This window comes from Burkholderia multivorans ATCC BAA-247, assembly GCF_000959525.1.
Classification (GTDB): domain Bacteria; phylum Pseudomonadota; class Gammaproteobacteria; order Burkholderiales; family Burkholderiaceae; genus Burkholderia; species Burkholderia multivorans.
Window position 1 is genome coordinate 173,015 of the sequence record NZ_CP009831.1, and the last position, 57,671, is coordinate 230,685.

General features: G+C 67.1%; 33 protein-coding genes and 1 pseudogene (2 of these 34 running past the window's edge). 16 read left to right on the forward strand and 18 right to left on the reverse strand.

Annotation, left to right across the window (positions count from 1 at the left end; all coding sequences use genetic code 11):
• Nucleotides 1-6,322, reverse strand: partial view of a hemagglutinin repeat-containing protein gene (locus NP80_RS03115; RefSeq protein WP_152034328.1) — the 5' portion only. The gene continues 2,861 nt to the left of window position 1, outside the view; the window shows 6,322 of its 9,183 coding nt (coding positions 1-6,322); the start codon lies at nucleotides 6,320-6,322; the stop codon falls past the left edge of the window.
• A gap of 283 nt (nucleotides 6,323-6,605) precedes the next feature.
• Nucleotides 6,606-7,625, reverse strand: a complete 1,020-nt coding sequence (locus NP80_RS03120; protein WP_006404683.1) for a LacI family DNA-binding transcriptional regulator — start codon at nucleotides 7,623-7,625, stop codon at nucleotides 6,606-6,608.
• A 189-nt stretch (nucleotides 7,626-7,814) separates the two neighbouring features.
• On the opposite strand from NP80_RS03120, the gene NP80_RS03125 reads away from it, so the two are divergent.
• The 7 genes from NP80_RS03125 to NP80_RS03155 all read left to right on the forward strand — a co-directional run bounded on the left by NP80_RS03125 (nucleotide 7,815) and on the right by NP80_RS03155 (nucleotide 19,795).
• The gene (locus NP80_RS03125) at nucleotides 7,815-8,963 is read left to right on the forward strand and encodes an ABC transporter ATP-binding protein (RefSeq protein WP_006404681.1); all 1,149 of its coding nucleotides are present in this window, start codon (nucleotides 7,815-7,817) and stop codon (nucleotides 8,961-8,963) included.
• 9 nt (nucleotides 8,964-8,972) lie between these two features.
• A complete protein-coding gene (locus tag NP80_RS03130) occupies nucleotides 8,973-10,958 on the forward strand; it encodes a beta-galactosidase (protein WP_006409668.1) in 1,986 nt (661 codons plus the stop codon).
• Between the two features lie 73 nt (nucleotides 10,959-11,031).
• Nucleotides 11,032-12,291 carry an ABC transporter substrate-binding protein gene (locus NP80_RS03135; protein ID WP_006409669.1) on the forward strand — a complete coding sequence of 420 codons (1,260 nt, stop codon included), beginning with the start codon at nucleotides 11,032-11,034 and terminating at the stop codon, nucleotides 12,289-12,291.
• Between the two features lie 53 nt (nucleotides 12,292-12,344).
• Nucleotides 12,345-13,292, forward strand: coding sequence for a carbohydrate ABC transporter permease (locus NP80_RS03140; RefSeq protein WP_045593065.1), 948 nt, complete (start codon nucleotides 12,345-12,347; stop codon nucleotides 13,290-13,292).
• A gap of 16 nt (nucleotides 13,293-13,308) precedes the next feature.
• Entirely contained in the window at nucleotides 13,309-14,160 is an 852-nt protein-coding gene (locus tag NP80_RS03145; protein WP_006404677.1) for a carbohydrate ABC transporter permease, read from the forward strand.
• Between the two features lie 345 nt (nucleotides 14,161-14,505).
• Nucleotides 14,506-18,648 (forward strand): CheR family methyltransferase, encoded by a 4,143-nt coding sequence (locus NP80_RS03150; RefSeq protein WP_006411314.1) that lies wholly within the window; start codon nucleotides 14,506-14,508, stop codon nucleotides 18,646-18,648.
• Between the two features lie 142 nt (nucleotides 18,649-18,790).
• The gene (locus NP80_RS03155; protein ID WP_006404675.1) at nucleotides 18,791-19,795 is read left to right on the forward strand and encodes a chemotaxis protein CheB; all 1,005 of its coding nucleotides are present in this window, start codon (nucleotides 18,791-18,793) and stop codon (nucleotides 19,793-19,795) included.
• Nucleotides 19,796-19,810: 15 nt separating this feature from the next.
• Here NP80_RS03155 and NP80_RS03160 read toward each other — a convergent pair whose 3' ends face one another.
• Nucleotides 19,811-21,289: a nitronate monooxygenase gene (locus tag NP80_RS03160; protein ID WP_006404674.1), complete on the reverse strand. Its 1,479-nt coding sequence runs from the start codon at nucleotides 21,287-21,289 to the stop codon at nucleotides 19,811-19,813.
• A gap of 541 nt (nucleotides 21,290-21,830) precedes the next feature.
• Here NP80_RS03160 and NP80_RS03165 point away from each other — a divergent pair.
• From NP80_RS03165 to NP80_RS03185, 5 genes are all read left to right on the forward strand, one after another.
• Nucleotides 21,831-22,235 carry a GlcG/HbpS family heme-binding protein gene (locus NP80_RS03165; RefSeq protein ID WP_006404673.1) on the forward strand — a complete coding sequence of 135 codons (405 nt, stop codon included), beginning with the start codon at nucleotides 21,831-21,833 and terminating at the stop codon, nucleotides 22,233-22,235.
• 34 nt (nucleotides 22,236-22,269) lie between these two features.
• Entirely contained in the window at nucleotides 22,270-24,444 is a 2,175-nt protein-coding gene (locus NP80_RS03170; protein WP_006411319.1) for a malate synthase G, read from the forward strand.
• A 483-nt stretch (nucleotides 24,445-24,927) separates the two neighbouring features.
• Nucleotides 24,928-26,496, forward strand: coding sequence for a sensor domain-containing diguanylate cyclase (locus tag NP80_RS03175; RefSeq protein WP_006411313.1), 1,569 nt, complete (start codon nucleotides 24,928-24,930; stop codon nucleotides 26,494-26,496).
• 117 nt (nucleotides 26,497-26,613) lie between these two features.
• Nucleotides 26,614-27,993, forward strand: coding sequence for a cache domain-containing protein (locus NP80_RS03180; protein ID WP_006397522.1), 1,380 nt, complete (start codon nucleotides 26,614-26,616; stop codon nucleotides 27,991-27,993).
• A 27-nt stretch (nucleotides 27,994-28,020) separates the two neighbouring features.
• On the forward strand, nucleotides 28,021-28,665 hold the full coding sequence (locus tag NP80_RS03185; protein ID WP_006404668.1) for a response regulator: 645 nt from the start codon (nucleotides 28,021-28,023) through the stop codon (nucleotides 28,663-28,665).
• A 173-nt stretch (nucleotides 28,666-28,838) separates the two neighbouring features.
• Here the strand turns inward: NP80_RS03185 and NP80_RS03190 are convergent, their stop codons facing one another.
• The gene (locus tag NP80_RS03190) at nucleotides 28,839-29,435 is read right to left on the reverse strand and encodes an MlaC/ttg2D family ABC transporter substrate-binding protein (RefSeq protein WP_006397524.1); all 597 of its coding nucleotides are present in this window, start codon (nucleotides 29,433-29,435) and stop codon (nucleotides 28,839-28,841) included.
• Nucleotides 29,436-29,753: 318 nt separating this feature from the next.
• Between NP80_RS03190 and hpnN the strand changes: the two genes are divergently transcribed.
• Both hpnN and NP80_RS03200 read left to right on the forward strand, forming a co-directional pair.
• On the forward strand, nucleotides 29,754-32,387 hold the full coding sequence (gene hpnN / locus NP80_RS03195) for a hopanoid transporter HpnN (RefSeq protein ID WP_006411316.1): 2,634 nt from the start codon (nucleotides 29,754-29,756) through the stop codon (nucleotides 32,385-32,387).
• Complete coding sequence (locus NP80_RS03200; RefSeq protein ID WP_035488072.1) at nucleotides 32,380-33,381, forward strand: MlaA family lipoprotein; 1,002 nt, start codon at nucleotides 32,380-32,382, stop codon at nucleotides 33,379-33,381. Before hpnN ends, NP80_RS03200 begins: the two co-directional genes overlap by 8 nt.
• 29 nt (nucleotides 33,382-33,410) lie before the next feature.
• On the opposite strand, the gene tssM is transcribed toward NP80_RS03200, so the two are convergent.
• The 10 genes and pseudogenes from tssM to NP80_RS03245 all read right to left on the reverse strand — a co-directional run bounded on the left by tssM (nucleotide 33,411) and on the right by NP80_RS03245 (nucleotide 51,805).
• Nucleotides 33,411-37,364, reverse strand: coding sequence for a type VI secretion system membrane subunit TssM (tssM, locus tag NP80_RS03205; RefSeq protein ID WP_006404665.1), 3,954 nt, complete (start codon nucleotides 37,362-37,364; stop codon nucleotides 33,411-33,413).
• A gap of 28 nt (nucleotides 37,365-37,392) precedes the next feature.
• The gene (gene icmH, locus NP80_RS03210; RefSeq protein WP_006404664.1) at nucleotides 37,393-38,334 is read right to left on the reverse strand and encodes a type IVB secretion system protein IcmH/DotU; all 942 of its coding nucleotides are present in this window, start codon (nucleotides 38,332-38,334) and stop codon (nucleotides 37,393-37,395) included.
• A 10-nt stretch (nucleotides 38,335-38,344) separates the two neighbouring features.
• Complete coding sequence (locus tag NP80_RS28700) at nucleotides 38,345-38,599, reverse strand: PAAR domain-containing protein (protein ID WP_012216198.1); 255 nt, start codon at nucleotides 38,597-38,599, stop codon at nucleotides 38,345-38,347.
• Between the two features lie 526 nt (nucleotides 38,600-39,125).
• Nucleotides 39,126-44,081: pseudogene (tssI, locus tag NP80_RS03215) on the reverse strand (type VI secretion system tip protein TssI/VgrG); the annotation flags it as partial.
• A 70-nt stretch (nucleotides 44,082-44,151) separates the two neighbouring features.
• On the reverse strand, nucleotides 44,152-46,029 hold the full coding sequence (gene tssF / locus NP80_RS03220; RefSeq protein WP_035946548.1) for a type VI secretion system baseplate subunit TssF: 1,878 nt from the start codon (nucleotides 46,027-46,029) through the stop codon (nucleotides 44,152-44,154).
• Between the two features lie 352 nt (nucleotides 46,030-46,381).
• On the reverse strand, nucleotides 46,382-47,086 hold the full coding sequence (locus tag NP80_RS03225) for a phosphorylase (RefSeq protein ID WP_006404659.1): 705 nt from the start codon (nucleotides 47,084-47,086) through the stop codon (nucleotides 46,382-46,384).
• 5 nt (nucleotides 47,087-47,091) lie between these two features.
• Nucleotides 47,092-49,065, reverse strand: coding sequence for a squalene--hopene cyclase (gene shc, locus NP80_RS03230; protein WP_006409820.1), 1,974 nt, complete (start codon nucleotides 49,063-49,065; stop codon nucleotides 47,092-47,094).
• Nucleotides 49,066-49,076: 11 nt separating this feature from the next.
• Nucleotides 49,077-50,330, reverse strand: coding sequence for a hydroxysqualene dehydroxylase HpnE (gene hpnE, locus NP80_RS03235; RefSeq protein ID WP_006404657.1), 1,254 nt, complete (start codon nucleotides 50,328-50,330; stop codon nucleotides 49,077-49,079).
• Nucleotides 50,331-50,334: 4 nt separating this feature from the next.
• Entirely contained in the window at nucleotides 50,335-51,183 is an 849-nt protein-coding gene (hpnD, locus tag NP80_RS03240; protein WP_006404656.1) for a presqualene diphosphate synthase HpnD, read from the reverse strand.
• A 289-nt stretch (nucleotides 51,184-51,472) separates the two neighbouring features.
• Entirely contained in the window at nucleotides 51,473-51,805 is a 333-nt protein-coding gene (locus NP80_RS03245) for a hypothetical protein (RefSeq protein WP_006397539.1), read from the reverse strand.
• 213 nt (nucleotides 51,806-52,018) lie between these two features.
• On the opposite strand from NP80_RS03245, the gene NP80_RS03250 reads away from it, so the two are divergent.
• Complete coding sequence (locus tag NP80_RS03250; RefSeq protein WP_006404653.1) at nucleotides 52,019-52,903, forward strand: alpha/beta fold hydrolase; 885 nt, start codon at nucleotides 52,019-52,021, stop codon at nucleotides 52,901-52,903.
• A gap of 29 nt (nucleotides 52,904-52,932) precedes the next feature.
• Here NP80_RS03250 and NP80_RS03255 read toward each other — a convergent pair whose 3' ends face one another.
• From NP80_RS03255 to NP80_RS03265, 3 genes are read right to left on the reverse strand one after another with little or no spacing between them, the layout of a single operon-like run.
• Entirely contained in the window at nucleotides 52,933-53,871 is a 939-nt protein-coding gene (locus tag NP80_RS03255) for a GGDEF domain-containing protein (RefSeq protein WP_006404652.1), read from the reverse strand.
• Nucleotides 53,868-54,494: a chemotaxis protein CheC gene (locus tag NP80_RS03260; protein WP_035488064.1), complete on the reverse strand. Its 627-nt coding sequence runs from the start codon at nucleotides 54,492-54,494 to the stop codon at nucleotides 53,868-53,870. Before NP80_RS03260 ends, NP80_RS03255 begins: the two co-directional genes overlap by 4 nt.
• Nucleotides 54,487-54,855: a response regulator gene (locus NP80_RS03265; protein ID WP_006397543.1), complete on the reverse strand. Its 369-nt coding sequence runs from the start codon at nucleotides 54,853-54,855 to the stop codon at nucleotides 54,487-54,489. The genes NP80_RS03260 and NP80_RS03265 overlap by 8 nt, the downstream gene beginning before the upstream one ends.
• Nucleotides 54,856-55,323: 468 nt before the next feature.
• Between NP80_RS03265 and NP80_RS03270 the strand changes: the two genes are divergently transcribed.
• The gene (locus NP80_RS03270; RefSeq protein WP_006411931.1) at nucleotides 55,324-57,564 is read left to right on the forward strand and encodes a hybrid sensor histidine kinase/response regulator; all 2,241 of its coding nucleotides are present in this window, start codon (nucleotides 55,324-55,326) and stop codon (nucleotides 57,562-57,564) included.
• Between the two features lie 57 nt (nucleotides 57,565-57,621).
• On the opposite strand, the gene NP80_RS03275 is transcribed toward NP80_RS03270, so the two are convergent.
• Nucleotides 57,622-57,671 carry the end of an NADPH-dependent FMN reductase gene (locus tag NP80_RS03275; RefSeq protein ID WP_006404649.1) on the reverse strand. 502 nt of this gene lie beyond the right edge of the window, so the window shows 50 of its 552 coding nt (coding positions 503-552); its start codon lies off the right edge, out of view — the gene reads right to left on this strand; its stop codon occupies nucleotides 57,622-57,624.

A 57,671-nucleotide genomic window follows, 5' to 3' on the forward strand; every position in this document is an offset into this window, starting at 1 on the left:
TTCCACTGACGATGTTCACGCCGTCCGCCGACACCAGACTGCCGCGATTGAGCGTCATCGTCTGATCGACCCCGCTCGCCACCTTCACGCCGCTCACCACATTGCTATGGCTGTGCGTTTCGTGCGAGTTGAATTCATGCGTTTCGGTTACCGCGCCGACATTCACATCGCCTGCCGCCAGCAGGTTCGCGTTGCCCTTGTCGAGGCTGATCGCGCTGCCGGACAGCGTGATGTCCTTGCCCGATACGATATTCACCGTGTCGCCGCCCTTGAGCGTCGTGCCTGTGAGCGTCTGATCCGACGTGTGCAGCCTATCCGCGTAGCTACCGTGACTGTCGCTACCCGAGCTGTTGCTGTTTACCGTCGACGTCGTGCTCGCCGCGCCGAGCGTCACGTTGCCCTTGGCAGCGAGCGTGCCACCCTGCCCGAGGTCGATCTGCGCGCCCTTGGCCGTCAGATCGCCGCTCACAACGACGTTCGACTGCCCGCCGACCGTCACAGAGCTTCCGGTGACCTTGTTGATATCGGTATTCGACACGCCGTTCGCCCGCTGCACGATCTTGTGCTCGCCGGTCTGCACCGCACCGAGATCCCAGTTGCCGCCGACGTTCATGCCGAGATTGCCGCCGACCGACAGGTTGCCTGCGTTCTGCTGGAAGTTGCCGCCCGTGACGATCGATGCGTCGCCCGTGACATTGAGCTTCGCCGTCGGCCCGAGCGTCGTCACTACGCTCGTCGCACCGTCACGGCTCACGCGTGTGTTCGTCTTCGTCGCCGTATCGAGAATCAGGTCCTTGCCGGCGTCGAGCTGCAGACTACCGGCCTTCACGTTCGCCGACGTCAGGTCGATATTGTTCTCCGTCTTCAGCGACATCAGCCCGCCGCTTTGCAGCGCGCCGAACGCGTTGTCGATCTGCTTGCCCTGGATGGCCAGCGTGTTGTCCGCCTTGATCGTGCCGCTGTTCGTGAACGACTGCGCGTTCTTGAGATCGATATTCGTCGCGCTGATCAGCGGGCCGTTCACATTCTGCCGGTTCGCCTGCGCGAGATACACGACCGGCACGAGCACCGACTGGCCATCCACCACGCGGGTTTCCATCATGATCACGTTGCCGGTCAGCTTCGACACCTGCTCGGCCGACAGGCTTGCGCCCATCGGCAGATCGAGCGACTTCGACAGATCCGCGCCGGCCGTCATCAATGATTGGTACATCGTCTGCAGGTCGGCGTACGGCCCCAACACGGCCTTGCCGGTCAGCGCCGTCACCTGATTGCGCACCAACTGCTGTTCATAGAAACCGTCGCCGAGCCGCTTCGGAATATGCGTGAGATCGACGCCGAGCTGGCCGAAGAAGTAGTCGCTCGAAATGAAGTTCTTCTGGTTCGTGAATGCCGGGTTCGTCTCGATCACGTAGTTCGCATTCGGCGCAGTGGTCGGCTTGAACAGCCCGCCTTGCGGAATCGCCAGATTGTTCAGCACGTTCAGCGCCGTCGTGCTGGCGATGATCGGATCGACCGGCGCCGGCGGACCGCCGTGCACCGACGATGCATCCGACTTCACTCCGCTCGCGTTACCGCTCAGGTTGGTCGGCATGAGCCCCGGCACCGACTGTCCCGGCAGCAAGCCAAGCGGTGGAATCGATGCGCTACCGGCCGTGTTGCTGACGCTGACACCCGTACCCGAAATCGTGCCGTTCGAACTCATCGTCGAGAAGTAACCGGGCAGCGTGTAATCCTTGATCGATGCCGGTGCCGCCTGCGTATAGCCGCCCGGGCGGCTGCCGACGAACGGCGCGTTGCCGAACGGCAACCGCCAGTCGTGTTCGGTGTTGTCGTAGTTGTTGTAGTGATACTGGCCCGAGTAGGAGACCGTCACGCCCGGCAGCTTCTGCCCCGACGCCGCCCAGCCGTCCGCGTCGTAGTGCCCCGGCATCTCGATGTCGCCCACGGCCGCGATGTTGCTCCAGTAGTTTTGCAGCGTACCGACCGGCGATGCATCGATCTTGCCACCCGACACGATCTGGGCGGCCGGGCTGATGTCCGTTACCGTCGTTGCCGTCGCGCTGTCCGCGTAGTAGGTCGTCTTCTGATAGCTGCTGTTCCACTGCCCGCTATGCGGCGGGTCGGTCGGCACCCCACCCACGAAATCGAGGAAAAGGTCGCGCACTTCGGGCTTGCTCAGGTCGACCTTGCCGACGTCCCGACCCGAGCAGGCTTCCATGTGGATCGCCACGCATCCGGACATGCTGATGCCGAACTGCGCGAGCAATGCGGGATCGATCTGGCTGGTGGACGTCTTCATCACGCGGCGCGTGCTCGTCATCTTGTCCGTATGCAATTCCATGTCGCCTTCGGACTGGATCAGCGCCGAGACGTTGTTGACGAGCCCCGCGTTCGTGTAATTGCCGCTCGCGTCCTTGCCGCCTGCCAGCACGACCTTGCCCATGCCGACGACGGCGGTCGTCGCCATCGAATCGGTCGCGGTCGTGTCATCGCGGTTTTCGATGTCGTGTGCGAGGATTTCGAGCGTGCCGTTGCTGTCGGATGCACCGATCAGCGCGGTCGGGCCGAGGTTCGAGATCGCATTCGTCGCGTTGAGCGATACGCTGGCGCCGACGAGCGCGCCGGTATTGGTCAGGTTGGTCGATTGCGTGTGCAGCAGGCCGCCAGCCGTCAACGCACCGACGTTGAAGATGTTCCCAGCGTTGACGCTGAGGTTGTTGACCGACCGCAGGTTTGCGCTGTTCGTGAAGGTGCCGGGCAGCGTGAAGGCGAGGTTGTGACCGACGTTGAACTGCGTGTCGGATGCCGCCGTGTAGTCGCCCTGCAGGTTCACGTTCGCATCATGCGTTGCGCTGTACGTGCCGCCACCCTGCAGCGTCGCCGCCGCGACCGACAGATCGTGCGTCGAGCTGATCTGGCCGTTCGTATTCATGATGGCGCCGCTCATCGTCACGTTGACGTCGCCGTTTGAATTCGTGACATTGCCGATCGTGCCGTTGCTGTTGTCCAAGGTGTTGCCTTGAATATGCAGCGACGCGCCGCTGAGCTGACCACCCTGCGTGTTACTGATCAACGCTGCGCTGACCGTCACATCGCCGTTGCCGGTAATCGCACCCATGCCCGCTACGCCGCCGGCGTGGCTGTTCGCGATCCGGCTGCCGCCTCGCACCGTCATCTTGCCCGCGCCGAGGTCGACAATGGCGCCGTCCGCGTTGTCGATCGAGGCCGATTGAATGGTGAGTGTGCTGGTGTCGTCCGCAACCGATTGCCCCGCCTGGATGTGGCCGCCTCGGTTTGACAGAGCGCCGCCACTCTTCAACGACAGCGATGCATCCGATCGCAGCAAGCCCTGCGCATTGTTCACGTCGCCCGCAATCGTCGCGTCGATGCCGCGCTGCGCGGCGAGGATACCGCTCGCGTTATTCCAGGACGCCGCGTTGACGATCGCTTGCCCCTTCGTCACGATGGTGCCCGACGCGTTGTCGAGCGCGCTGGCGCCATCGCCCGGCGCAATCGTCAGCGTGCCGGTGCCGGCATGCGTAATGGTGCCGCCCGCGTTGTTCAGCTCGGCCGGCGTGAGCGTCAGGTCCGTGCTGTTGGTCTGAATCACGCCGGCAGCCGAGTTGTCGAGCGTGCCGCTGACGTTCATCCGCATCGCCGACGATCCATACTGCGTGATCGTGCCACCGTGGTTCATCAGATTCGCTGCCGTCAGCGCAAGCTGATTCGCCTCGAGCTTGCCGCCGCTGTTGTCGAGCGTTGAATCGGCGATGACCGACAGGCTCGGTGCAACGATCGAGCCGTCCCGGTTCGTCATCGAGCCTGTGTGGATCGTCGCGTTCGTACTCGCACCGATCTGGCCGCCGTCGTTCGCCAGCGTACCGCTGGTGATGCTCAGCTCCGTGTTCGACAACAGCTTGCCGTTCGCATTGTTCAGCGTGCCGCCGACGAACGCCGTCAGTCCGTTCTGCGTGTTGATCGAGCCCGACGTGTTGTTCAGCGCGCCGGTTTGCGCGACGATGCGTCCGTTGCTGGCGACCGAACCGCCCACGTTCGATACCGACCCCGCACCGCCGCCGAGCGTCAGCGTGCCGTTGCCCGAATGCGTGATCGTGCCGCCATCGTTGACGAGCGCGGCAGGCGCGAGCGTCAGATCGGTACTGTTGGTTTGCAGCGTACCGCCATTCGAGTTGTCGAGCGTGCCCGACACGTTCACGCTCATCGCGCCGGCCCCGCTCTGCGTGATCGTGCCGCCGTGGTTCACAAGATCGGTCGCGTTCAACGACATCTGGTTGGCGTGTACGGCACCCGCGCTATTCTCGAGCGTCGTGCCAGTCAGCGCGGCCGTCTGACCGACGATCGAGCCGCCGTTGTTGATGAGGCGCGCGCCCGCATCGACAGCTACCTTTTGCGCAGCCTGCAGCGTGCCGCTGCCGTTGTCGACCGACTGACCCGATACCCGCAGATTCGTGTTGGACGTGATCGCGCCGCGATTGACAACGTTTGCGCCCTGGACCGACACATCGCCGTTACCGCCGATAACGCCGCCTTGTGCGCCGTTCGCCGTCGTGCCCGCTGCGTTGAGCAATTGGCCACTCGTCGTCACCGATAGCCCGTCGCCATTGAGCGACGTGATCCGGCCCGCCGTGTTGTCCAGTGACGCACCGGCCACCGTCATGCCGGCCGCGCTTTGAATCGCGCCCTGGTTGTTTGCGATCGCACCGCCATGTATGTCCGCCGTGCTTTCGGAGATCAGTTCGCCCGACTGGTTTGCGATCTGGCCGGCCACGTTCACCGACAGCTTGCCCTGCGACGAGACCTTGCCGCCCTGGTTCGACAGATTGCCGCCAGTCAACGTCATGCCGCCGCCGCTCGACAGGCTGCCGTGATCGTTGATCACGGTGCCCGATGCGTTCGCCTGAATGGCACCCTGCGCGCTCGTCGTCGCGTTCGACAGGTTCACGTCGCCGGCCGTCGCGTTCAGCGACAGATTGCCGTTCGTCGCCGTCCGGCTGCCGGCGAGATTCACGCTGCCGCCCGTCAGCGACGCATGGCCGCCCGCCACATTCTGGCCGGTCGCGGTCAGCTGGCCCGACGCCGTCAGGTTCAGGTCGCCGCCGTGCGTGACGGAACCGTCGTTGTTCACGCCGGCGCCGAGCGTGCCGGTGGAGTTGACGCTGCCAGCGTTGACCGTTGTATTTTGCTGCGCCGCGAGCGTGCCGCTGTTCGTGAGATCGGCGGCCGTGCTCGCCGACAGCGATTGCTGCGCGTAGGTCGTGCCGCTGTTCTCGATGCCACCCGAGGCCGACAGCGCCATATTGCCGCTTGCCGTGGTGTTGCCGGTGAGGACGAGTCGGCCATTCGACTGCAGCGTCAGATCGCCTGCCTGCGCGGCGATGGCGCCGGCGTTGGCGACGCCCACACCAAACTCGTTCGACGCGAGGAATATCCGATCGGCATACATACCCCCTAGCTGGCTCACGTCGATCGCGACCGACGGAGCCGGGCCGTCGCCGGCGATCGGCGTCGCGGCGAGCGTGTCGTGATTGACGCGGGCGGCGCCTGCGATCACGTTCAGGTTCTTCGCATAGATGGCGGAATTGGCCTGGACAGCGCGGGCGATAAGGTCCACCTGATCGGTACCGGTTGCGTTCAGGCCGGCGCCCGAGACGGTCACGAGCCCGCGGTTGACGTTGTAGCCGGCGAGCGAACCATCGGCGCCGTAGTACGGCACGCCGGTCGTCAGCGTCGCGCGGCTGGTATTCAGGAAGGTTCCACCGTCCACGAAAATCCCGGACGGGTTAGCAATGACCAGCTCCGCGCGAGCGCCTGCGATCTCCAAAGCGCCGCGAATTTGTGAGGGGTTCGGACTGTTGACCTGATTGACGATGATCCGCGCGGCCTGCCCGGCGCCGTAATTCGGGTTGCCGTTGATCCAGCCCGCCTGCTGCGTCTGAACCATCGTGGCCGAGTTGTTCAGGATCGCGCCGGCCTTTTGGACGTCGAACTGGTTGTAGGTGTTGACCGATACGCCTGCACTGGAGGGACGCGCCACGTTGACCTGCGGCAGGCCGTTCGGCGTCTGGATCACCTGTGTGCTGGTACCCGGCGTCGCGACGATCTGCGCACCGGACAGAGTCGGCAGCATGCCGAATACGGCAACGCCTGCCACAACGACGCGAGCGCCGGACATCGACGACCGCCGCCGCGCGCGTGCTTCACCCGTTGCCGACTTCCCGTCGGCCGTCGCTGTCTCCGCGACGGCCACCACCATACCGCGAAGCCTGGAATACACCAGGCGATGCGTATTCTTGTTCATTCTCGCCGACGCGGCCTGCGTCCGTTCGTTGGTCACCCGGAACGGAGCTTACCGAAAACCTTTCGAATGACTGTCAATCATTACCAAGTCGTTGGCGGAAAAACACAAATTTTGAATTTCGAACGTGTCCAATTGACTCGAAGACGTCATGTCTCGCATCGAGCAGCACGTCGCAGTGAAGAACGCGCAAATAAGCCGCGTCACACCGACCGGCAACCGATCCTCGCCACAGACAAAAAACGCGATTCAGCGCACGGCCCGCTCACGCCTTCCAGGCGCCCATTCACCGCGTCGCCACCACGCCCGTCGTGCCGCGCACCACGAGCCGCGGCGCCGATGCCGTCCTGACGCGCGCCGCATCGTCGACCTGCCCGCCGGCCTCGCGCAGCGCATTGAGCAGCTCCACCGCAAGTCCCGCCGCCTCGGCGGTCGGGATCGCGACCGTCGTCAGCGTCGGACGCGTATCGCGCGCGAGCTGGATGTCGGTGATGCCGATGATCGACAGATCGTCCGGCACGCGCAGCCCGCGATCGGCAGCCGCATGCAGCGCGCCGATCGCGGGCAGATCGTTGGTCGCGAGCAGCGCGGTGAGATCCGGATGCGCATCGAGCAATCGCCCCGCCGCACGCAGCCCGCCTTCGGTCGAATCGGGCTCGGCCGCGACGATCGACGCGTCGAGCCCCGCTTCGCGCATCACATCCGCGAACCCGTCGTAACGCGCCGCCTGCACGCCGCCCGCGCAACCGCCGACGATCGCGCCGATCCGCCGGTGCCCGAGTTCGAGCAGATGCCGCGTCGCGATCCGCCCCGCCTCGCGGAAATCGACCGCGACGCACGGCAACCCGTCCGGCAGCGCATCGGGCCGTTCCCACATGCACAGCACGACCGGCACGCCGCGCCGCGTCACGTCGAGCAGGTCCGGCAGATGGCTCGCGTTCGTCACGAGGATGCCTTCGGACACCGTGCCGGCGATCTGGTCCAGATACGCGCGCCCCTGCGCCGGATCGTCGTTGGTATTGCAGACGATCAGAAACTGCCCGTTGCGCCGCACCGCGCGCTCGACCGCGAGCGCGAACTCGGGATAGAACGGGTTCGCGATGCTCGATACCATCAGCGCGACCGTCGGGGCGCGCCCTTCCGCGAGCGCCCGCGCGGCAAGATGCGGCCGATAGCCGAGCGTCTGCACGGCCTCCAGCACGCGCGCGCGCGTCGCATCGCCGACGCGCCCGCGGCCGCGCAGCACGTTCGACACCGTCGCGGCCGTCACGCCCGCACGGCGCGCCACTTCATCGAGAGTTGCCATGTTTGCTCACTATCTGAGAAGCCCATCCAGTATTTGCTTCGCCGTGCGAAGCGGCGCACTATCGTCGCACGCCCTGCGGCTCGATCGCGGGGCGCGCCCCGGCCGCGAGCGCAATCGCCGTTTTTTTTGACTGCGGTGATTAAGCGCTTAATCATGTGCGGCAACGCATTAGAACATGGAGCGGAGACAATGGCCAGCATCTCGATGCGGCGCGTGCAGAAGGCTTATGGCGACCACGCGCCGGTCATACGCGACGTCGATCTCGAGATCGGCGAGCACGAGTTCTGCGTGTTCCTCGGTCCGTCCGGCTGCGGGAAATCGACGCTGCTGCGGATGATCGCCGGCCTCGAGGATCTGAGTGCGGGCGAGTTGTCGATCGGCGGCCGGCGCGTCGACGACGTGCCCGCGGCCGAACGCGGCGTCGCGATGGTGTTCCAGAGCTACGCGCTGTTTCCGCACATGACCGTCTACGAGAACATGGCGTTCGGCCTGAAGCTCGCGCGCACGCCGAAAGCGGAGATCGACCGCAAGGTGCGCGACGCCGCGCGGATCCTGCAGCTCGACGCGCTGCTCGACCGCAAGCCGAAGGCGCTGTCGGGCGGGCAGCGGCAGCGCGTCGCGATCGGCCGCGCGATCGTGCGCGAGCCCGGCGTGTTCCTGTTCGACGAGCCGCTGTCGAACCTCGACGCGGCGCTGCGCGGTCAGACGCGCGTCGAGATCGCGCGGCTGCACCGGCAGTTCGAGCGCGCGAGCGTCGTCTACGTGACGCACGACCAGACCGAGGCGATGACGCTCGCCGACAAGATCGTGCTGCTGCATGCCGGCGCCGACACCGCGCAATACGGCAGCATCGCGCAGGTCGGCGCGCCGCTCGAGCTGTATCACCGGCCGGCGAGCCGCTTCGTCGCGGGCTTCATCGGCTCGCCGCGGATGAACTTCCTGCCGGCCGTCGTCGCCGCGGCCGATGCGCAGCGCACGACGGTCACGCTCGTGCCGTCCGGCGAAAGCTTCACGCTCGCGCGCGACGGCGCCGCGCTGCGCGCGGGCGACGCGGTCACGCTCGGCATCCGTCCCGAACACCTGACGCTCGGCGCCGCACACGAATCGACGATGCTCGTGCGCGACGTCGCACTCGTCGAGCGTCTCGGCGAGCAGACCTGCGTGCATCTCGACCAGCCGGGCGGCACGCCGCTGATCGCGAAGGTGCCCGGCGACGCAGCGGTACGCCCCGGCGAGCGCCTGCCCGTGCATGCGCCGGCCGCCGCGTGCCACCTGTTCACCCAAGACGGCCGCGCACTGCCCGCGTCCGCCACCCTCCCCGTTCACCATTACGCATAAGGATCGCGCATGCGCGTCGGCGTCTGTTACTACCCGGAACACTGGCCGGAATCGATGTGGGCGGACGACGCCCGCCGGATGAAAGCGCTCGGCATCGCGCAGGTGCGCATCGCGGAATTCGCGTGGAGCCGCATCGAGCCGTCGCCCGGCGAATACGATTGGGGCTGGCTCGATCGCGCGGTCGACGTACTCGCCGCGGCGGGCCTCGACATCGTGATGTGCACGCCGACCGCGACGCCGCCGAAATGGCTGATCGATCGCCATCCGGACATTCTCGCGATCGGTGCGGACGGCCGCCCGCGCGCGTTCGGCTCGCGCCGCCATTACGACTTCTCGTCGCCCGTCTATCACGAAGCATCGCGGCAGATCTGCACGGCGGTCGCCGAGCGCTATGGCCGCCATCCGGCCGTGCGCTTCTGGCAGACCGACAACGAGATGGGCTGTCACCAGACGGTCGTCAGCTATTCGCCGGCTGCGGTCGCACGCTTTCGTGAATGGCTGAAGGCGCGCTATGGGACGATCGACGCGCTGAACCGCGCGTGGGGCACCGTGTTCTGGAGCATGGAGTATCGCGATTTCGACGAGATCGACGCGCCCGTCGGCACCGTGACCGAAGCGCATCCCACGCATCGGCTCGACTACCGGCGTTTCGCGTCGGACGAAGTGGTCCGCTATCACCGGATGCAGGTCGACGTGATCCGCGCGCACTCGCCGGGCCGGCCGGTCGCGCACAACTTCATGCAGCTGTTCACCGACTTCGATCACTATGCGGTCGCGCGCGATCTCGACGTCGCGACGTGGGACAGCTATCCGCTCGGCGCGCTCGAGGAGCACTGGTTCGCGCCCGACGTGAAGGCGCGCTGGCTGCGCACGGGCCATCCGGATTTCGCGTCGTTCAATCACGACCTCTATCGCGGCATGTCGAAGCTGCCGTTCTGGGTGATGGAGCAGCAGCCAGGCCCCGTGAACTGGGCGCACTGGAACCCGGCGCCGCTGCCGGGGATGGTGCGGCTGTGGAGCTGGGAAGCCTTCGCGCACGGCGCGGGCTGCGTGTCCTATTTCCGCTGGCGGCAGGCGCCGTTCGCGCAGGAGCAGATGCACGCGGGGCTGCACACGCCCGACGACCGGCTCGACGAAGGCGGCCGCGAAGCAGAGCGCGTCGCGCACGAGATCGCCGCCGTGCATGACGCCGATGCGCACGCGGACGCCGCGGTGCATGCGCGCGTCGCGCTCGTCTTCGACTACGAAGCGAAGTGGCTGCTCGACGTGCAGCCGCAAGGCGCGGATTTTCAGTACGCACGCATCGCCTTCGACTACTACTCGGCGCTGCGCGCGCTCGGGCTCGACGTCGACGTGATCTCCGCGCAGGCGCCGCTCGACGGCTATCGGCTCGTCGTCGTGCCGCCGCTGCCGATCGTCCCGGACGATTTCGCCGCGCGCCTCGCCGCATCGGGCGCGCATGCGGTGTTCGGGCCGCGCACCGGCTCGAAGACGGTCGACCTGCAGATTCCGCCGACGCTGCCGCCCGGCGCACTCGCCTCGATTCTGCCGCTGCGCGTCTGGCGCGTCGAATCGCTGCGGCCGAACGTGACCGAACGCGTCGACGGCGCGCTCGTCGACGGCGCGCCGTTCGCCGGCCACGCGCGCCACTGGCGCGACCTCGTCGAGGTGCGCGAGGCGGACCGCTCCGTCGTGCGCGCGCGCTTCGCGGACGGTCATCCGGCCTGGCTGTCGCACGGCACGCTGCATTACTGGGCCGCGCTGTTCGACGACGCGACCACCGCGCAGCTGTTCGCGAGCGTCGCCGCCGAAGCGGGGCTCGCGCCGACGCCGCTCGCCGACGGCGTGCGCATCAGCCGGCGCGGCGGCCTCACGTACGTGTTCAACTACGGCGACACCGTGCACACGATCGACGCGGTGCCGGCGGCGGCGTTCGTGGTCGGCAGCGCCGACGTCGAGCCGCGCGGCGTCGCCGTGTACCGCAGTCACGCATAGCCGTTTTCATCGTCACCGCCGCGGCGCGCGACACGCCGCTCACGCATAACGACAGACAGGACTGGAGACAACCATGACTCATCGCCCCGTTCGCGCCGCCGCCCGCTTCGCCACGGCCGCCGCCGTCGCGCTCGCGTCGCTCGCCGCGACCGCACCCGCCGACGCCGGCACGCTGAGCATCAACATCGCGTTCAAAGGCGCGAGCCAGCGCGCGGTCTGGCAGTCGACGCTCGACGCATTCCACCGCGCGCATCCGGACATCGACGTGAAAGCGACGTTCGTCGACGAGGAAGCGTACAAGGTGCAGCTTCCCGCGTGGCTCACGACCGTCGCGCCCGACGTCGTGAACTGGCATGCGGGCGAACGGATGGCGTATTACGCGAAGCGCGGGCTGTTCGAGGATCTGAGCGGCGACTGGACGAAGAACGGCTGGGACGCGATGTACGCATCGACGCGCAGCGCATCGTCGTACAACGGCAAGCAATACGCGGCGCCGACCGTCTACTACTCGTGGGGCCTGTTCTACCGGAAGGATCTGTTCCGCAAGGTCGGCATCGCGAACGAGCCGAAGACGTGGGACCAGTTTCTCGACGCGTGCAAAAAGCTGAAGGCCGCGGGCATCACGCCGATCGCGGTCGGCGGCCGCGACGCGTGGACGCTCGCCGGCTGGTTCGACTATCTGGACCTGCGCCTGAACGGCAACGCATTCCATCAGCAGCTGATGGCCGGCGACGTGCCGTACACCGACCCGCGCGTGAAGAAGGTCTACACGACGTGGAAATCGCTGATCGATGCCGGCTACTTCATCGACAACGCGCTGTCCTACGATCTCGACGGCGCGCAACCGTTCCTGTTCCAGGGCAAGGCCGCGATGATGCTGATGGGCACGTTCATCGCGGCCGGCTTTCCGCCGAACGTGAAGCCGGAGATGGGCTACTACCGCTTTCCGGTCATCGACGCGAACGTGCCGACCGCCGAAGACGGCCCGGTCGAATCGCTGCACATCCCGACGAAGGCGAAGAACAAGGCCGACGCGCATACGTTCCTCGCGTTCGTCGAAACGCCGGAGATCGGCGCGAAGCTCGCGGAAGGGCTCGGTTCGCTGTCGGCGAACAGCAAGTCGCCGGAGCCCGCCGATCCAATCTCGCGCATCGGCTTCCGGATTCTCGCCGACACGAAGGGCGGCGTCGCGCAGTTCTACGACCGCGACATGACGAAGGAAATGGCCGACGAAGGGATGAAGGGGATGCAGCAGTTCGTCGCGAATCCGGCGCAGCTCGATGCGGTGCTCGCGCAGCTCGAGCAGACGCGCAAGCGCATCTACAAGAAGTGACCGCGTGACCGTGCGGCGGCCGCGCGCCGCCGCGCCCGTTCAGGAGGCAAACCGTGTCCAGTCCGATCACGTCCCACCCGCCCGCCGGCACGGCCGCCGCCGCGGAGCGCGATGATGCCGTGCACGCGCCGCGCGCGCGCCGCCCGTCGCCGGCCGCGCGGCGGCAGCGCCGTGCAGCCTGGCTGTTTCTCGCGCCGGCGTGCGCGATGGTTGCCGTCTATGTGATCTGGCCGATCCTGTCGACGCTGTGGCTCAGCTTCTGCAACTGGGACGGGATGACCGAGCGCACGTTCGTCGGCCTCGCCAACTACGTCGAGCTGCTGCACGCGCCGACCTTCTACACCGCGCTGCGCAACAACCTGATCTGGCTCGTGCTGTTCATGCTCGCGCCGCCGCTCGGCCTCGCGCTCGCGCTGTACCTGAATCAGGCAGTCGGCGGGATCCGGCTCGTAAAGTCGCTGTTCTTCGCGCCGTTCGTGCTGTCGGGCGTCGTCGTCGGACTGATCTTCTCGTGGTTCTACGATCCGACGTTCGGGCTGCTCGCGCTGATCGCCGGGCACGGGATCCCGGTGCTCGGCGACGCGCGCTACGCGACGCTCGGCGTCGTGTTCGCCGCGCTGTGGCCGCAGACGGCGTACTGCATGATCCTTTACCTCACTGGCCTCACGTCGCTGAACCCCGAGCAGATCGAAGCGGCGCGGATGGAAGGCGCGCGCGGCTTCGCGCTGCTCTGGCACGTCGTGCTGCCGCAGCTGCGGCCGACGACGTTCATGGCGATCGTCGTCACCGTGATCGGCGCGCTGCGCAGCTTCGACCTGATTTCGGTGATGACGGGCGGCGGTCCGTTCGAAAGTTCGACCGTGCTCGCGTATTACATGTACGACCAGGCGATCAAGTACTACCGGCTCGGCTATTCCGCATCGATCGCGGTCGTGCTGTTCGCGATCATGCTCGTCTATATCGCCTTCCAGTTGCGCCGGATGCTGCGCAACGAGCAGTGACCTACCGGGAGCCATCATGTTTCCGACACCCGTCGCCCAATGGAAACCCGTCACGCGCCGGCTGTACAAGCTGTCGCTGCCCGTCGCGCTCGCGATCTGGCTGCTGCCGCTGATCGCAGTGTTCGTCACGTCGGTGCGCTCGACCGAAGAACTCGTCGAAGGCCATTACTGGGGCTGGCCGCGCCATTTCTCGATGATCGAGAACTATCGCGACGCATTGACGACGTCGCCGATGCTGCACTACTTCTGGAACAGCGTGCAGATCACGGTGCCGTCCGTGCTCGGCTCGATCGCGCTCGCCGCGATGGCGGGCTTCGCGCTCGCGACCTACCGGTTTCGCGGCAATACCGCGCTGTTCGGCACGTTCGTCGCCGGCAACTTCGTGCCGGTGCAGGTGCTGATGATTCCGGTGCGCGACCTGTCGCTGCGGCTCGGCGTCTTCAATACGGTCGAGGCGCTGATCCTGTTTCACGTCGCGTTTCAGACCGGCTTCTGCACGCTGTTCCTGCGAAACTTCATCAAGCAGCTGCCGTTCGAGCTGATCGAGGCCGCGCGCATCGAAGGCGCCGGCGAGTGGACGGTGTTCTGGCGCATCGTGCTGCCGCTGATCCGGCCGGCGCTCGCCGCGCTCGCGATTCTGGTGTTCACGTTCGTCTGGAACGACTACTTCTGGGCGCTGTGCCTGACGCAGGGCGACGAGGCCGCGCCCATTACCGCGGGCGTCGCCGCGCTGAAGGGACAGTGGACGACGTCGTGGAACCTCGTGTCGGCCGGCTCGATTCTGGCGGCGCTGCCGTCGGTCGCGATGTTCTTCGCGATGCAGAAGCATTTCGTCGCGGGGCTCACGTTCGGCGCGACGAAAGGCTGAACGAAACGCGCGCGGCGGCGCGCGCGAGCGAATCTCCCCCTCCGCATCGAGAGGTTGCCCGCTTCGGCGGGCTTTTTTGCGTCGGCAGCCGGCGCGCGTCGATCGCGTCGCGTCGCGCGGTCCGCGCTCGTACGCGGCGTCCCGTCACATGCCGAATGGCGTTCGGACACGCGCAGCCACGCCGCATCGGACGCTCGGAACGCCCCGCGCGGTGCCGTACAATGCGCACAAAAACGCAGCGAAAAGTATCGCGAGCGGGATCGCGGCGCCCCGTACGACGGCGATTCCGCGGCCGGCCCGGCGACTGACGGTGCGTCGTCTCACCTCATCAATCAGGAGAAGTCAATGGCACGGCAAGAGCCTACCGATCAGGAGCGGCTTCCCGCGTCTGCGACGTTGAGAAGCGATCTGGCCTTTCCGATCGTGGGCATCGGCGCATCGGCAGGCGGCACGACGGCCTTGCAGACCTTCTTCGAGAACGCGCCGACCGGCATGGAAATGGCGTTCGTCGTCATCGTCCATCTGGCCCCGGAGCAGATCAGCCACATGGACAGCGTGCTGCAGCACACGACCGGCATGCCGGTCCGTCAGGTGACGAGCACCGTCCCGATCGAAAAGAACCATATCTACGTGATCGCGCCCGGCATGCAGCTCGAAATGTCGGACGGCTGCCTTCGCTGCAGCCCGCGCGAGATGTCGGGCGGCATCGCGCTGACGATCGACCACTTTTTCCGGACGCTGGCCGACGCGCACGATTCGCGCGCGATCGGCATCGTGATGTCCGGGACGGGCTCCGACGGCGCGGCCGGGCTGCGCCGCATCAAGGAAGTCGGCGGCATCACGCTCGCGCAGACGCCCGACGACGCCGAACACGCGGAGATGCCGAAGCAGGCGATTTCGGTCGCCGGTGCGGACATCGTGCTGCCGGCCGCCGAGATGCCGCAGAAACTGCTCGATCTGTGGGTGAATGCGCGGCGCATCGAGCAACAGGGGCTCGAGCTCGCGCACGTTCATCAGAATCTCGACCGGCCGGGCGCCAACGATCCCGAACGCGCGCTGTCGGACATCCTGATGCATTTGCGCGTGCGCACCGGGCACGACTTCCGGCTGTACAAGCGCGCGACCGTGCTGCGCCGGATCGAAAGGCGCATGCAGGTCAACGGGCAGCGCGACCTGCTCGCGTACCGCGATTTCCTGCGCGCGACGCCGGACGAGGCGAACGCGCTGCTCGCCGACATGCTGATCGGCGTCACGCAGTTCTTCCGCGATCGCGACGCATTCGACTTCCTCGAACGGGAGGTGATCGCGTCGATGTTCTCGCCGGATGCGGGCGAGGAACAGGTGCGCGTCTGGGTCGCCGGCTGCGCGACGGGCGAGGAAGCGTATTCGATCTCGCTGCTGCTCGCCCGCGCGCGCGAGACGGCCGTGTCGAGCCAGGCGATCCAGGTGTTCGCGACCGACATCGACGAAGCGGCGATCGTACGCGCGCGCACGGGCTCCTATCCGCTGTCGAACGCAGCCGACGTGCCCGAACCGCTGCTGCAGCGGTATTTCACGCGCGACGGCGCGCACTTCGTGATTGCGAAATCGGTGCGGGAGCGCATTCTGTTCGCCGCGCACAGCCTGCTGCGCGATCCGCCGTTCTCGCATCTCGATCTGATCTCGTGCCGCAACGTGCTGATCTATCTCGAACGGGCGGTGCAGCGGCAGATCCTCGAGCTGTTTCACTTCGCGCTGCGCCCGAACGGCTATCTGTTCCTCGGCACCGCGGAATCGGCCGACGCGGCCGACGATCTGTTTACCGTCGTCGACAAGAAGCGCCGGATCTATCAGGCGCGCGTCGTCACGCATCGCGCGAAAGCGGCGACGGCTTGCCCGCCGCTGCTGCACGTCGAATCGGGGTCGGCCGACGAGCGGCCCGTGCCGACACCCACGCTGCGCGCGCCGGCGAGCCCGGTCCAGCGCAATTTCTCGTATGCGGAACTCCATCAACGCGCACTGGAAATGTATTCGCCGCCCAGCGTGATCATCGACAAGGAATCGAACGTCGTTCATCTGTCGGACAACGCCGGCCGGTTCCTGCGCCACGTCGGCGGCGAGCTGTCGAGCAACATCATGACGCTCGTGCTGCCGGACCTGCGGCTCGATCTGCGCACCGCCATCTTCCGCGCGCTGCAGACGGGCACGAGCGTCGAGGCGCGCCGCGTCAAGTGGACGCACGACACGCAGGTGTCGTGGATCAACATGACGGTGCGGCCGTTTCACGACAAGGTCGCGAACGCCGACTTTCTGCTCGTCGTGTTCGACGAGGTGGACGGGCGCATGACCGACGAGGATCAGGCCGAAGCAAGCGGGCAGGATCCGGTGCTTGCGCAGCTCGAGCACGAACTGCAGCACAGCCGCGAGCAGCTCGCGACGATCATCGAGCAGTATGAGACGTCGGTCGAGGAGCTGAAGGCGTCGAACGAGGAACTGCAGGCGATCAACGAGGAGCTGCGCTCGACCAGCGAGGAACTCGAAAGCAGCAAGGAAGAGCTGCAATCGGTGAACGAGGAGCTGACGACCGCGAACGCCGAGATGCAGGCGCGGATCGAGGACACCGCCAAGGCCAACGACGATCTTCACAACATCATCGCGTCGAGCGAGATCGCGACCGTTTTCGTCGACAAGGAAATCCGCATCAAGCGCTTCACGCCGAACGCGACCGCGATCTTCAACCTGATCGACAGCGATCTCGGCCGCTCGCTGTTTCACATTACCCATTCGCTGCGCTATCCCACGCTCGCGGACGACGTGCGCCAGTCGTTCCAGTCGCTGCGGCTGATCGAACGCGAGATCGAGAGCGAGGCCGGCCGCTGGTATCTGATCCGGCTGCTGCCGTATCGCACCGCCGACGACCATATCGACGGCGCCGTGATCACGCTGATCGACGTCACGGATCGCCACCACGCGGAGGAAGCCGCGCGGGCCGGCGAGCAGCGGCTGCGCCTCGTCGCGCAGTCGACGAAGGACTACGCGATCATCATCCAGGACGGCAACGGCATCATCGCGAGCTGGAATGCGGGGGCCGAACGGATCTTCGGGTATACCGAAGACGAAATGATCGGCCAGGACGTCGAGCTGATCTACGAACCGAACGACCGGCATGCGCGCGTGCCGGCGCACGAACGCGAGGTCGCGACGCGCGAAGGCCGCGCGGACGACGAACGCTGGCATCGCACGAAGGACGGGCGGCGGATTTTCTGCAGCGGTGTCGTGACGCCGATTTCCGATACGTCGTTCAACGGCTTCGCGAAGATCGTCCGCGACCTGACGCAGCGCAAGCTCAGCGAGGACGCGAACCGCGAAGCGCTCGCGCGCGAGCAGGCGGCGCGCGAGCAGGCGCTCAGTTCGAATCAGCTGAAGGACGAATTCATCGCCGTGCTGTCGCACGAATTGCGGCATCCGCTGAACCTGATTGGCGTGCGCGCGGAAATGCTGCCGCGCCTGCCCGAAACGCGCGACATTCCCGCGGTGCGCGAAGCGGCCGAGCTGATCCGGCAGGCGGTCCGCGCGCAGGCGCAGATCATCGACGATCTGCTCGATCTGTCCCGCATCCGCACCGGCAAGCTCGCGCTCGAGCTGTCGCGCGTCGATCTGACGGCGGTGCTGCGCACGATCGTCGATACGTGCGAGGCCGACGCACATGCGCGCGGCCTCGTGCTGCAAACCGAGTTCCCGGACGAGCCGGCGATCGCACTCGCCGATCCGATCCGTTGCGAGCAGATTTTCTGGAACCTGATGTCGAACGCGCTGAAGTTCACGCATGCGGGCGGCCGGATCGTCGTGCGGCTCACGCATGAAGCGCGGATGCTGCGCGTCGACGTGATCGACGACGGACAGGGGATCGACCGCGACACGCTTCCGCACGTGTTCGACATGTTCCGCCAGGCGCCGCGCGACCGCACGCGCGGCGGGCTCGGCATCGGTCTCGCGCTGGTCCGGCAGCTCGTCGAAATGCACGACGGCCGGATTTCGGCGGCGTCCGACGGCCCCGGACGCGGCACCACGATGACGGTGTGGTTGCCGGCCGCGGCCGACACACGCATCGCGGCCGCCGACCGCCGTGCGTCGGAGGGCCGCATCGCGGGCCTGCACGTGCTGCTCGTCGAGGACGATGCGGAGACGGCGCTGTCGCCCACTACCCTGCTGAAACTGGCGGGCGCGGAGGTGCGCACCGCGGCGAGCGGCGCAGCGGCGCTGGAAATGCTCGCGCAAGGGCCCGTCGATGCGATCGTGTCGGACATCGGGCTGCCGGACATGGACGGCTACGCGCTGCTGCGCCGGATCAAGGCCGACCCGCAATGGGCGCGGTTGAAAGCGATCGCGCTCACGGGCCGCAACCGTGAGGCCGATGTCGGCGCCGCGACGGAAGCCGGATTCGACACGCATCTGCCGAAACCGCTCGATTTCGGCTTGCTGCTCGCGGCCCTCGCCGAACCGCGCTGAGCTGTTGCAACCGTGCGGCGCGCGTCGGCCTGCGGGCCTGCGGCGGCGTCGCGCGGGCACGCATGGTTTCGTCCACCGGGCCCCCGCGCCCGACGTCCGCATCGGGCACCCGCCTTGCGCGTCGATCCGCAAGGAGGGTGCCATGGACCATCGAGATGTCGTCGTCGTCGCGTCGTCGAGGGGCGGATTGCCGGTACTCCGGACGCTCGTGACCGACCTGCCCGAAGGCTTCCCCGTGCCGATCTGCATCGTGCAGCACATCGGCCGGCACCGGTCGATTCTGCCGGAGCTGCTGACGCGCTGGGGCCGGCTGGAGGCCACCCACGCCCGACACGGCGAGCACCCGCATCCGGGAAGAATCTACGTTGCGCCGCCCGACCGGCACATGGTGCTGCGCGGCGGCCGGCTGCATCTGCTCGACACGGCCGCCGAAAACTACGCGCGGCCCGCGGCCGATCCGCTGTTCCGGTCGGCCGCGCGCGAATACGGGCCGGGCGCGGTCGGCGTCGTGCTGAGCGGCGATCTCGACGACGGGTCCGCCGGCCTCGCGGCGATTCGCGCCCACGGCGGTTACGCCATCGTCCAGCATCCCGACGAATGCGAGGCGCCGTCGATGCCGCGCGCCGCGCTGGCCGCCGCCGGCGCGGACGCCGTCGCGACGGCCGACGAACTGGCGCATACGATTCATGCGGCGGTCTATGGCGCACGCGGCGAGGAGGGTCGGACGATGGCAGATTTGCGCACACTGGACGACGAAAGTCGAATCGCCGAGGGCCGCTTCCTCACGCCCCAATTGCTCGACGCGATCGGCGAGCGTTCGGCGCTCACGTGCCCGAGCTGCAGCGGCGCGCTATGGCGCATGCGCGACGATCGGCCCTTGCGCTATCGGTGCCATACCGGGCACGCGTTCTCGGCGCTTTCGCTCGACGATGCGGAGGCGCAGAAGGCGGAAGATGCGATCTGGGCCGCGATCCGCGCCGTCAACGAGCGGATGATCTTTGCCCGCGAGCGGCAGGAGTGGGCGCGCCGCACGGGCAACGCGGAAGACGAGGCGATCGAGCAGGCGCGCATCGACGAAAACCGGCAGCTCGCCGACGTGCTGCGCCAAGCGCTGCATGTAGCAACGCATGGCCGCGAGACAGGGTGACCGTCGCGCGCGGCGCTATCCGTGCACGCCGCCGTCCCTCAGCCGTACGTCGACCGCGCCGATGTTCTTCTCGTGCGCGACCAGCATCTGCGTCAGCGCCTCATGCATATCGCGGTCCGCGAGCGTCGGCAGCAACGCTTGCAGCTTGCGCGCCACCCAGCGCTGGCCGCGATTCAGAAACGCCATTCGCTCCGCGAGATCGTCGATCGCCATCGCCTTTTCGTAGAACGCGCCCGTCGCGCGTGTCGGCGTCGCGCCGAGCGTGCGGATGGCATCGACGAGCACGCTGCACCAGTGCGCTTCGTCCTGACGAATATGCGCGATCAGCCGATGCAGCGCGTCGTCGTCCGCCACTTCCGCCGCCGTTTCCGACGCGACGCGCGCGCCCGCGCGCTCCGCTTCGAGCAGTTCGTCGAGCGCGGCCAGCAACGCGGCGCGCTGCGCGTCCGCGTCGTGGCCCGAGGGCGCGGCCGCGCGCGATTCGAGGATCGCCGCCGCATCGCGCACGATTCGGCGCAACACGTCGGCCGCCGGCTCGACCGCGCCGATCTGCCCGGCGCCCGTGCCCGCATACAGCGCCATCGCCTCGAAATCGCCCGTCATCGTGCGCAGCGGCGAATCGGTGCTGAACAGATAGATCGGACGCCCTTCCTCGTCGCCGATCACGACGCGCGCGTCGCCGAACGGATCGCCGCGCTCGCCGCGCGTCACGCTCGACGGCAGCACGCGGACCTTCGCGCCGCGCGGCCAGTTGATATGGAAGATGTCGGTGAGCAGCGTGTCGCCGTCGTGCGCATCGACGATCCGCTGCTTGTGATACGCGTGCGCGAACGATTCGTACGTCGCGAGAAATGCGGTGCCGATCGCCGCGCCCTGCGCGCCGAGCGCCATCGCGGCGGCCACGCCGGCACCCTCGACGATGCCGCCGGCCGCGAGCACCGGCACCTGCACCGCGCCGACGACGTCCGGCAGCAGCGCCGTTAGCGGCCGGTCGCCGCGCACATGGCCGCCGGCTTCGTGCCCCTGCACGATCAGCGCGTCGACGCCGGCCGCTGCGGCCGCGCGCGCGTCGTCGACGGAGCCGACCTGATGCACGACGCGAATGCCCGCGTCGCGCAGCCGGCGCACGATAGCCGGCATCACGTCCCAAAACAGCGCGACGACCGGCACGCGCAGTTCGATGCACGCGTCGAGTTGCGCATCGAGCAGTTCGGGCGGCGTCGCTGCGGGAATCAGATTGACGCCGAACGGGCGGTCGGTGGCCGCGCGCACCAGCTGCACCTCGCGGCGGATCAGCTCGACCGGTTCGCGCACCATGCCGAGAAAACCGAATCCGCCGGCCGCACTCACGGCGCTCGCGAGCGCCGAGCGCGCTACGCCGCCCATCCCGGCCAGCACGATGGGCCACGTGCAGCCGAGCAGGTCGCAGACGGGGCGATGCAGGATCTGGACGGCGCGGGCGTCGGGCCCGTCGCCACGCACTGGATTCGACATGCACGTCCTCCTTGCTGAGTCGGCGGCGCATCGCGGGGCGTTCGCCGAATGGATCACATTGTGACATATCGATCCATACGCCCGCCGCGCCGGCGCAGTTCGCTTGATCGGCATCACCGATGCCGTTCGTTCCGGCCCGATCACGTCCGTCCTTCGAATCGAGGCACCGAACGCACGCGCTGCGCGCCGCCACATCGACCCATGGTAGACCGCCATCGAGGCGCACGCCGCAGCGATCGCGCCGATCTCGAGCGGCCGCCGCGCGTTCGTGAAGGAATACGAGGGGCTGCTGCGATCGGACCCCGTGTAGGCGGACAAGGCGCAGCGCGCGCCAGCGCACGCGCGACCTCACGAGGGCCATCGCGGCCGAGCCGCCCGACGCGTGCGAAGCGGCTCGGCGCGACCGGACCGGACCGGATTGTCAGTGTGAACGTCGGCTGCCAGACTTTTCCGGACGGCACCGGCCGCACACGCGTGCGCCACTGCATCGCACGCGCCGCCGTCCGACCGATCACCCGACCGACGATGCCGGAGGAGCCTGATGCAAACGAAGCCCGAACTCGAACTCGCCGACGCCGACCGCATCCTCGCCGCCGCACGCGCGGAGGCCGAACGCAACGGCTGGGCCGTATCGATTGCGGTCGTCGACGACGGCGGCCATCTGCTCGCCTTCGCGCGGCTCGACGGCGCGTCGCCCGCGAGCGCGGCGATCGCGCAGGACAAGGCGCGCGCGGCGGCACTCGGCCGGCGCGACACGAAGGCGTATGAGGATATGATCAACGGTGGCCGCACCGCGTTTCTCAGCGCGCCGCTGTCGGGCTTGCTCGAAGGCGGCGTGCCGGTGACGGCCGGCGGCCGCGTCGCGGGCGCGATCGGCGTGTCGGGCGTGAAGTCCGTGCAGGACGTGCAGATCGCCCGTGCCGGCGCACAAAGCGTCGCGGACTGATCCGCGCGCGCATTTTTCCCCGGGAGGATTCACGATGATCGACCATGACGGACTGCAAGTCGCGCCAGCGCTGAGCCAGTTCATCGAAAACGAAGCGCTGCCGGGCACCGGCATCGACACGGCCGCGTTCTGGCGCGGCTTCTCCGCACTGGTGCACGACCTTGCGCCGCGCAACCGCGAGCTGCTCGCCGAGCGCGACCGTCTGCAAAGCGAACTCGACGCCTGGCATCGCGCGCACCCCGGCCCGGTGCGCGACCTCGCCGCCTATCGCGCGTTCCTCGAGCAGATCGGCTACCTGGTGCCGACGCCGGCCAACGTCGCGGCTACGACCGCGAACGTCGACAGCGAAATCGCGACGCAGGCCGGCCCGCAGCTCGTCGTGCCGCTGTCGAACGCGCGCTATGCGCTGAACGCGGCAAACGCGCGCTGGGGCAGCCTGTACGACGCGCTGTACGGCACCGACGCGCTGCCGGAAGACAACGGCGCCGAGCGCACCGCAACGTACAACCCGACGCGCGGCCAGCGCGTGATCGACTACGCGCGCAACGTGCTCGACAACGCGGCGCCGCTCGCCGGTGCGTCGCACCGCGACGCGCTGCGCTATCGCGTGCAGGACGGCCAGCTCGCCGTCGAGACCGGCAAGGGCATCGTGCACCTCGCGCAGCCCGCGCAATTCGTCGGCTATCAGGGCGCGGCCGATGCACCCGCCGCGATCCTGCTGAAGCACAACGGGCTCCATCTCGAGATCCAGATCGACGGATCGACGCCGATCGGCCGCGCGGACGTCGCGAACGTGAAGGACGTCGTGCTCGAAGCGGCGGTCAGCACGATCATCGACTGCGAGGATTCGGTCGCGGCCGTCGACGCCGAGGACAAGGTGCAGCTGTACCGCAACTGGCTCGGGCTGATGCAGGGCACGCTGGTGGAGGAAGTGTCGAAGGGCGGCAAGACGTTCACGCGCCGCCTGAACGCGGACCGCGAATACACGACGCCCGACGGCGGCACGCTGACGCTGCACGGCCGCTCGCTGCTGTTCGTGCGCAACGTCGGGCACCTGATGACGATCGGCGCGGTGCTCGATCGCGACGGCAACGAGATTCCGGAAGGCATCCTCGACGGCGTCGTCACGACGCTCTGCGCGCTGCACGACCTGAAGTCGAAGCGCAATTCGCGCACCGGCTCGATCTACATCGTGAAGCCGAAGATGCACGGCCCGGCCGAAGTCGCGTTCGCCGATACGCTGTTCGCGCGCATCGAGGATCTGTACGGGCTGCCGCGCAATACGCTGAAGATGGGCATCATGGACGAGGAGCGCCGCACCAGCGTGAACCTCGCCGCCTGCATCGCGGCCGCGGCCGCGCGCGTCGCATTCATCAACACGGGCTTCCTCGACCGCACCGGCGACGAGATGCACAGCGCGATGGAAGCGGGGCCGATGATCCGCAAGGGCGACATGAAGTCGTCCGCGTGGATCGCCGCGTACGAGCGCAACAACGTGCTCGCGGGGCTGTCGGCCGGGCTGCGCGGGCGCGCGCAGATCGGCAAGGGGATGTGGGCGATGCCCGACCTGATGCACGCGATGCTGGAACAAAAGATCGCGCATCCGCGCGCGGGCGCGAACACCGCATGGGTGCCCTCGCCGACCGCCGCGACGCTGCATGCGCTGCACTACCATCTCGTCGACGTGCAGGCCGTCCAGCAGGCACTCGAAAAGACGCCGTACGCAAGCGAGCGCGACGCGCTGCTCGACGGGCTGCTGACCGTGCCGGTCGTCGAGCGTGCCGCGTGGAGCGACGAAGAGATCCTGCGCGAAGTCGAAAACAACGCGCAGGGCATTCTCGGCTACGTCGTGCGGTGGGTCGAACAGGGCGTCGGCTGCTCGAAGGTGCCCGACATCCACGACGTCGGCCTGATGGAAGACCGCGCCACGCTGCGCATCTCGAGCCAGCACATCGCGAACTGGCTGCGTCACGGCGTGATCACCGAGGCATTCGTGCTCGACGTGTTCCGGCGGATGGCGCGCGTCGTCGACCAGCAAAACGCGGGCGACCCGAACTATCGTCCGATGGCGCCCGACTACGATCGGTCGGTCGCGTTCCAGGCTGCCTGCGCGCTCGCGCTGCAGGGCACGTCGCAGCCGAGCGGCTATACGGAGCCGCTGCTGCACCGGTTCCGGCTCGCGTTCAAGGCGCAGCAGGCACAGGCCTAAGTGCGGAGGCGGGCGAGCGCCCGCATTGCGCGTGCTTCGACGGGCGGCCACGGCCGCCCGTTTTTCGTTTGCGCGGGCGCCGGCCTTCGTATGCGGCTGCATCGTCGCGCACCGCCGCGCACGCTCGCCGAACGCAAGCCGCCAAATCGCCGCGGCTTGACGCGGATCAATCGTTCGCGACCTTTTTCGCACGCTCCGACGTGCGCGTTATACTCAGTTCAATGCATCCCGCGACCGCCGCGCGCCCGAATCGGCGGTCAGGCTGTCACCGGATGCACGATCCGCCGGCCGGCTGTGCCGGCGCCTGCCGATCGTCGGCGCCCATCGTCTCCACCGACCGGGAGGGTGATGTCGGAACGCGCAGCACCCGCTTCGCGCGTCCGCCTGTTGTCCAGCCGCGTGCGATAGCGTGCCGGCTCGTCGTCAGCCTCCCTTGCGAACCACCGCATCGGCGCGCCGCCGATGCCCGACGATCCACGAACCATGGCAGAAACCGACTACGCAATGCCCCGCGAATCCGGCCTGACGAGCCGCGTCGCGACGCACCTGCGCCGGCTGCTGCTGCCGCACCTGATCTTCTATTCCGGCCTGCTGATCGCACTGCTGCTGATGCTGCTGTGCGCAATCGTGCTGTACGAGGGCCGCATCGACGCGCGCGAGCGCGCACGCACGACGCTGCAGAATCTCGTGCTGATGGCGTCCTGGGACATCGAGCGCAACATCGAGATCTATTCGCTGTCGCTGCGGGCCGTCGTCGAAGGCGAAAACGATCCGGCGATCGTCGCGCTGCCGATGCCGTTGCGCCGGCAGGTGCTGTTCGACCGCGCGACGACCGCGCGCTATCTCGGCGGCATCTATGTGCTCGACAGCCGCGGCAACATCGCGGTCGACGGCAAGAGCGACGTGCCGCGCAACGCGAATTTCGCGGACGCGCCGTACTTCACCGTGCATCGCGACCGGCCCGACGTCGGGCTCTACGTCAGCGATCCATACCACTCGCGGCTGCGCGGCGGCTCGCCGAGCATCGCGCTCAGCCGGCGCATCACGCGTGCGGACGGATCGTTCGGCGGCATCGCGGTGATGTCGATCCGCCTCGAATATTTCCGCGACCTGTTCTCGCGCCTCGCGCTCGGCGATCGCGGCGCGATGTCGCTGATCGGTACGAACGGCGTGATGGTGATGCGCGAGCCGTACGACGCGAAGATCGTCGGCCGCAACATCAGTCAGGCGAGCACGTTCCGTCAGTTCATGCGCGCGCGCGAAGGCAGCTTTTTCGATAGGGCGTCGATCGACGGCGTGCGGCGGCTGTATGCGTTCCGGCACCTCGACAACCTGCCGCTGATCATGATGGTGGCCGAATCCGAGTCGGAGATCTATGCGGCGTGGTACGACCGCGCGATCCCGATCGGTTCGGCGATGGCGCTGCTTGCGCTGGGCTTCGTCGGGTTGTCGCTGCTGCTCGACGTGCAGTTGCGCAAGCGCCATCGCGCGGAAACCGAGCTGCAGGCGCTTGCGCGCACCGACGGCCTGACCGGGCTCGACAACCGCCGGATGCTCGACGTGACGCTCGCGCGCGAATGGCGGCGCGCCGCGCGCTCGCAGCACGCGCTGTCGCTGCTGTTCGTCGACGTCGATCACTTCAAGCGCTACAACGACTCGCAGGGCCATCAGGCCGGCGACGACGCGCTCGCCGCGGTCGGCCGCTGCATCGCCGGCTGCCTGCGCCGCCCGGCCGACTATGCGGCCCGCTACGGCGGCGAGGAATTCGTCGTGATCCTGCCCGATATCGGCAGCGACGGCGCGGTGACCATCGCGGAGACGATCCGCACGAGCATTCTCGAACTCGGGATCCGGCACGACGGCAGCGCGTTCGGCTGCCTGACCGCGAGCATCGGCGTCGCGACCTGCCGGCCGGACCGCGACGACAACATGCACGCCGCGCTGAAGCTCGCCGACGACGCGCTGTACCGCGCGAAGGAAACCGGCCGCAACCGCGTCGTCGTGCTCACGGCCGCGCACGCGGGCCGGCATTACGCGCCGCGCACGGCCTGAGCGCACGCGCGCCGCACCCGCGCGCGCAAAATCGTCGACAATACCGGCTCGCTCCGCCGGCCGCGCGCCGGCGGCAAGCGTGCCGGCCGTCGCCGGCGCGCGTCCGTCCGCGTCACCATGAAGCTCAAGGCCAAGATTTTCCTGCTGGCGATCGTGCCGTTCCTGCTCGCGATCGCCGGAATCGGTTTCGGCGTGCGCCAGCAGGCGACGTCGCTCGCGCGCACGCAGCATGCGACGATCCAGGCCGCGTATCTGTCGAGCAAGGAAGTCGAGCTGAAGCACTACGTCGAGCTCGCGACCAGCGCGATCATGCCGCTGTACGACGCGGCCGGCCGCAACGGGCGCGACGACGCGATGCTGCGCACGCAGGCGCTCGCGATGCTGCAGAAGATGGATTTCGGCCCGGACGGCTATTTCTTCGTGTACGACCTGCACGGCAACGCGCTGATGCATCCGCGCGAGCCTGAGCGCGTCGGCCACAACTTCTGGACGATGCGCGACCCGCAGGGCGCGCTGACGATCCAGCAGCTGATCGGCGCCGCGTCGCGCGGCGGCGGCTTCGTGCGCTACGTCTGGCAACGGCCGTCGACCGGCAAGCCGGCGCCGAAGCTCGGCTACGTGGTCGCGCTCGAACGCTGGGGCTGGATGGTCGGCACCGGCATCTATCTCGACGACGTCGATACCGCACTGCAGCGGATCGACGCCCGCGCTTCCGCGAACATCGAGCGCACGATGAGCTGGCTGACCGCGATCGCGCTCACCGGCGCCGCGGCGATCGCCGTATGCGCGCTGGTGCTGAACGTCAGCGAGTCGCGCAGCGCCGATGCGAAGCTCAAGCAGCTCGCGCAGCGCGTCGTCGAATCGCAGGAGCAGGAGCGCGCGCGGCTGTCGCGCGAGCTGCACGACGGGATCAGCCAGATGATGGTGTCCGCGAAGCTGATGCTCGAATCGGCGCTCGCGCGCTTCGAGCGCGGCACGGTGCGCGTGCCGGAAGCCGAGCGCGCGCTCGCGTCCGGCGTCGTGCGGCTCGGCGACACGCTGCGCGAGGTGCGCCGCATCTCGCACGCGCTGCGCCCGGCGATGCTCGACGATCTCGGCCTCGCGGCGGCGCTCGATCAGCTGATCCGCGAATTCGGCGCGCAAAGCGGCATCGACATCGGCTACACGCAGGTCGCGCACAGCGGCGCGCGGCCGCTGCCCGCAGCCGTGAACACCGCGCTGTTCCGGATCGCGCAGGAAGCGCTGAGCAACATCGTGCATCATGCGCACGCGTCGCGCGCGGCCGTCACGCTCGACGTCGGCGCGCAGTCGGTCACGCTGACGATCGCCGACAACGGCTGCGGCTTCGACGCCGTGCGCTCGCAGGCCGACGAGCGCCGCGGCATCGGGCTGCGCAACATGCGCGAGCGCCTCGACGCGCTCGGCGGCACGCTGACGATCACGTCGCAGGTCGGCCACACCGTCGTGGCCGCGCGCGTGCCGCTACGCGACGCGTGACGCCTTACATCAGGAGACTCTTCGCTTATGAGCGCCCCCGACACCGCCCGACCCGCCGCCCGGCTGCTGCTCGTCGACGATCATCCGCTCGTGCGCGACGGGCTGCGCATGCGGCTCGAAGCGGCCGATCTGTCCGTGGTCGGCGAAGCCGGCAACGCCGACGAGGCGCTTGCGCTCGCGGCCGAACTCGAGCCCGATCTCGCGCTGATGGACGTCGGCATGAACGGAATGAACGGCATCGCGCTGGCCGGCGTGTTCCACGAGCGATTTCCGGCGATCCGCGTGCTGATGCTGTCGATGCACGACAACGTCGAATACGTGACGCAAGCCGTGCGGGCGGGCGCGAGCGGCTATCTGCTGAAGGATTCGCCGGCCAGCGAGATCGTCCGCGCGATCGGCGCGGTGCTCGCGGGGCAAACCTTCTTCAGCGAGGGGCTCGCCGCACGGATGATCCAGGCGAGCGCGGCCGCGTCGCCGCTCGACCGGCTGACGCCGCGCGAACGCGACATCCTCGATGCGCTCGCCGAAGGGCTGTCGAGCAAGCAGATCGCGCAGCAGACGGGGCTGTCGGTGCGCACGGTGGAAACGCACCGGCTCAACCTGAAACGCAAGCTCGACATCGAAGGGCAGGCCGAACTGATCAAGTTCGCGGTCGAGCATCGGCGGCGCTAGCGGCCGGGCGACGCGCGGCGTGGCGTCGTTCCGGGCGCGAAGTCGCCGCGCACGACGCGGGTACGGCTGCCGGCCGCTGACGCGCGCCGCCGCGACTGCGTCGCCGAAGCGGCGCGCACGCAATAAAAAAGGACGCCCGAGGGCGTCCTTGCTGCGAACCGCGGCTGCGCCGCTCAGTTCGTGCGGGAATTGTGCTTCTGCAGATACGCGATCAGGCCGTCGATGCCGCCCGACGCGAGCTGGCTCTTGAACTGCCCCTGATAGACCTGGATCAGCCACGCCCCGGACATGTCGATGTCGTAGATCTTCCAGTCGTTGCCGACCTTGCCGAGCCGGTAGCCGACCGACTGGCTGTCGCCCGGCGTCGTGACCGTCGACTGCACGAGCGCGTCGGCGCCCGACGTGCCGCCGGCCTTGAACGAGAACTTCGCGTCCTGGTTGCCGAGCTGCGCGAGCGATGCGGCGTACGTGCGCGTCATCAGCAGCCGGAACTGCTTGTAGAGCTCCTGCTGCTGTTGCGGCGTCGCCTGCTTCCACGCGTCGCCGACCGCGATGCGCGTCGTGCGCTCGAAGTTCGTCGCGGGCAGGAAGCGCTGCTCGACGACCTGCGTGATCTTCGCCATGTCGCCGCCGCGTGCGGCCGGATCGGCCTTCATCGCGTTGACGGTACCTTCGACCGCATGGCGGACGATGTCGACCGGCGCGCTCTGCGCGAAAGCGGAAACCGACACGGCGGCCGCGGCGAGGAAAGCAAACAGATGACGTTTCATACGGATATCGCACTCGATGAGAAAAACGGCCGGCTCGTTTGCACCGGCTGATGGCGCAAAGTATAGCGGGCCTGACGCGCACCTGCCGTGCGGCGACCGAACTGTTACCTTTGCGCCCCTTTTGTCACAAAGCCCGGCAGCGTGCGGCGCCGCGCGATTATGTAAGCGTCCCTTTATAAACGCGTGTTCGCCCATGCCGATTCGTGCCTGGGCGAGCAAATATCCTTCCCGCCCCAAAACGCGTCAACGTCACGACCCCGGCGCCGTCGCGCCGGTATACTCATTGCTTTGCCCTTGCCAGCCCCTCCCCACCGCCACATGGTGACATCTCTCATCGTCCGACTCGTCGCGTGGTCGGTACGACGCCCGGTCTGGGTCGTCGTACTGTCGCTGCTGATTGCCGCGTTCAGCGGCGTCTATGTTGCGCGTCACTTCAAGATCAATACCGACATCAGCAAGCTGGTCGATGCGGAGCCGCAATGGGCGGCGCTCAGTCAGGCGGTCGATCGCGCGTTCCCGCAGCGCAACGGCACGATCCTCGCGGTCGTCGAGGCGCCCGCGCCCGAGTTCGCGACCGCGGCCGCGCATGCGCTGACCGAATCGCTGCAGAAGCAGGCCGCGGCCGGCCGGATCGGGCCCGTCGCCGAGCCGGGCGGCGGTCCGTTCTTCGAGCACAACGGGCTGCTGTTCCTGTCGCCGCAGCAGGTCGCCGACACGACGTCGCAGCTCGCGAGCGCGCGCCCGCTCGTCAACGAACTCGCGAAGAATCCGAGCCTCACGGGGCTCGCGACGACGCTGTCGACGACGCTCGGCCAGCCGCTGCTGACCGGGCAGGTGAAGCTGCCGTCGATGGCGAAGCTGCTCTCGCGCAGCGCCGCGACCGTCGACGACGTGCTCGCCGGCAAGCCCGCCGCGTTCTCGTGGCGCGCGCTCGTCGACAACGATGCCGCGCGGCAGCCGGCGCGCGCGTTCGTGACCGTGCAGCCGGTGGTCAACTACGGCGCGCTGAAGGCCGGCGCGCAGACGAGCGACGTGATCCGCGAAACCGCGCGCGCGCTCGATCTCGAGAAGCGCTACGGCGCGGTCGTGCGGCTGACCGGCGAACAGCCGCTCGCCGACGACGAATTCTCGTCGGTCGAAGACGGCGCGGCGCTGAACGGCGTCGTCACGCTGCTCGTCGTGTTCGTCATCCTCTGGCTTGCGCTGCGCTCGAAGCGCATGATCGCGTCGGTGCTCGTCACGCTGTTCGTCGGGCTCGTCGTCACCGCGGCGCTCGGGCTCGCGATGGTCGGCTCGCTGAACATGATCTCGGTCGCGTTCATGGTGCTGTTCGTCGGCCTCGGCGTCGACTTCTCGATCCAGTACGGCGTGAAGTACCGCGAAGAGCGCTTTCGCGACGAGCGCATCGACCACGCGCTGATCGGTGCCGCGCACTCGATGGGCATGCCGCTCGCGCTCGCCACCACGGCCGTCGCCGCGAGCTTCTTCTCGTTCATTCCGACCGCGTATCGCGGCGTGTCGGAGCTCGGGCTGATCGCCGGCGTCGGGATGTTCGTCGCGCTGCTGACGACGCTGACGCTGCTGCCCGCGCTGCTGCGCCTGTTCGCGCCGCCGGGCGAATCGAAGACGCCCGGCTTTCCGTGGCTCGCGCCCGTCGACGACTATCTCGATCGCCACCGCAAGCCGATCCTGATCGGCACGCTCGCGGTCGTGATCGGCGCGCTGCCGCTGCTCGCGTTCCTGCATTTCGACTTCAACCCGCTGCATCTGAAAGACCCGCACAGCGAATCGATGTCGACGCTGCTCGCGCTGAAGGATTCGCCCGAAGCGGCCGTCAACGACGTGACGCTGCTCGCACCGTCGCTCGCCGATGCCGACGCGGCCGCGAAACGCCTCGACGCGCTGCCCGAAGTCGGCCGCACGACGACGCTGTCGACGTTCATCCCCGCCGATCAGCCGGAAAAACGCGCGGCGATCGCGACGGCCGCGAGCACGCTGCTGCCCGCGCTCACGCAGCCGCCCGCGCCGCCCGCCACCGACGCGCAGCGCGTCGCCGCCCTCAAGCGCGCGTCGGATCTGCTCGGCTACGCGGCCGAAGATCATCCGGGGCCGGGCGCCGCGGCCGCGCAGCACCTGTCGCAGTCGCTCGCGAAACTCGCGGCCGCCGACAGCGCGACGCGCGACCGCGCGGAGCGCGCTTTCGCCGACACGTTGCGCATCGCGCTGAATCAGCTCGCGGCGCTGCTGCAGCCGCAGGAGATCACGCGCGACACGCTGCCGCCGCCGCTCGTGCGCGACTGGGTCGCCCCCGACGGCAAGGCGCTCGTGCAGATTTCGCCGAAGGTGCCGAAGGGCGTCGACCCGAACGACGACACGATGCTGCGCCACTTCGCGACCGCCGTGAAAGCGGCCGAACCGGGCGCGATCGGCGGGCCGATCTCGATCCTGCATTCGGCGAATACGATCATCAGCGCGTTCCTGCACGCGGCGCTGTGGTCGATCATCTCGATCACGATCCTGCTGTGGATCACGCTGCGCCGTTTCGGCGACGTGCTGCGCACGCTGGTGCCGCTGCTCGTGTCGGGGATCGTCACGCTCGAGATGTGCGTGGTGCTCGGCATGTCGCTGAACTTCGCGAACATCATCGCGCTGCCGCTGATGCTCGGCGTCGGCGTCGCGTTCAAGGTGTATTTCGTGATGGCGTGGCGCGCGGGGCAAACCGGCCTGCTGCATTCGAGCCTGACCCACGCGGTGCTGTTCAGCGCCGCGACGACCGCGACCGCGTTCGGCAGCCTGTGGCTGTCGCATCATCCGGGTACGTCGAGCATGGGCAAGCTGCTCGCGCTGGCGCTGACCTGTACGCTGATCGGCGCCGTCGTGTTTCAGCCCGTCCTGATGGGCAAACCGCGCGTGAAGCGCGCGAAGAACCAAGCGCAAGGAATCAATGAATAACATGCGAATCATCGCGGTGACCGTCGCCGCAAGCGCGATGCTGTCCGGCTGCGCGACGGGACCCAACCGCAACCCCAACGACCCGCTCGAGCCGATGAACCGCGCGATGTACAAGTTCAACGACACCGTCGACGAGCACATCGCGGTGCCGATCGCGAAGGGCTACCAGAAGATCACGCCGACGCCGCTGCGTACCGCGATCAGCAACTTCTTCTCGAACCTCGGCGATCTCGGCAACATGGCGAACAACCTGCTGCAGCTGCGGATCACCGATGCGACGCAGGATCTGATGCGCGTCGCGATGAACTCGGTGTTCGGCATGGCCGGGCTGATCGACATCGCGACGCCCGCGGGGCTGCCGAAGCATCACCAGGACTTCGGGCTGACGCTCGCGCGCTGGGGCGTGCCGTCGGGCCCGTACCTCGTGCTGCCGGTGTTCGGGCCGAGCACGTTCCGCGACGGCGTCGGGCGCGCGGTCGACGTGCGCTTCAACCTGCTGAACTACATCGAGCCGGCTGCGCGCAATCCGATGTACGTGATGCAGTTCATCAGCGCGCGTTCCGACCTGCTCGGCGCGACCGATCTGCTGAAGCAGGCCGCGCTCGATCCGTATTCGTTCGTGCGCGACGCGTATCTGCAGCAGCGCAAGTCGCTCACGTACCGCGGCCAGTCGTCGGCCGGGGTGCCGAGCTACAACGAGCCGGGCGAAGCGGGCGCCGTGCCGGCAGCGACGCCGGCCGCGCCGGGGCTGCCCACTTACGAGGATCCGGGCGAGTCGGGCGGCACGGGTGGCGGCGCGCCGAACAACGCGCCGGCCGCGCCGGGATTGCCGCAGTACGACGATCCGGGCGCGGACACCGCGACGCCGGCCAGCGCCCCGGCTGCCGCGTCGGCCACCGCACCGGCCGGCTCGACGACGGCACCGGCCGCGAGCGGCGCGCCGATCGCGCCGGCGATGCCGACCGTGCCCGCAAGCAGTCCGGCCGCGCAGTAAGGTCGGCGGCCTCGACGCTCGCTACGCTCTCAAAGCCCGCTGTCAGGCATTGCCGGTAACCTGCCGTGCGGCAATCCCGGCGGCGGGCCGCTATCGGGCAGGTTGAACATCGCCGTTGTGCCCGGACAGCGGAACGTCGCGAGCACATCGCTCGTCAACGGATTCGCGGCACTTCCCGCGCTCGCGATGTCGAGCGCTGCTTCGCGACCGTCGAAGCTGAACACCACGCGCGTGCGGCCCAACGTGGCCGTCTCGATTACGTGCCCCTTCCGAAGCAAGCGCATTAGCGCCCATGGTCCGTCCGCTGCGATCGTCGACGTGTTCGGCCCGATGCTCGGGCTCGCGACGAGCCATGCGTGTGCGCCACCGCGCGGTCCCGGCCAGGTCACCGTAAAAGGCCCGACCGGGCCATGTCGATAACGCGTCGTCTGTCCGTCGATGTCGAGCGACAGGCTCATGATCGTCGGATCGAGTTCAGGGATGCGGATGTCGACCTTCCAGCTCGGTCGCCGGCGATCAACCTCGTTGAAGAAAATGTCGCGGATTGCCTTGGCATGCTCGAATGGCGCGAGGTCCGGCCCTTGGACGGCTTCGGTCGCACCCGGCAGCGTCCGGTAGCGCCACGGTTTCGCAGCGGTATCGACGAACGGAGCTAGCGTTCTCGTGAAGAAGTCGTCGATCACGCCTCCGTGCGCAAACATCCGCGTGAAATCGTCGATGCCGACGTCGCGGCTGCTATCGGGCGAGAACGGGTAGTTGCCTTCGATCGTCGTTCGACAAACGTCCCCGATTGCTGCCTGCACCTGGCGCGACAGCAGCCGGCCGATACCCTGATTGACTCCGCGTGAGCCCTCGACGGCGAGTTGATGCAGCACTGCCCGCAACGGCGCGGGCATCGTATCGGCCATCATCTTCAGCTTCGCGGCGTGCTCGCTTTCCGGCGGCATGCTGTTGTTCAGTAGCGCATCGTCCGCAATCGCGAGCGCTGCGTAGTAGTCGTTCAACAGATCGGCGATGCCGTCCAGGCCCGTTCTTCCCGCCGACGTTTCGACTCGCTGCGTATCCGAGCGTGTATCGGCATGGCCCGTCACGACCTCGCGCAATGCCGCGAAATGACGATCGACCCACTCGCGTTCAAGCTGTTCCGATGCACGAGGCCCCAGTATCGTCTCGGCTTTCTGGTGGATCGCGTCGGTCGCTTTTGCGAGGAAAGCGCCGTCCGACTTCGCCATGGGCTGTGTCAGCGTCGTTTCGATTACCGCCGCCCGGGCCAGACGCGTCAGCGGTGAATCGGGCGCGGCAAGAGTTCGCAGTATCGTGAGGTTGAACGCGAGACTCGTTCCGCTCACGATACGGATGTCGCCGAGAAACGCATCCCATTGTTGCGCGTACTCGAGCAGGTACCGCCGCGTAACCGCTGCCAGCAGCGCGTCGTCGTCCTGGTTCGGGGCGTTCAGCGTGCCAGCGGAATTCCTGCGAGGATCGCCCGACGCTCGACGTCCCATTACCCAGGCGTCGTCGTCGCTTGCCGCGCGAAGGAATTCCGGCAAGCGTTTGCTGAACACCGCCTGATAGCCTTCTCGCGTAAAGATTCCCGGCACGCCGCCGGATAAGGGCGCTCCGCTGACGCGCGTAAAGACCATGCCGGCCTGCGTTCCAACCATCCGCAGCAGCGAAAAATCGTCCGGCGCGTCGTTCCACATCGTCGCTTTGGCGCGCCCGTAAAGACGTTCAATCAGGTCGCTGCCGTCGAGAAAGACACGTGCCTGCCGGATCAAACCATCGTTAGGGGACAGTGGCGAGCGCACGACATGTCCCTCGGAAAACAACCGTTGGACGTGGCCGATCATTGCGGCACGCCCACCGAACATGGCCGCACTGTCGTGCCTCGACCAATCGTCAAGCAGCCACATCCTGACGTCGTTCGCGTTGAACCGCTCTCGGTCGTGGAGCATCAGGTACACGCGCAACGCGTCGTAAGCGGCTTGGGCATCGCCGATCTCCACGGCACTGCCGATCGCGTCCTCCATGCGGCGGACGATGTGCGGCAACACGGCCTGCTCCGACAGGGCCTCGTGCACATGGCGGCTGTCGGACGCGATCGTCTCGAGGCGGGCCGTTGCAAAACGAAACGTGCCGTCTGCATCGGTGGCGAGATGCGTCGCGTCATGCAGCAATTCCTTCGCACGATTCAACACCATCGGCACACGCTCGGGATTGGCGGAAAGGTCGCTTCGTGCGAGTAATGCGTCGAGTGACCGTGCCTTTTGCCCGAGCGTCGCAAGCGATGTTCGTTCCGTGACGAAGCCATTCCAAAGATTGACGCACATTGCGGCGGCAATCAGCCACACGAGCGAGTGTCCCAGCCACCGCTGCAGTCGTGCCCGATGCTCGCGATTCCAGTTCGGGATCGCGAGATGCCCTTCACGAAACACGACCGCGAGCCACAAATCGCGCAGGAAGTAACTGGTTTCGCCACGCGCCGGCCGCGGGGCCCTCCGTGTTGTGCCGGATGCGTCGACCATGCGTCGCAATAGCGTTCGACGTTCCGCAGCGACCGCGTAATCACCCTGGATTGCGCTCGTCAGATAAACGCCTCGGAACATCGCATGCGGTTGCGTCGGCCCGCCGTTGTCGTCCTTGGCGAACACGTGTTCGATCAGGTCGGCCAACGGGTTCACCAGTGCCGCAGCCGATTCGGGCAACACCGCAAGACGGCGCCGCCGGTCCATATCGGTTTCGTTGCGAAGCAGACTCGTGACGCCATCGCCGAGACGCGTGGCAAGCAGATTCAATTCTGTCCTGATCGCATCGTCGAGCCGCACCTGCAGATCGGACCGCAACGTCACACCCAAAATCTGCGCACGCTCGGCTTGCCCGAGCGACGCGAAATAGTCGGTGAAACCCGGGAGCCGATCTATTTTCGTGACGACCAGCCAGACGGGAAACCCGATGCCGAATTCGGCTTGCATCTCCTCGAGGCGAGCCCGCAACGCGCGACTCTCGGTCGTATGTGCGGCGGGATCCGCATGCGCCAGCGCAGCGACGTCGATCGTCAACAGCACGCCATTCAGCGGCAGGCGAGGCCGGATACGGCGAAGCAGCCGAAGAAATCCGTGCCACTCCGCGGCATCGCACTGCCTGCGAATAGCGCCCACGTCGGGTGGCTGATTTTTCCGCTTGCCGCCGTTCGGCCCGTCCGACGACGCCACCGGCAGCGAGTAGCGCGACGTGCCGTGTTGCACGTAGTGGCCCGCCGTATCGATCAGCACCGCCTCATTGGTCAGCCGCCATCCCGGCAAAGCCCGCGCGTCATCGGGTGCAAGCGAATGCTGAAGTCGAGCATCGAGCGGAAACGCCAAGCCGGAGTTACGCAACATCGAGGTCTTGCCCGAACCCTTCGGACCCAGCACGACGTACCAAGGCACATCGTAGAGATGTGCTGCGCCTCGAAACAGTCGCGCCAGCCTTCCGTGGGCCGCTCGCCCGGCTTTCAACTGCGCGATCGTTGCGCGGGCGATGTCTTCGATCTCTGCCAAGCGCGATGCGGCAAACGGCTGTGGGCCACGCTTGCCGAGTCGAAGCCATCGTCTGAGCCGACCGGGGTGCCGGCGCATTTGATTCCACCAGCGGACCAACATGACGCCGGCATAAACGAACACCACACAGATCATTGCCAGAATGCGGGCCGTTACGGAAGCAAACAGCGGTTTGCCAGACAGCATCACGAGCGGAAACGCATGCCAGATCGCGAGACAGAGCAGCACGACGATCACGATGCTCATCGTCCAGTCGATCAGCCACAGGACCCATGCGGCGAGTACCAACGCGATCAACGTCAGTCGAATGCCGATCGAGGCGAGCGGGCTCAGTCCGCCGAAAGTCAGTAGCGGTCCTGCAAACCAGATCACGACGACGGCAGCAATCACCATCACGACCGCCCACAGATGACGCGAACTTGGAAACGAGAGAATCTTCTTCATGTGGACGGTGGATCGAATCCGGCTTGCACTACCGCGCCGGATCGCCCTGCGGCGGGTCGATCGCGCTGTATGGCGCGGTGCGCGCGATGTTGGAAAGTTGGCGCTGCACGTCGTCGGCTTGCGCGCCCGACTCGATGCGGCAATAGACATACAGCGCGCAGAGCGCCGCTGACAGCAAGGCCGCCGACAGCCACACCGGCATTTCGAAACAGGCTCTCGGTCGCGCCGATTCGATCGTCGCGGCGTGGGGCGACAGCGCGTTCGGGACGGTGGGCAGATGCGCCGCGATCGCGTTGTAGATTCGTTCTCGTACGCGGTCGTGCGCGCTGAACGTCCGGCCATGCGGATACCGGCCTTCAAACCCCAGGCTGAAAATCCGGTAGATCAGTTCGAGCAACGGCCAATGGTCGGCGGCGTCATCCAGCAGGCGCAGCGTAAGCGCGTAGACCTTCGAGCCGCCCTGGTTATCCTCGCCGATCCGATGGGTCAGCGCGTCTGACGCCCATGCAGCGCTTCCCGACGCGTCGCCGCGCGCCGCCAGTACGCGCATTGCAGCTTCGTCCAGTGCAGTGCACAGGCAATATCGGGCGCCGATCCTGTGATCCACGCGGATGTTGGCCCGTACGCACAGGCGCTCGAATACGCGGACTTCTTCGAGCAGCAGGTCGCGCAGACGTGCGTCATGACCGGTGTCGATCAAGGCGGACATGTCGATCAAGGCCCGAAGCAGCACCCTGCCCGCTTCCAGCAAGCCGTTACGGTGGCCAAGTACCGCTGCCAGTCTCGTCGGTTCGTCTTCGGGCGGCGCAAGTGGCCCGAATGGACGATTACGGCGCGAGCCGGGTTGCTGCCGTGGCTCGCTGTTCGAGAGGAACGTGCCGTTTGGCTGTCGCGGTGGCGCGGACGTGCGTCTCGCCGACACGATTTTGGGTGCGCTACCGGATTGCGTCGCGCTCGACATTCGGCTCATCGCAGCAAGGTCAGACCGTCGGACCGTCGTCGGACACGACAAGCGTCGCGCCGCAACTCGTGCCGCTGCCGTGATGGGCAATTTGGCGGCCGTTGATCGTGCCGACGCCGCCGTTGGTGATAACGCCCGCGCCATGTAGCGGGCATGACACCGCATCGCCTACACATGCCGCGGGACGTCCGTTGATCGCGACGCCTGCGCTCGCTGATGTGACCGCGCCACCGTGGGTGGTCAATGTGCCAAGGGTTGCAACGCGGGCTGGCATATCTCATCACCTCCAAAAAAGTAGTTGTCCTATTTCATATCCGGACACCGGATCATCAAAAGCATGAGGCCATCGTGATCGGTACGTCTATACGCGGGCGGGCCTGGTACCGGCTTCGCTTCATGCTGTTCGTTGTACAGATCCTGCCCTGGCGAGCCGGATTCTCTCTAGCGCAAACCGCAGCAAAGCGACCGCCACTTGCCATCCATTCCTACACACTGTTTCAGAACGCCTTACATGCAAACAACGCGTAGCCCTTGCCAAATTCCCCGCAACCAATCTGTCAATAAGCAGATAAATTCGACAGAACGGCAAAAATAAATTGACTCAATATATATTATCGATGCCAATACGAAAAACCACATAACTGACATGAAAACGGATAAACAACGTCTTCTACACCATCCATTTCATCTATATTTTTTTAAGTCTTCGCGTATGCCGTCCAGACTCATCAGCGTGCGGTCAACCATAGCGTCAATAACATTGACATTGGTAGTCATCTATCGTGTTTTTTGGAGACATCCAACTGGTGGCTGCCGTCGTACCGATACCGCGTCACTTCCGGCACTTCCGACGGCTCCTCGTACTTCGGCGTCCCCGTCAGCACTTCCATCACACGCAGCAGATTGTCTGTCCCGCGCTGGCTGCGCTTCTCCGCTTCCGTCAGCGCCGGCTTCGGCGGCAACGGCACCGTCCGCGCGATGCGATTGCCATGCCCGTCGTACGTAAAATCCACCGGACGATCCGGGCGCGTCTGCGGCGCAAACCGCAGCAAGCGATCGCCGCTCGCTTTCCACGCCTGGACGTTGTCCCGGCTCGGCGCAGCAGCCAGCAGGTTTCCCGCCGGATCGTAGTGAAACGCTTCCGATCCGCTCGCCGCCATCACGTGCGTCAGCCGCGATAGCGCGTCGTACCGATACGCCTTCTGATCGCGCCACGCATCGTCCAGCGTCGTCAGCTGACCGGCGTCGTCGTATGCCCACGCCCGCCACGGCCGCGGACGCTCCAGCGAGCGCCCGCGTTCATCGAGGTTCTGCCAGCGATGCACCGCCAGCAGGCCGTTCGCGCCATACCCGAAGTGATGCGACGCCGGACCTTGCGTACGCCGGATTTCCCGATGCAGCGCGTCGCGCTCGAAACTCGCCAGCGGATGCTCGTCGAGCAGGATGCCGTGCACATGCCCCGAGCCGTAGCGCTGCCAGACCAGCGAACCGATGTCCGGCACGTGTGTCCAGTCGCGATTCCCGATCGCGTCCACGCCGTGCGTGAGCCGCCAGACCCGCCCGTGATGTACCTGCACCTCCGCCGTGCGGCGCCCGGCTGCGTCGTATTCGTAAGTGACGTGCACCGGCGCACGCCCGGGCGAGATCGCCTGCGCCTGCGTGAGCAGCCCGCGCTCGTCGTAGCGATAGCTCGCTTGGCGCCCATCGCTCGAGCGTCGCTCCACCGGGCGGCCGAGCACGTCGTAGGTCACGTGCGTCGTGATCTGTCCGTCCTGGCCGTGATCGATGCGCTCGACCAGTTCGCCGGCCGCGTTGTACCGGTAGCTCTGCCGACGGCCGTCGAAGCCGGTCTGTTCGATCAAGCGGTTGCGGCTGTCGTAGCGGAACGTAGTCGTCTCTTGGTTCGCATTGGTCAGCTTCGTCAAACGGCCGATCGCGTCATATCGGAACTGTTGCGTCCCGCCCGCCGGATCGACGATCTGCGTTCGCTGCCCGTGTCCGTCCCAGTCCACGCGCGTCACGCGCTCGAGCGGATCCGTATGCGCGATCGCGCGGCCCGCTTCGTCGTATTCGACCTTCCACCAGCCCATGCCGGCCGGCTGCACCGCCGTCACGCGCGCAGACACGCTGCCGCTGCGGTAGCTCACCTGACCGAGCGCGTCGGTAGTCTCGGTCAACTGGCCGAACGGATCGTAGTCATAGGTCGTCGTGTGTCCGGAGCAATCGGTGCGCGCCACGAGTTGGCCCGCGTCGTCCCATTGCATCTTCGTCACGTTCCCCAGTGCATCCGTGCGCGAGACGGGCAAGCCGTTTTCGTAGGCGTAACGCGTCACGTTGCCGAGCGGATCGGTTTCGCTCGTCAGGTGACCGTGCGGGTCGTAGCCGCGCTGCCAGATCTGCCCGGCCGGGTCGGTAATCTGTTCCGGGAGGTTGTGCTCGCCATAGCTGATGCGCGTGACGTTGCCGCCCGGGTCGATGATCGACGTCGGATTGCCGCGCGCATCGTTCACGATCCGCGTCGTGCGACCGAGTGCATCCGTGTAGCCGGCCACGCTCCCCGTCTCGTCGAAATGCGTCTGCTCGACACTGCCGTCGGGATGCACGATCTTCTCGACCGCCCACAAGCCGTTGTAGTGATATTCGGTCGTATGCCCGAGGCCGTCCGTCACCCGCGTCGCGCGCAGCGACGGCAGGTAATCGAAGCGCGTCTCCCGCGTGACGACCCGCTGCCCGCCGGCGCTTTCGGTATAGGCGTAGGTGCGCAGGCAATATGCATTTGGCGTGTCGTCGCTCCACTCCGATACGTGCGTCGCGCCGGCCGGTGTGCGGTAGGTCGTCAGCAGATGGTTGTCGTAGCCGTAGCGCCACGTCAGGTTCTCGCGATCGGTGGCCTCGACCAGATCGCCGTGCTCGTCGTACACATAGCTCGTCAGGTGCAGCGGCTGGTTCCCAATACCCTGGTCGAGCAACACGCTCGTGATCCGGCCGGCATCGTCGAGCGCGCAGCGCACGGTATGCACATTGTTGCGAACTGTTTCCAACCAGCCCTGTGCCGTATAGCCGAGCGTCAGGCACTGGCCGTCGCGCGTCGTGATGCGTTGCAACTGCCAGCGCGTCTCGTCGACCGGGTGACGGCCGTAATGCTCTTCGACGCCATTGCCGAAACGCAGCGCATAGGTGGCGCCCGACGCGTTGTCGTCACCGCGCATCAGCGTGAACTTTTCGATCGGATGGAAATGCGCTTCGCCCGCGTTCAAGGCTGGAAACTGCAACTGCCGCCCATCCGCGTCGAAGTAGATCAAGCCTGTCGCACTCGTGCGCACTTCCGTCGCATACGGCAGCTTCCACGCCACACCCAGACTGCCGCGGCGCTGATCCGCGCTGCGGTAGCTGCGGCTCCAGTCGATCGATACGCGGCCCGGCAACGTAAAGTCGGTATGCGACAGCACCTTCTGCCCCGTCGCCAGATCGACCGGGTTCGCACTGACGCTCTTCTTCGCGCACTCCGCGCAGTCAGCTTCGGTCACCGGCGCGAGGCCGCCTGCGTTGCCGCTCGTCATGCTGATCGTCGGCGCCTGCAGGTAAATCGCCGTGCCTTTCAGGTGAATGCCGGACTCGTCGATCGTCACCGTGCCGCCCGGCCCGATCAGTTGCGTCTGTTTCGCGCCCGACAGGCTGCTTTCGCCCGTATCCGCCATGCGCAACTGGTTGGCGTTCGAGCTCGATACCGGTGCGGGCAGTTGCGGCGCGAAGTCGGGCGACGGCTCGATCGGATTCGCCTGATCGGCGGCCACGGCATCGCCCACCGCGTTGCCGCGCACGGTCAGCGTATAGGTGTGCCCGACATCGGCCGTCCAGTCCTGCACGACGCGGTCGGTGCGGCTGCGGCCCACCGTGCTTGCCATCTGCAGCCCGACGTTGCGCAGGTACAGCCCGCCGACGTTGACGTTGTAGGCCATTCCGACGTTGAACATCGCGCCCATGCCCACGCTCTTCACCGACGCAAGCGTCACGGTCTCGAACTTGTAGCCGCCGGTCGATAGCGTCCAGTGTCGCCCGATCTGATCCGTTTCATCGTGGCCGATCCGCTTCGTGCGGTCATGCCCGACCGTGTGCGTTTCGTCGGCCTCGATCACCGCATCGAGATTGCGCTCGGCCTGGATCCAGACCTGCTCGGCTCCTTTCTTGTCCTCGAAGCGGATCGCATTGGCGTTGCCGTATCCGCCTCCCTTGGTCGAGCGCGTCAGGATCCCGCTTTGCGTCGCATGGGCCGGGAGCGCCCACGGCGGCATCGTCATCGCGTTGTAGACACGCCCCGTCACGATCGGGCGATCGGGATCGCCGTTTTCGAAATCGACGATGACTTCGGTGCCGACCCGCGGAATATGAATGCCGCCGAAGTTGCTGCCGGCCCACGGATAGGACACGCGCACCCAGCAGGACGAGTTCTGATCCTTCACGTCGGATCGGTCCCAATGGAACTTGAGCGTCACCTCGCCGTTCTTGTTCGTCCATATCTCCGCGCCCGGCGGGCCCGTCACGATCGCCGTCTGCGGGCCGCGCGTACGCGGTTTCCTGATCGTGCGCGGCGGACGAAATACCACGTCGGACGGCTGTACGGTGAACCTGCTGCGAATCGCGTAGGCGGAGAAGCCCGTCGTCTCGCCGGTTTCCTTCACGTCCAGCTCCGACGCGATCACCAGATACTCGCGGTTGGCGCCCGCCATCGGATGGCCGGCCAGCACGAACGTCGTGCCGCACACCACGTTGCGCAGGTTGCCCTCGCCTTGCGCGCGTGTGCCCTGCGCGTGAATCTCCTCCATGCGGACTTGCGCGAATGCCTCGCCGTCCTCCGTTTCCGTATAGTCGCCCGGCCATTCGTAACGTTCGAGCTGGTTGTGCGCCGTCTCGCGCGGCAAGCTGTTCTGCGCAGTCAGCGTCGCGCCCGGCTTCTCGAAATCGAAATCGTCGGTGGTCCAGACGCCCGACCGCAGGCGCTCCGTCGCCTCGAAGCGATCGACGTGCTCGCGGTCGATCTTCCGGCCCGGCGGGTAGTACTCGAGCGTCTGATACGCGACGCTTTCCACGCTCCGATAGGCGCCCGGACCGTCGACCAGCACCAGGCGGTGCACGCCTTGCGAGTGTTCGAAGAACCACGCGATGCCGTGTTCCTCCATCAAGCGCTGGGCAAACGCGAAGTCCGATTCGCCGTACTGGACCTGATAGCGCAGCGGCCTGTAGGTGCGGCCGACGCGCATCTCGAACGAATACCAATACGAACCGAACACCTCGCGCAGGATGTCGAGCACGCTCTTCCTCTGGAAGATGCGATAGTCGGTCCGCTCGCGCGCCAGCGCGAGCCACGGCTCCAGCACGACGCGGTAACGGCACTGGCGATTCAGTTGGTCCACGTAGCTGGCCGCCGTCACGATGCCGCTGATTTCTCGCGTACCGGCGCCCCGGTTCGCCGCGCCCGCCTGGCCGGCCATCCCCGCGACGAAGCTGCCCATCCCGTCCAGCTGGATCGTGACGGTCAGTTCCTTGCCGAGCATCGCCTTGAGATCGAGGTTGGCCAGCATCTCGGCCGGCAGTCGCGGATCGGCGGGCGTCGTCAGCCAGAGTTCGTACGTGTACGGCGTGGAAAGCTGTTCCGTGCCCCGCATTGCGCTCAGGTGCAGCATCGCGCCGATGCCTTCGAGGTCCGGCAGCGCCGGGCCGCTGACCGAGAAGGTCCGGTTCGTCGTGAAATTCACCATGCGTGCTGGCCCTCGACCGCTTGATCGTTGTTATCCGTTACCGACTGCATGAACCGCGTTCCTCCCCGCGTCAGGCTGCGCTGCGCGTCCCCATCCGAACCGGCCAGCGCATCAGCTCGCCGCGCTGCGGCGAGCGCAGCACGGACTGAGTAAAAGAATGTGTCGAAACGTGACGAGCGACGTAGTGCTCGAGGATCACGCCAAATAGAAAAGGGCTCGCGCCGTCAAAGCCGGCCTCGTCCACGGTCAGAACGCATTCGATGCCTCGACCGAACCGCAACGGGCCGTGGCCGGGCAGTTTCTTCGTCACGGGACGCGTCTCGACACGGACCAGGCTGTCGATCTGTCGGCGGAAACGCGCGTCGTCGGCAGCGGCAAACAAAATCAGAATGTCGCGTAGCGCGCTTCCGTCCTGAGTCTCCAGCCTGCCGTAGTCGAGGTTCAGCTGACCGATCAGCCGCCATGCCGCGTCTCCCTGTGCAAGCGGCGCACGTGCAGCGCTCGGCGCACGGACGAGTTCCGTTCGCCTGACGGGCGCGCTGATTTCGACAGTCAGATCGTTCGCACCGTCGGGCTCCAGCAAGCTCGGCAGATCGCTGTTCGTCAACCATGCATCCACCGACAGATATTTCATGGCCTGCGGATAGGATTGCTCATTTTCATCGACCAGTGAAACGAACACGTCGGTACTCACGTATGGCGTACGAGCGCCGTAGCGACGGTATGACGTCTTCGCCGTTCCGTGCTCGCGGCGGATCGTGAAATAGCGCCCGTGATCGGCTTTATTGTTCAGAAGCGCCCGGTACAGCGGCCGAAACTCGAGCGATGCCGCTCCTTTGCTGACGAAGCCATGCAACGCCTCCACCGCGAACACCTCGTAATCCGAGCCGTTCTGCCTGTCGGGCTGCACGAGAATTTCGGCGCCCGTGCCCGGCACCTCGGCGGGATCGCTCGTGCGGCGAAACAGGTTGATGACCGGTGTACAGAAGAGGGCGAAGCGGGAAGCGTCGACGTGCTCGACCAGCGAACCGTCGAATCGATCCAGCAGCACGACGATCTCGGCTTCGCGATCGGTCAAATATCGCAATCCCGCATTCAGACCGGTCAGCGTGAAAAACCAGAAGCGCGCGGGACACGTCGCATATTCGTGCAGCAGGTTATGGCCATGAAACTTCGTCCCGACGAGCGGCAGCAAGCTCTCGTCGACAGCCAGCCCCGTATGCTCGATGGCGCGATCGCGGACAACGCCGAATGATCGGTTCGAATCGGCGAAACGATTCGGCATCCCGATCACGGAAGCCACGGCGCCAGCGTGGATCAGCTCGAACAGCCGCGATGCGACGCGCTCGTCGCCTGCCAGGTAGACGGACAACCGATCGAGACCGCGCAGCTCATCGAAGCGCGCTTCGCCGGTGGCACGGAGCCTGAGACGCAATGCGCCGCGAATCGGCCGGTCGGCTGCGCCATAGCGCTCTACCGATGGAATGTCCGGCGGCACGCCGGTCAGGCGCGCCGAAACGATCTCCAACGGATACAGCGTCACATCGAGACCGCTGCGAAACGTGCAGGGCGTGCGCTCACCATCGGGCACGCGGCTCGTGAACGCCGTGCCGCGAGGGACACGAAAACCCTCGAGCAAATTGCCTTGCTGTTCGTCGGGATAGAGACGCGCTACCGCGATCGATGGCGTTGGGGCGACGTAGTTCGGATAGACCGTTTCGAGCAGCCGGCTGCTCAGCAACGGGAACGCGGCATCCAGTTTCAACTGCAGCCGGGCCGTCGTGAAACTCGCGGCTTGCACCAGACGCTCGACAAAGGGATCGGCAATCTCGCCGGCATGCAGGCCCAGCCGGCGCGCAATCTTCGGATGCGCCTGCGCAAACTCCTCCACCAGCTCCTTGAAATAGAGCAGTTCTCGAGAGTAGGCATCAAGCAGATGAGGGTTCATGGCACGCGCAATCCGGGTTCCACGCCAAGCGTTCGACGGCATCGCTGTCGGCAATGTGTCGAATGCTAGTCGCAAAGACCATCTCAAAAAATCCCTGGCGGAACCGAGAAGTCGGATCGACATCCCGCATCGGCGATGCGTGTTTTCGAGATATAAACCGTTGTCCTGATCATTGCATTGACAACGTGATCCGCGGGCAAGTCCCTGCGCGCGTGCGCGTCGCTCAGGGATCTCTTGAAGTTCGCTGCTTGTACCATCGTGCAGATGCACGGGTCGCGAATGGTCGGAAGCGCCGCATCATGCAGCGCTCTTTTAACTTGAGTATGAAAGGGAGAGACGCGGCGTCCGCCGCTCAGACGATCCGCAGCGCGCCTTCGCGCCCGAACGCATGCCGTGCCTGGATCAGCGTCGTGCGCGCGGCACGCGCGTCGCTCGCGACCTGCAACAGCGGGCCGAGTTGCGACGGCTGCTTCAGCAGCTCGCGCAGAATCGGCAGGATGGCGGTGCTGCCGTCGTCGCGCAGCCCGGCGGTCGCCGCGCGCGGCAGCGTGCGCCACGCGGGATCGACGATCGCGCGGCACACCGCGAAAGGCACGCCACGCGCCGCCGCGAACGCAGCGGCGATATGCGATTCCATGTCGACGGCGAGCGCGCCCTTCGCGCGATGCAGCGACGCCTTCTCCTGCTCGGTGACGACGGGTGCGGTGACGGCCGCGATCGCACCGCGAGACACGCGCGTCCATACCGGCGTGTCGTGCAAGGCGACGACGAGCCGCGCGCTCCAGTCGGCGTCGGTCTGCACGCGGCCGAACGGCCCGTCGACCGCATCGGCGACGACGAGCGCGCCCGGCTTCAGGTCAGGGGCCAGACCGCCGGCCGTGCCGAAGCTCACGATGCCCGCACAGCCGCGCGCAGTCGCTTCGGTGAGCGCACGCTCGAGCCGGTCGGCCCGCGCGGCGAACACGGCCTCGACGCCGTCGCCGCGCGCGATGCGCGCCTCGAACGCCATGCCCGTCACCGCGATGACGGGCAGCCCGCCGCTCTGCCGCGATGCCATCCGCGTCAGATCCCGACCGTGACGCGCGTCGTGTTGTCGCGCTTCAGGTTGCGGTAGCGCGCCAGCGCCCACAGCGGGAAGAACTTGCGATAGCCGTGATAGCGCAGATAGAACACGCGCGGGAAGCCCGTCGCGGTGAAGCGCGCTTCGTCCCACAGGCCGTGCTCCTTCTGTTCGGCGATCAGGTAGTCGATCCCGCGCTTGACCGCCGGATTGTTGACCTCGCCGGCTGCCATCAGGCCGAGCAGCGCCCATGCCGTCTGCGATGCGGTGCTCGGTGCGGGCTCGTAGCCGCGGTAGTTCAGCTTGTAGCTGTCGCCGTCCTCGCCCCAGCCGCCGTCCTTGTTCTGAATCGACAGCAGCCATTGCGCGGCGCGCTTCACGCGCGCGTCGTCCGGCCCGAGGCCCGCCGCGTTCAGCGCGCACAGCGCCGTCCACGTGCCGTACACGTAGTTCATCCCCCAGCGGCCGTACCAGCTGCCGTCCGGCTCCTGCTCCTTCAGCATGTAGTCGAGCGCGCGGCGCGCCGCGTCGCTGGTCAGCGCGGTTTCGCCGAGCTGCGACAGCATCGACAGACAGCGGCCCGACACGTCGGCCGTCGGCGGATCGAGCAGCGCGCCGTGATCGGAAAACGGGATGTTGTTCAGGTAGTACTGCGTGTTTTCCGGCTCGAACGCGCCCCAGCCGCCGTCGCTGCTCTGCATGCCGACGACCCACTCGCGCGCACGCGCGATCGACTCGCGATACGTGTCGGACTGGTTCAGCTTTTGCGCGCGATCCATCGCCATCGCGACGACGGCCGTATCGTCGACGTCCGGGTAGTGCGGGTTCGCGTACTGGAACGCCCAGCCGCCGGGACGCACGTGCGGACGGCGCGAGATCCAGTCGCCGCGCACGTCGAGGATCTGCAGCGGACGCAGCCAGTCGAGGCCGCGCACCGCCGCCTGCTCGGCGCGCGGATCGCGCGTCTCGAGCAGCGCATGCGCGGCGAGCGAGGTATCCCAGACGGGCGACAGGCACGGCTGGCAATAGGCTTCGTCTTCGTGCACGACGAGCAGCTTCTCGATCGACTTGCGTGCGATCGCGCGATTCGGATGATCTTCCGCATAGCCGAGCACGTCGTACATCATCACCGCGTTGGCCATCGCCGGATAGATCGCGCCGAGGCCGTCCTCGCCGTTCAGCCGCTCGTCGACGAACGCGACGGCCTGACGAATCGCGCGCTCGCGCGTATAAGCCGGAAACAGCCCGTCGACCGCGCGCAGCACGTGATCGACCGCACGGAAGAACGCGAACCAGCCGGCGCTCTGGTGACCCTGGCGCGGCAGCAGGCCCGCGTTGACGGGCGGATCGATGAACAGCTCGTCGATGCGGACGCCGCGCGGATTCTTCGCAAGCGGACGCTTCGCATTCAGCACGAGCAGCGGCACGATCACCGTGCGCGCCCAGTACGACACCTTCGACAGATGGAACGGGAACCACTGCGGCAGCAGCATGATCTCGACCGGCATCATCGGCACCGCGCGCCACGGAATCGCGCCGTACAGCGCGAGCTGAATCCGCGTGAACACGTTCGACATCTCGGCGCCGCCCATCGCGTGGATCGCGCGGCGCGCGCGCTGCATGTGCTCGGCGTTTTCGTCGTCGCCGATCACCTTCAGCGCGAAGTACGCCTTCACGCTCGCGCTGATGTTCGGCGCGCCGTCGGTAAACAGCGGCCAGCCGCCGTCGGCCTGCTGGATCCGGCGCAGATAGCGGCCGATCTTCTGTTCGAGCTCGAGATTCGGCGTCTCGCCGAGATAGTGGACGAGCAGCACGTATTCGGCGGGAATCGTCGAATCGGCTTCGAGTTCGTAGACCCAGTGCCCGTCCGCGTTCTGCGCGGCGAGCAGCGCGTCGGTCGCGCGTGCGACGGCCGCATCGAGCTCGGCCGGCACGGTGCCGGCCGACAGGGTAGCCATATCGGTGAGATCGTTCATCGGTCCCTCTCTTATTGTGTCTGGAGCGCATCCGCGGCCTGCTGGCCGGAACGGATCGCGCCCTCGATCGTGGCGGGCAAGCCGGTGGCAATCCAGTCGCCCGCCAGCACAAGGTTGGTCCAGCGCGTACGCACGGCCGGACGTTTCATTTCCTGCGACGGCACCGCCGCAAATCCCGCGCGCGGCTCGACCACGAGCTGCCACGGCGGGACTGCCGCCGCGTTCGCGCCCGTCACGCGCGCCACGTCTTCCCACAGCCGCCGCGCGAGCGCCTCGCGCGGCAGGTCGAGCCAGCGGCCGGCATCGTGAACCGTCGCCGCGAGCTGACCCTCGCCGGTGCGCACGGCATCGGCGACGCCGTTGATGACGGTCGTGTCAAGCGGCGCGCCGGGCGGCGGCTCGGCCGCGAAATAGGCGGTCGCGACCGCGCCGAACGCGTCGGGCGCGGCCAGATCGGGCACGAGCGGCTGCGCAACGTCCGGCGGCACGGCCAGCACGACCGCGTCGCCCGGCGCGAGATCGATTCGCTGCCCGCCGGCCGCGAGCGCGTCGACCGCGTTGCCGCGCGCGCCGAACTCGAGCGCATCGAGCCGCGAGCGCAGCCGGATCTGCGCGCCACCGTGCTGCAGCATCCGCAGCGCCGGTTCGACGAACGCGCTACCGAGCCCGTGCCGCGCGACGAGCGGCCGGCAGCCGGGGCCGCCGGCCGCGAGCGTCCCGCACAGCGCCGCGCGCGCCAGCTCGGCGGTCGCATGACGCGGCTCGACGTTCAGCACGCGAAGAAAATGCGGCCGCAGCCAGCGCTCCCACAGCACGCCGTCGCAGCGCATCGTCTGCGCGAGCGAGCGGCCGGTGCGCGCGAACGCGAGCGAGGCGAGCGACGCGTAGTCGAGCGGCGTCGTGCCCGGTGCGCGTGCGGTCGCGTCGAACAGCCACGACGGCCAGCGCCGATTCCCGAAGCGCAGCGTCCAGCGCTGCTGCGACGCGAGATCGACGACCGGAAATTCGGACGACGACGGGCCCGTCAGCTGATCGGCCGCGCCGATCGTGCGCAGATAGCGCTGCGTCGCCGCCTGCCCCGCGAACACGCGATGCAGGCCGCTGTCGACCGTCGTACCGAGCGTCGAGTCGAACCACGAGCGGCAACGGCCGCCCGCATGCGCGTGCGCGTCGTGCAGCACGATGCGCCGCCCGCGACGTTGCAGCTCGACGGCGGCCGACAGGCCCGCGAGACCGGCACCGATCACGTGGACGGTTCTGGGCATCGGCTCAGAACAGCGCGTAGCGCGCGGCGATCATCAGCATCCGCGCCTTCGGCTTGCGCAGCGGCGCGCGCGGTGCCGCAAAGCCGCGGGCGACCGCCGCCTCGAGAATGCAGCGATACGCGCCCGACATGATCCGCGGCGCCTTCACCTGCGCGCGTGCGCAAGTGTCCATCACCGCATCGGCCTGCCTGAAATGTTCGAGCGCGCGTTCGACGAGCGTCGCGCACACGCGCGGCAACGCCGGGTCGCGGGCGATCGTGGCCGGATCGGAAATCGCGATCCCTTCGCGCTGCAGCAGTTCGCGCGGCAGATAGCAGCGGTTGATCGCCGCGTCGTCGTCGATGTCGCGCAGGATGTTCGTCAATTGCAGCGCGCGGCCGAGGTGGTGCGACAGCTTGATGCCTTCGGCTTCCGGCATCCCGAAAATTCTCACCGACAGCCGGCCGGCCGCGCTCGCCACGCGGTCGCAATAGAGGTCGAGCGTCGGCTCGTCGGGCGCGCAGATATCCTCGGCGGCGTCCATCGCCATCCCGTCGATCATCGCGTGGAAGTCGTCGCGCTGCAGATTGAATGCGCGGATTTCGCGTTCGAGCGCGACCAGGTGGCGCGGCGGATGGCCGGCGAAGCACGCGTCGATGTCGGCGCGCCAGCGTTCGAGGCCCGCGGCGCGCTCGGCGCGCGGCAGGTCGCTGTCGGCGATATCGTCCACCGCGCGGCAAAACGCGTAGACCTGGAACATCGCGTCGCGCTGCACGGCCGGCAGGATGCGCATCGCGAGGTAGAAAGAACTGCCCGATGTGACGGCAGCGGCGTCGGTTTCTTGTTCGTCCACGACGAGATTGGAAACGGCCAAGACGAGCTCCACGGAGACACCCGCGCGGGGCGATTGAAGAAGCGATGCCCGGCTGGGATGGTCAGGCGGCAAATGCGTGCGAGATAGTCGAACGATCGACGCAGACAGGCACAAATTACCGGCCGGTTGCCGGAATTGGGCGAAAGTATAGCAATCTTTGAAGATCGATGGCGGGCGGTTGCTGCCGCGCGCGCCAGCCGGAAAGCCGCGCCGCAGCGGGAGCGGCCGGCAAGGCCGGCGCCGCGGGGCGCCGGCATGCGGCCCGGCGAATCGCGCGGCGGCCGCCGCGTCAGCCGTAGACGATGTCGCGCTGCAGATCGAGCGCGATCAGCCCCATTTCGCGCGTCAGCTGCAGCATCGCACGGCGCTCCAGGCGCGACCCCATGAAGCTCGTCACGCGGCCGTCCGGTTCGGCCGTGAACTGGAACACCGCGCCGCCGGTGCCGAACCACGCGCCCGGCACGTCGGGCGATTCCGCCCAGTCGATTTCCTCGAACACGCGCGCGATGCCGGCGCGCACCGCGTCGCTCGCGCCGATCGGCGGCGCGACGTCGCCGAGGTCGTCGAGCGAGTAGGGGCCGGGCTTGTCCGGTTTCCGGTAGAAGAGATAGTCGACGTTCATCGGTGAAGCAGCGGAAGACGGCGGGAAAGCGTCAAACTAACGCGCTTTTCCGCAAATTTGAATCAGACTCGCACGAAATTGTGGCCTCGGCGAGACATTCGGGGCAGCATCGTCGTCGCGCAGGCGACTGCCGGCGCGCGCAGTGCGGCGGCCCGCTTGCGGCACGCCGCGTTCGTCTAAGATGACGCTTTGTCCTGATAAAAACGCAGATCCATGGAGACGAACGTGACCGCCCCCTCGCAGTCCGATCACCCGGTTTTCGTGCTCGTGCACGGCGCATGGCATGGCGCGTGGTGCTTCGCGCACGTCGCCGCCGCGCTGGCCGCGCGCGGCCATCTATCGATCGCGCGCGATCTGCCCGCGCACGGCCTCCACGCGCGCTTTCCCGCGTCGTATCACGTGCGCCCGCTCGACAAGGACGCGTTCGGCGCCGAGCCGTCGCCGGTCGCGAACACGACGCTCGACGATTACGCGACGCAGGTGATGCAGGCGGTCGACGACGCATACGCGCTCGGCCGCGGCAAGGTGATCCTGGTCGGCCACAGCATGGGCGGCCTCGCGATCACCGCAGCTGCCGAACGCGCGCCGGACAAGATCGCGAAGCTCGTCTATCTGGCCGCCTTCATGCCGGCCGCGGGCGTACCGGGCCTCGACTACGTGCGCGCACCGGAGAACCGCGGGGAATTGCTCGGCCCGCTGATGCTCGCGAGCCCGCGCGTTGCCGGCGCGTTGCGGATCGACCCGCGCAGCGGCGACGCCGACTATCGCGCGGCGACGCGCCGCGCGCTTTGCGACGACGTCCCGCAGGCCGATTTCGACGCGGTGGCGAACCTGATGAGCTGCGACGTGCCGGCCGCGCCGTTCGCGACGGCGATCCCGACGACGGCCGCGCGATGGGGCGCGATCGAGCGCCACTACATCAAGTGCCTGCAGGATCGCGTACTGCTGCCGGCGCTGCAGCAGCGCTTCGTCGACGAAGCCGATGCGTTCGCGCCCGGCAATCCGACGCACGTGCATCAGCTCGACAGCAGCCATTCGCCGTTCATGTCGCAGCCGGCCGTGCTCGCCGGCGTGCTGGCCGACATCGCGAAGCACTGACGGACCGACCGACTGATCGACCGCGCCGCCTACGCGTAGCCGACCGAGCGGTCGCGGCCGAGCCGTTTCGCGCGATAGAGCGCGGCGTCCGCGTCGTTGACGAGCGCGTCGCATGCGGGCTGTCCGAGTTTCGCGCACGCGGCGCCGACGCTCGCCGTCACCGCGACGCTGACGCCTTCTGCGTCCACCGTCGTGCGGCCGATCGCGTCGCGCACCTTGTCCGCGACCTGCAGCGCTTCGTCGAGATTCGTGCAGGGCAGCAGCAGCGCGAATTCCTCGCCGCCGAAGCGGCCGAACGTATCCTGCGCGCGCACGATCGCCGCGACGCGGCGCGCGGTCTCGCGCAGCACCGCATCGCCGACCGCATGGCCGAAGCGGTCGTTGATCGCCTTGAAGTGATCGAGATCGAACAGCAGCATCGACAGATCGCCGCCGTAGCGCTGCCAGCGCGCGAACTCTTCGCCGAGCCGCGTCTCGAAGTAGCGCCGGTTCGCGATGCCGGTGAGGCCGTCGCGGTTCGCATGCTCGCGCAGCTTCGCGACCGCCTCTTCGCGCTCGCGCTGCATCACGCTGACGTGCGTGACATCCGAGATCGTCACGCACACCGCTTCGACGTCGCGGCCGCGCGTGAGCGGCATGAACGTGCAGTCCTGCTGCATGTAGTCGACGCCGCCCGTGATCGGCCGATCGTGCTCGAAACGAAACAGATAGGGCCGCTGCTCCCACGAGCTGAACGCGAAGCTGCCGAGCTGGAACACGCTGTCGAGCTTGCGCGTGAGCCACGCGCGCGGCAGGTCGGGGAAGCAGTCGAAGAGGTTGCGGCCGATCACGTCGGCGGCCGGCACGCCGCTGTGGTCCTGCATGAAGCGATTCCACATCAGCACGGTCATCCGGCGATCGAGCACGAACAGCCCGAAGCCGACGCGCTCGATCACGAGATCGCTGAGCGACGCGCGTTCGGTCGTCATAGCGCGGACAGCAACGCGTCGAGCGCGTCGCCCATCAGCCGGATCGAGTCTTCGGCCATCAGCATCACGAAATGTGCGCGAAACGCGTGATCCTCGAGACCGAAATTCACTTCGAGCAGCAGCGCGACGCTCCATGCGAGCACGGTCGGCTGGAAGACGTCCTCGAACGACACGTTGGTGCCGAGCAGGCCCGGCGGAAAGAACACCGGCTTGCGGCCGAGCTCGTCGAGAATCGACGCGACGCATGCGCCCATCAGCGCGTTCGCGACGTCGAACACGAGTTCGTCCTGCGTCGCCATCCCGCCGTGCGTGCCGCCGCCGAAGGTGCGCTCGACGAGCGACATCAGCCGCCCGACGCCCGCGCTGCGGCAGAGCACGATCGCCTCGCCCTTGATGTCGGACCGGAAACCCTGGCGCACGGCGGTCACGTTGTCGTCGATCCCCGTCATCTCGCGCAGCGCGCGTCCCGCCTCGGCCGCATGGACGACGCGCACGCGCGGCACCGACAGTTCGATGAAGCGGCCCAGCAGCACCGCGAGCCGTGCCGCGGCGCGGCCCATCGCGAGATTGGCGATCTCCTGCAACGCGTCGCGTTGCTCCGCCGTGAACACCGAGTCAGGCATACAACCCATACTCCTTGAGAATGGGCAGCAATGCCTCCGACGTCACGGGTTTGGCGACGAACGCGATCGCGCCGAGCTCGCGGACGCGCGCTTGCGCCTGCGGCTGGATGTCAGCGGATACCACGATCACGAACGTGTTCATATCCTCGTGGCGCAGTGTTTCGAGCACCTGATAGCCGTTCATGTCGGGCATCGTCAGGTCCAGAAACATCACGGAAGCTTTGCCGTCACGATAGAGCGCCAAGGCCTCTCGACCATTCGCTGCATACGCGACATCGACGTCCCAGTCTCCCGGCAAGGCTTTCGCCAACAGTTTGCGCGCAAGCAGCGAATCGTCGGCAATCACAATCGGCAAGGACATGGCAGTGAAGCGAAATACGGAATGGTCTCTCTCGCGTTAACGACTTTCCGGAGCGCTTCTTGAGCGCTGGACGTCGCGTACGCGGCAGCCGCCGGTGCGGCACGCAGGCAGCGCCGCGCATGAGCGCGACGCGCCGCGCGGCGGATACCGGCGGGCGCATATCTATCTGTCATAGGGAAAGCAACGCGCGATTCTCGGAGTAAACCGAAAGCACCGCAACTCGCCATTTTTACTGCTTCGAACAGAATCGATTCAGCCGTCGCCTATTCCGAAAACACTCGCGACCATTTTTGACACGAAGACGCAAAATTTTTCTTTGTGTACGTTTGCGCTTCCGGATTCGTCGCGTTTTCAATCTGACGATTTGCTTCGCGCGATATGCTTGCCGCCGCGGCTGTCGCCTTGCGCACGGATCGCCGACGCAACTCGTTTATGATGGCAGGCACCTCTGCAAGACCCTCCTACCGAATGACGTCCGACCGGCCCGCCGAATCCCGTACTCCCGTCACCGCTCCCGCCGACGACTGGCAGGACGACGGCAACTACGCATCCGGTGCGCCCGAACACGACTTCGCGGTCCGCCGCATCACGTTGATCGTGCTGCTCGTCGCGGCGATCGTGCTGCCGTGCATCTATGTGGTCGTGATGGCTTACAACGACCTGAAGGCACGCGAGGCGGCCGCCAGCGACGTGACCATGCGCACCGTGCGCGTCGCCGAGGAACATGCGCTGAAGGTCTTCGACCTGACGGAAACGCTCGACGCGCGGATCGTCGATCTCGTGCAGGACATGAAGGACGCGACCGTGCGCAACGAGGAGGCCGACATCCATGACGCGCTCAATACGATCGCCGGCGGCTATCCGCAGGTCGCGGCCGTGTCGATCTTCGGCGCAAGCGGGATGCTGCTCGCGAACTCGCTTTATTACCCCGCGCCGTACGCGTCGATCGAGAACCGCGAAGACTTCATCGGCATCCGCGACGGCCGCGTGATCGAGCACATCTCGAAGCTGATGCTGGGGCCGCTGAAGCTGGAGAACATTCCGGTATTCAACACCGGCATCGCGCGGCGCAACAGCGACGGATCGTTCGCGGGGATGGTGTCGATCGCGCTGAAGTCGTCCTATTTCAACGCGTTCTACCGCGATTTGCTCGGCGGCGCGAAAACGCCGATGACGATGGCGCTCGCGCGCTCCGACGGCGCGGTGCTCGCGTCGTATCCGCAGTTGCCGTCGGCGACGCACACCGATCGCGAGGCGACGTTCGGCAACCCGCACAACGATCCGCGCGCGGGCGTCGTGCGCGTGCATCACGGCGGCAGCGGCAGCGAGATCGTCGCGTACCGGCAGGTCGGCAGCTATCCCGTCTATGTGATTTGCACGTATCGGGCGTCCGCGATCTGGCGCGAATGGTACGAGCATCTGAGCGTGCTGTTCCTGTCGATGTTCGCGCCGTCGATCGCGCTGTGGTGCGTGATCTGGCTGTCGCTGAAGCGGCTCAAGGCCGAGGAGCGCGCGTGGGAACGCTGGCAGGCGGAGGCGTCGATGCGGCGCTCGATCGAATCGGCGTACCGGCAGTCGCGCAAGATGCAGGCGCTCGGCAACCTCGTCGGCAGCGTCGCGCACGACTTCAACAACCTGCTGATGATCATCTCGAGCAACGTGCAGATCATGCGGCGGCGCAACGCCGAGCATCTCGACAAGGAGCTCGGCGCGATCGAACGCGCGCTGAAGAACGGCCAGTCGCTGACGCGCCAGCTGCTCGGCGTCGCGCGCAAGCAGCCGCCGCACAGCGAGACGATCGACGTCGGGCAATGGCTCGGCTCGTGCCGCGAACTGCTGAAGACGTCGCTCGGCTCGAAATCGTCGCTCATCGTCGCGATCGATCCGGGCGTGTGGCCGATTCGTGTCGACGTCGCGGAGCTCGAGCTCGCAGTCATCAATCTCGCGGTGAATGCACGCGATGCCATGCCGACCGGCGGCCGCTTCACGGTCGGCGCGCGCAACGTGACGCTGCGCCGCGAGGACGGCTTCCCGCTGACCGGCGATTTCGCGCAGCTGTCGTTCGACGATACGGGCTCGGGCATGGCGCCCGACGTGCTGTCGCGCGCGTTCGAGCCGCTGTTCACGACGAAGGCGCACGGGATGGGCACGGGCCTCGGGCTGCCGCAGGTATTCGCGTTCTGCGAGCGCTCGGGCGGGCTCGCGACGATCGACAGCGCGGTCGGTGCCGGCACGTCGGTGCGGCTCTATTTGCCGCGCGCACGGGCCGAGGACATCACGACGCGGCCGCCGGCCGCCGCGCACGTCGCGCCGCACACCGGGCTGCACGTGCTGCTCGTCGAAGACAACAGCGAAGTCGCGGCCGGCACGGAAGCATTGCTGTCGCTGCTTGGCCACCGCGTGACCTATGTGGCGACCGGCGACGACGCGCTGCGCCTGATCGAAAGCGCCACCGACGACAACGCGTTCGACCTCGTGATCTCGGACATTCACATGCCGGGCCGCCTCAACGGCATCGATCTCGCCGAGGCGATCGACAAGCGGCCGGAGAAACTGCCGGTGATCCTCGTCACCGGCTATGCGGAGGAGCTCGACCGCACGCGCAGCGTCAACGTACGCGTGCTGTCGAAGCCGTTCGACATCGCGCTGCTCGACGCGATCCTGATCGAGATCCGCGACGGGCGCGACGAGCAGCACCCACGCCCGTGACGACGGCCGGCGCCTGACGGCAGCGGCCGGGCGCGCCGCGCGGCGATCAGACGGACTTCACTTCTTCAGCAGGCGGACCCAGTCCGCGTAGCGGTCGACGAAGCCCT

Excerpts from the sequence above, each read along its gene's own strand:
- icmH (WP_006404664.1), bottom strand. The coding sequence starts at position 38,334 with ATGAGCCGAATGTCGAGCGCGACGCAATCCGGTAGCGCACCCAAAATC.
- NP80_RS03260 (WP_035488064.1), bottom strand. The coding sequence starts at position 54,494 with ATGCCTGACTCGGTGTTCACGGCGGAGCAACGCGACGCGTTGCAGGAG.
- NP80_RS03130 (WP_006409668.1), top strand. The coding sequence starts at position 8,973 with ATGCGCGTCGGCGTCTGTTACTACCCGGAACACTGGCCGGAATCGATG.
- hpnN (WP_006411316.1), top strand. The coding sequence starts at position 29,754 with ATGGTGACATCTCTCATCGTCCGACTCGTCGCGTGGTCGGTACGACGC.
- tssF (WP_035946548.1), bottom strand. The coding sequence starts at position 46,029 with ATGAACCCTCATCTGCTTGATGCCTACTCTCGAGAACTGCTCTATTTC.
- NP80_RS03185 (WP_006404668.1), top strand. The coding sequence starts at position 28,021 with ATGAGCGCCCCCGACACCGCCCGACCCGCCGCCCGGCTGCTGCTCGTC.
- NP80_RS03250 (WP_006404653.1), top strand. The coding sequence starts at position 52,019 with ATGGAGACGAACGTGACCGCCCCCTCGCAGTCCGATCACCCGGTTTTC.
- NP80_RS28700 (WP_012216198.1), bottom strand. The coding sequence starts at position 38,599 with ATGCCAGCCCGCGTTGCAACCCTTGGCACATTGACCACCCACGGTGGC.
- NP80_RS03190 (WP_006397524.1), bottom strand. The coding sequence starts at position 29,435 with ATGAAACGTCATCTGTTTGCTTTCCTCGCCGCGGCCGCCGTGTCGGTT.
- NP80_RS03155 (WP_006404675.1), top strand. The coding sequence starts at position 18,791 with ATGGACCATCGAGATGTCGTCGTCGTCGCGTCGTCGAGGGGCGGATTG.
- NP80_RS03255 (WP_006404652.1), bottom strand. The coding sequence starts at position 53,871 with ATGACGACCGAACGCGCGTCGCTCAGCGATCTCGTGATCGAGCGCGTC.
- NP80_RS03160 (WP_006404674.1), bottom strand. The coding sequence starts at position 21,289 with ATGTCGAATCCAGTGCGTGGCGACGGGCCCGACGCCCGCGCCGTCCAG.
- shc (WP_006409820.1), bottom strand. The coding sequence starts at position 49,065 with ATGAACGATCTCACCGATATGGCTACCCTGTCGGCCGGCACCGTGCCG.
- NP80_RS03225 (WP_006404659.1), bottom strand. The coding sequence starts at position 47,086 with ATGGCATCGCGGCAGAGCGGCGGGCTGCCCGTCATCGCGGTGACGGGC.
- NP80_RS03180 (WP_006397522.1), top strand. The coding sequence starts at position 26,614 with ATGAAGCTCAAGGCCAAGATTTTCCTGCTGGCGATCGTGCCGTTCCTG.
- NP80_RS03145 (WP_006404677.1), top strand. The coding sequence starts at position 13,309 with ATGTTTCCGACACCCGTCGCCCAATGGAAACCCGTCACGCGCCGGCTG.
- NP80_RS03175 (WP_006411313.1), top strand. The coding sequence starts at position 24,928 with ATGGCAGAAACCGACTACGCAATGCCCCGCGAATCCGGCCTGACGAGC.
- tssM (WP_006404665.1), bottom strand. The coding sequence starts at position 37,364 with ATGAAGAAGATTCTCTCGTTTCCAAGTTCGCGTCATCTGTGGGCGGTC.
- NP80_RS03270 (WP_006411931.1), top strand. The coding sequence starts at position 55,324 with ATGACGTCCGACCGGCCCGCCGAATCCCGTACTCCCGTCACCGCTCCC.
- NP80_RS03245 (WP_006397539.1), bottom strand. The coding sequence starts at position 51,805 with ATGAACGTCGACTATCTCTTCTACCGGAAACCGGACAAGCCCGGCCCC.
- NP80_RS03150 (WP_006411314.1), top strand. The coding sequence starts at position 14,506 with ATGGCACGGCAAGAGCCTACCGATCAGGAGCGGCTTCCCGCGTCTGCG.
- NP80_RS03120 (WP_006404683.1), bottom strand. The coding sequence starts at position 7,625 with ATGGCAACTCTCGATGAAGTGGCGCGCCGTGCGGGCGTGACGGCCGCG.
- NP80_RS03165 (WP_006404673.1), top strand. The coding sequence starts at position 21,831 with ATGCAAACGAAGCCCGAACTCGAACTCGCCGACGCCGACCGCATCCTC.
- NP80_RS03125 (WP_006404681.1), top strand. The coding sequence starts at position 7,815 with ATGGCCAGCATCTCGATGCGGCGCGTGCAGAAGGCTTATGGCGACCAC.
- NP80_RS03265 (WP_006397543.1), bottom strand. The coding sequence starts at position 54,855 with ATGTCCTTGCCGATTGTGATTGCCGACGATTCGCTGCTTGCGCGCAAA.
- NP80_RS03170 (WP_006411319.1), top strand. The coding sequence starts at position 22,270 with ATGATCGACCATGACGGACTGCAAGTCGCGCCAGCGCTGAGCCAGTTC.
- NP80_RS03135 (WP_006409669.1), top strand. The coding sequence starts at position 11,032 with ATGACTCATCGCCCCGTTCGCGCCGCCGCCCGCTTCGCCACGGCCGCC.
- hpnE (WP_006404657.1), bottom strand. The coding sequence starts at position 50,330 with ATGCCCAGAACCGTCCACGTGATCGGTGCCGGTCTCGCGGGCCTGTCG.
- NP80_RS03200 (WP_035488072.1), top strand. The coding sequence starts at position 32,380 with ATGAATAACATGCGAATCATCGCGGTGACCGTCGCCGCAAGCGCGATG.